Source organism: Dyella acidisoli (assembly GCF_030160295.1).
Lineage (GTDB): Bacteria > Pseudomonadota > Gammaproteobacteria > Xanthomonadales > Rhodanobacteraceae > Dyella_B > Dyella_B acidisoli.
The window spans coordinates 57,672-98,269 of the sequence record NZ_BSOB01000001.1 but is presented as its reverse complement, the minus strand read 5'-3'; the positions used below and the strand labels follow the sequence as shown (position 1 = coordinate 98,269).

At 56.6% G+C, this 40,598-nt stretch carries 34 protein-coding genes (1 of these 34 only partly in view); 13 read left to right on the top strand and 21 right to left on the bottom strand.

Annotated features, from left to right (window positions below; genetic code table 11):
- Positions 1–228: 228 nt before the first annotated feature.
- The 3 genes from QQJ86_RS00395 to QQJ86_RS00385 are packed head-to-tail and all read right to left on the bottom strand — an operon-like array spanning position 229 to position 2,869.
- Positions 229–1,551, bottom strand: coding sequence for a sensor histidine kinase (locus tag QQJ86_RS00395; RefSeq protein ID WP_284318908.1), 1,323 nt, complete (start codon positions 1,549–1,551; stop codon positions 229–231).
- On the bottom strand, positions 1,548–2,288 hold the full coding sequence (locus QQJ86_RS00390) for a response regulator (RefSeq protein ID WP_284318907.1): 741 nt from the start codon (positions 2,286–2,288) through the stop codon (positions 1,548–1,550). Before QQJ86_RS00390 ends, QQJ86_RS00395 begins: the two co-directional genes overlap by 4 nt.
- A gap of 29 nt (positions 2,289–2,317) precedes the next feature.
- A complete protein-coding gene (locus QQJ86_RS00385; protein ID WP_284318906.1) occupies positions 2,318–2,869 on the bottom strand; it encodes a redoxin domain-containing protein in 552 nt (183 codons plus the stop codon).
- A 318-nt stretch (positions 2,870–3,187) separates the two neighbouring features.
- Between QQJ86_RS00385 and QQJ86_RS00380 the strand changes: the two genes are divergently transcribed.
- The 5 genes from QQJ86_RS00380 to galA all read left to right on the top strand — a co-directional run bounded on the left by QQJ86_RS00380 (position 3,188) and on the right by galA (position 9,014).
- The gene (locus QQJ86_RS00380; protein WP_284318905.1) at positions 3,188–3,595 is read left to right on the top strand and encodes an organic hydroperoxide resistance protein; all 408 of its coding nucleotides are present in this window, start codon (positions 3,188–3,190) and stop codon (positions 3,593–3,595) included.
- 38 nt (positions 3,596–3,633) lie between these two features.
- A complete protein-coding gene (locus QQJ86_RS00375) occupies positions 3,634–4,653 on the top strand; it encodes an alpha/beta fold hydrolase (protein WP_284318904.1) in 1,020 nt (339 codons plus the stop codon).
- A 157-nt stretch (positions 4,654–4,810) separates the two neighbouring features.
- A complete protein-coding gene (locus QQJ86_RS00370; protein ID WP_284318903.1) occupies positions 4,811–5,221 on the top strand; it encodes a cupin domain-containing protein in 411 nt (136 codons plus the stop codon).
- 72 nt (positions 5,222–5,293) lie between these two features.
- Complete coding sequence (locus QQJ86_RS00365; RefSeq protein WP_284318902.1) at positions 5,294–6,076, top strand: alpha/beta fold hydrolase; 783 nt, start codon at positions 5,294–5,296, stop codon at positions 6,074–6,076.
- Positions 6,077–6,467: 391 nt separating this feature from the next.
- Entirely contained in the window at positions 6,468–9,014 is a 2,547-nt protein-coding gene (gene galA, locus QQJ86_RS00360; protein ID WP_284318901.1) for a beta-galactosidase GalA, read from the top strand.
- Positions 9,015–9,079: 65 nt separating this feature from the next.
- On the opposite strand, the gene QQJ86_RS00355 is transcribed toward galA, so the two are convergent.
- Complete coding sequence (locus QQJ86_RS00355; RefSeq protein WP_284318900.1) at positions 9,080–12,166, bottom strand: TrlF family AAA-like ATPase; 3,087 nt, start codon at positions 12,164–12,166, stop codon at positions 9,080–9,082.
- A 375-nt stretch (positions 12,167–12,541) separates the two neighbouring features.
- On the opposite strand from QQJ86_RS00355, the gene QQJ86_RS00350 reads away from it, so the two are divergent.
- Positions 12,542–14,827 (top strand): FdhF/YdeP family oxidoreductase, encoded by a 2,286-nt coding sequence (locus QQJ86_RS00350; protein ID WP_284318899.1) that lies wholly within the window; start codon positions 12,542–12,544, stop codon positions 14,825–14,827.
- 151 nt (positions 14,828–14,978) lie between these two features.
- Here the strand turns inward: QQJ86_RS00350 and QQJ86_RS00345 are convergent, their stop codons facing one another.
- The 6 genes from QQJ86_RS00345 to QQJ86_RS00320 form a co-directional block, all read right to left on the bottom strand.
- Entirely contained in the window at positions 14,979–16,985 is a 2,007-nt protein-coding gene (locus tag QQJ86_RS00345) for a DUF6055 domain-containing protein (protein WP_284318898.1), read from the bottom strand.
- Positions 16,986–17,530: 545 nt separating this feature from the next.
- Positions 17,531–18,421, bottom strand: a complete 891-nt coding sequence (locus QQJ86_RS00340; protein WP_284318897.1) for a hypothetical protein — start codon at positions 18,419–18,421, stop codon at positions 17,531–17,533.
- A 3-nt stretch (positions 18,422–18,424) separates the two neighbouring features.
- Complete coding sequence (locus tag QQJ86_RS00335; RefSeq protein WP_284318896.1) at positions 18,425–19,144, bottom strand: peptidylprolyl isomerase; 720 nt, start codon at positions 19,142–19,144, stop codon at positions 18,425–18,427.
- 222 nt (positions 19,145–19,366) lie between these two features.
- A complete protein-coding gene (locus QQJ86_RS00330) occupies positions 19,367–20,338 on the bottom strand; it encodes a glycerophosphodiester phosphodiesterase family protein (RefSeq protein ID WP_423372928.1) in 972 nt (323 codons plus the stop codon).
- Between the two features lie 450 nt (positions 20,339–20,788).
- A complete protein-coding gene (locus QQJ86_RS00325; protein WP_284318894.1) occupies positions 20,789–21,046 on the bottom strand; it encodes a hypothetical protein in 258 nt (85 codons plus the stop codon).
- A gap of 390 nt (positions 21,047–21,436) precedes the next feature.
- Positions 21,437–21,958, bottom strand: coding sequence for a hypothetical protein (locus tag QQJ86_RS00320; protein ID WP_284318893.1), 522 nt, complete (start codon positions 21,956–21,958; stop codon positions 21,437–21,439).
- A gap of 140 nt (positions 21,959–22,098) precedes the next feature.
- Here QQJ86_RS00320 and QQJ86_RS00315 point away from each other — a divergent pair, with 140 nt between their 5' ends.
- Positions 22,099–23,046 (top strand): helix-turn-helix transcriptional regulator, encoded by a 948-nt coding sequence (locus QQJ86_RS00315; RefSeq protein ID WP_284318892.1) that lies wholly within the window; start codon positions 22,099–22,101, stop codon positions 23,044–23,046.
- A gap of 16 nt (positions 23,047–23,062) precedes the next feature.
- Here the strand turns inward: QQJ86_RS00315 and QQJ86_RS00310 are convergent, their stop codons facing one another.
- Together QQJ86_RS00310 and QQJ86_RS00305 are read right to left on the bottom strand one after the other, a co-directional pair.
- Positions 23,063–23,770, bottom strand: coding sequence for a YceI family protein (locus QQJ86_RS00310; RefSeq protein WP_284318891.1), 708 nt, complete (start codon positions 23,768–23,770; stop codon positions 23,063–23,065).
- Between the two features lie 89 nt (positions 23,771–23,859).
- On the bottom strand, positions 23,860–24,504 hold the full coding sequence (locus tag QQJ86_RS00305; protein ID WP_284318890.1) for a glutathione S-transferase family protein: 645 nt from the start codon (positions 24,502–24,504) through the stop codon (positions 23,860–23,862).
- A 430-nt stretch (positions 24,505–24,934) separates the two neighbouring features.
- On the opposite strand from QQJ86_RS00305, the gene QQJ86_RS00300 reads away from it, so the two are divergent.
- A complete protein-coding gene (locus tag QQJ86_RS00300; RefSeq protein WP_284318889.1) occupies positions 24,935–25,474 on the top strand; it encodes a cytochrome b in 540 nt (179 codons plus the stop codon).
- A 64-nt stretch (positions 25,475–25,538) separates the two neighbouring features.
- Here the strand turns inward: QQJ86_RS00300 and QQJ86_RS00295 are convergent, their stop codons facing one another.
- A complete protein-coding gene (locus QQJ86_RS00295) occupies positions 25,539–25,934 on the bottom strand; it encodes a GFA family protein (RefSeq protein ID WP_284318888.1) in 396 nt (131 codons plus the stop codon).
- A 441-nt stretch (positions 25,935–26,375) separates the two neighbouring features.
- On the opposite strand from QQJ86_RS00295, the gene QQJ86_RS00290 reads away from it, so the two are divergent.
- The 4 genes from QQJ86_RS00290 to QQJ86_RS00275 all read left to right on the top strand — a co-directional run bounded on the left by QQJ86_RS00290 (position 26,376) and on the right by QQJ86_RS00275 (position 31,866).
- Complete coding sequence (locus QQJ86_RS00290; RefSeq protein ID WP_284318887.1) at positions 26,376–27,152, top strand: hypothetical protein; 777 nt, start codon at positions 26,376–26,378, stop codon at positions 27,150–27,152.
- Positions 27,153–27,944: 792 nt separating this feature from the next.
- A complete protein-coding gene (locus tag QQJ86_RS00285) occupies positions 27,945–29,999 on the top strand; it encodes a ferritin-like domain-containing protein (RefSeq protein ID WP_284318886.1) in 2,055 nt (684 codons plus the stop codon).
- An 81-nt stretch (positions 30,000–30,080) separates the two neighbouring features.
- Positions 30,081–31,031: an MNIO family bufferin maturase gene (bufB, locus tag QQJ86_RS00280; RefSeq protein ID WP_284318885.1), complete on the top strand. Its 951-nt coding sequence runs from the start codon at positions 30,081–30,083 to the stop codon at positions 31,029–31,031.
- Positions 31,015–31,866: an HvfC/BufC N-terminal domain-containing protein gene (locus QQJ86_RS00275; protein ID WP_284318884.1), complete on the top strand. Its 852-nt coding sequence runs from the start codon at positions 31,015–31,017 to the stop codon at positions 31,864–31,866. The genes bufB and QQJ86_RS00275 overlap by 17 nt, the downstream gene beginning before the upstream one ends.
- Before the next feature lie 71 nt (positions 31,867–31,937).
- Here the strand turns inward: QQJ86_RS00275 and QQJ86_RS00270 are convergent, their stop codons facing one another.
- The 8 genes from QQJ86_RS00270 to QQJ86_RS00235 all read right to left on the bottom strand — a co-directional run bounded on the left by QQJ86_RS00270 (position 31,938) and on the right by QQJ86_RS00235 (position 39,789).
- On the bottom strand, positions 31,938–32,744 hold the full coding sequence (locus tag QQJ86_RS00270) for a c-type cytochrome (RefSeq protein WP_284318883.1): 807 nt from the start codon (positions 32,742–32,744) through the stop codon (positions 31,938–31,940).
- Positions 32,741–34,345 (bottom strand): b(o/a)3-type cytochrome-c oxidase subunit 1, encoded by a 1,605-nt coding sequence (locus QQJ86_RS00265; RefSeq protein WP_284318882.1) that lies wholly within the window; start codon positions 34,343–34,345, stop codon positions 32,741–32,743. The genes QQJ86_RS00270 and QQJ86_RS00265 overlap by 4 nt, the downstream gene beginning before the upstream one ends.
- A 10-nt stretch (positions 34,346–34,355) precedes the next feature.
- The gene (locus QQJ86_RS00260; protein ID WP_284318881.1) at positions 34,356–34,925 is read right to left on the bottom strand and encodes a cupredoxin domain-containing protein; all 570 of its coding nucleotides are present in this window, start codon (positions 34,923–34,925) and stop codon (positions 34,356–34,358) included.
- A 10-nt stretch (positions 34,926–34,935) separates the two neighbouring features.
- Positions 34,936–35,109 carry a hypothetical protein gene (locus tag QQJ86_RS00255; protein ID WP_284318880.1) on the bottom strand — a complete coding sequence of 58 codons (174 nt, stop codon included), beginning with the start codon at positions 35,107–35,109 and terminating at the stop codon, positions 34,936–34,938.
- Between the two features lie 16 nt (positions 35,110–35,125).
- Entirely contained in the window at positions 35,126–36,403 is a 1,278-nt protein-coding gene (locus QQJ86_RS00250) for a c-type cytochrome (RefSeq protein ID WP_284318879.1), read from the bottom strand.
- Positions 36,400–37,155 carry a c-type cytochrome gene (locus QQJ86_RS00245; protein ID WP_284318878.1) on the bottom strand — a complete coding sequence of 252 codons (756 nt, stop codon included), beginning with the start codon at positions 37,153–37,155 and terminating at the stop codon, positions 36,400–36,402. The genes QQJ86_RS00250 and QQJ86_RS00245 overlap by 4 nt, the downstream gene beginning before the upstream one ends.
- A gap of 275 nt (positions 37,156–37,430) precedes the next feature.
- Positions 37,431–38,900: an FAD-dependent monooxygenase gene (locus tag QQJ86_RS00240; protein ID WP_284318877.1), complete on the bottom strand. Its 1,470-nt coding sequence runs from the start codon at positions 38,898–38,900 to the stop codon at positions 37,431–37,433.
- 145 nt (positions 38,901–39,045) lie between these two features.
- Positions 39,046–39,789, bottom strand: coding sequence for a DUF1223 domain-containing protein (locus tag QQJ86_RS00235; RefSeq protein WP_284318876.1), 744 nt, complete (start codon positions 39,787–39,789; stop codon positions 39,046–39,048).
- 219 nt (positions 39,790–40,008) lie between these two features.
- Between QQJ86_RS00235 and QQJ86_RS00230 the strand changes: the two genes are divergently transcribed.
- Positions 40,009–40,598, top strand: partial view of an alpha/beta hydrolase gene (locus QQJ86_RS00230; protein WP_284318875.1) — the 5' portion only. 187 nt of this gene lie beyond the right edge of the window; only the first 590 of its 777 coding nucleotides appear in the window; the start codon lies at positions 40,009–40,011; its stop codon lies off the right edge, out of view.

Below are 40,598 nucleotides of genomic sequence, written 5' to 3'. Positions count from 1 at the left end.
TTTATGCGGGCGCTCGGTCGCGATGATCTGGCGCAGAAGATTGATGATGCACTTCTAGATTGACTCCGCCGTTACTTTTCTTTGGGCCAGCAAAGAAAAGTGACTCGGGCCCTTTAGGGTCCGAAAGCGCCGCAGGCAATACCCCAACACCACGACAGGCCCAGCTGAGGCGAGACGCAATCAGGCCCCGGCGAGAGAGGAATTCACTCAGCGAGTTTTTCGAGCGCCTCAAGGCAACGTAACAGTCGCCGCAAGCCCACCACCCTGCCGATTAGAAAGCTGAAGGCTCCCGCCAATGGCACGCGCCAATTGCGCAGCAATGGCCAAGCCCAAACCTGCGCCGCCCGTGTCACGGTTGCGCGAACCTTCCAATCGATAGAACGGTTGCAGAACCTGATCCAACTGATCGTCGGGAATGCCAGGACCGCGATCACACACGGCCATGCACAACGCGCCTTGTTCGTTACGTCGGGCACTGACTTCGGCAGTGCCGCCATATTTGAGGGCGTTGTCGATCAGGTTGCCCAGCACACGTCGCAGCGCCTGCTGACGAACCATGGCCGCACCGCTGACGGATTCCGATAACGTGACAGCCTTGCCGATGTCCTGGTAGTCGAATACGAGGCTTTCCAGAAAAGCCTTCACATCCATGCGAACGGGTGTCTCCGCACCGCCATGTGCGCTGCGTGCATAGGCCACGCCTTCGCGTACCAGATGCTCCATCTCGTGCAGGTCGCGCAGAATCTTCTCGCGCTCCTCGCCTTCCTCCAAGGATTCCGCGCGCAGGCGCATGCGGGTAATGGGCGTCTGCAAGTCATGCGAGATCGAGGCGAGGATATGCAAGCGCTCCTTGAGATGGCGGGCGATGCGTTCCTGCATCGAGTTGAAGGCGATCGCAGCTTGAGCCACTTCGACAGGGCCTTCTTCACTCATACGCGGGCCTTCCGCTGTCGGCGTGATGGATTCTGCAGCCCTCGCCAGTTGCGCCAGCGGGCGCGCGGCCAATCGCACCGCCAACCAGGTGCACACGAGCAGCACGAACAACTGCAAGGCCAGCACGATCGGCAGCCATTGTGCGATCGGCGGTATGCCGCGTGGCGTAATTTCCAGCGTGAGTGACGAACCATCGTGCAAGGTGAAGTGCACCTGATAGATCTCGGGATGCATCGAGATCGTGTCGGCCTGCACGCGATAATCAGGACCGACTTCTTTCTCGATCCGGCGCGTGACTTCTCGCGAGCGCTCGGTTACCAGCGGCATGCCTGCCTCGCCGCGCCCAAGCAGGAAACGGTAGCTGTCACGCTGCAGGAGGCCTAGCCAATTGACGCGCTCGGCTGCGGGCAAGCGATCGAGCACCGTAACCGAGGTACTTACTTCATGCTCGACCGTGTTGAGCATGGTCGTCGTGGCACTTTCGTAGCGCTCATAGAACATCAGCGCAAAAGAAAGCCCCTGCGCCAGCATCAGGCCGACGAAGATAATCAAGTACACGCGCGAAGCCATGCTGCGCGGCACCCAGCGCACGGGTGTGAGGAATGCCACACGGCTCACGCGTTATCCCCGTGCACGGTGATCGGCATGCTGAACACATAACCTTCGCTGCGCACGGTCTTGATGTACGACTGTTCCTTGGCATTGTCTTCAAGTCGAGTGCGCAGACGGCTTACCAAAAGGTCGATCGAACGATCGAAAAGCTCCGCGTCCCTGCCCTGCGTGAGGTTGAGCAACTGGTCCCGCGAAAGCACACGCTGCGGATGATCCAGGAAGACGCGCAGCAATCGGAATTCGGCGCCGCTCAACGGCACGATGGTGCCCTCCTCGTCCAGCAGATGGCGCGCAGCGGTATCCAGGCGCCAGCGTCCGAACGATAGTATTTCGGTGGCTTCGGTGATGCGCAGATTCGGCGGCAGCATGCGCGTGCGGCGAATCACCGCCTTGATGCGCGCGAGCAATTCGCGTGGCGAGAACGGCTTTACCACATAGTCATCGGCGCCCATTTCCAGTCCAATGATGCGGTCGGTTTCATCATCACGCGCGGTCAGCAGCAATATCGGTAGCGCGCGATGCTTGCCGCTGCGCAAGGTGCGGCAAAGCACCAGGCCGTCATCGCCGGGCATCATGATATCCAGCACGACAAGGTCGAACGCCGACGTATCCAGTTGCGCGAACATGTCGCGGCCATCGACGGCCGCGCTGGCGCGCAAGCCGTTCTTTCGCAGGTAGTCCACGACACCCGTGCGGATGTCGCGATCGTCATCGACGACGAGGATATTGTCGATGTGGTCCATGTTCATGCATTCCCAAAGTTGCGTTGTTGTTACGTGCCCTGCGATTTGCCCAGCAACTGCCGAATGCGTTGCTCGGTGTCGTCATAGTTTCCCTCGCCGACGTGGCGGTAAACCACATGGCCGTGCTGGTCGATGAGGTAGATGGCCGGCCAGTAACGATTTCCGTAGGCATTCCAGATGCGGTAGTTATTATCCACCGCCACCGGCCAAGTGATCTGATAGCGGCCCATCGCTTCCTGTAAAGAAGCCAGGTCGTGCTCTTCATCGTATTCGGGCGTGTGCACGCCGACGACCACAAGCCCTTTGCTGGCGTACGTGTCGTAAAGCGCCTTGGTGTGCGGCAGCACGTGGATGCAATTGATGCATTCCCGTGTCCAGAACTCCACCAGCACCACCTTGCCACGCAGGCCGTCGATGGTCAGCGGAGCCGAGTTGAACCAGCGATCGGCGCCAGTGAAGTCGGGCGCCGGTGTGCCATTGGCGGACTCCTCAGTGCTGATCATGGTCCAAGCGGTTGGCCAGAAAGCAATCAGGGCCGCGCTCAAGGCGGCTATGGCGGCGGCAATGCGGAGTGATGTCATGGGTGGTCTGCCCTGCAGTGGATAAGTGGCAGTGCCAACGCGCCGCCTTGACGCGTATTGGACGCCCCGGATTTATCCCGAACGTGTCCGCTCCCATGGCTTTTTGTATCTGTTTGTACAAACGGATCCCGAGGCAGGCCGGCCTCAGCCGGTGAGTTTTGTATCGAAACGTATCAGACCCCGCCCGTTACACATTTCGATGCCTTTTGGCGCTTGCCCAGACACAACCGGGATACTTCGCCGCGGTTTCCTATGCACACCGGCCAACGCCCCGCCATCCACTTGGGGAGGCCATTCAACCCACTAAGGAAACCGATCATGTCCATCCTCTACACCGGCAAGACCTTCACCACCGGCGGCCGCAACGGCCAGTCGCGCAGCGACGACAACCGCCTCGACATCAAGCTGTCCGTTCCTGGCTCCAACGGCGCCGGCACCAATCCGGAACAGTTGTTCGCCGCAGGCTGGTCCGCCTGCTTCATCGGCGCGATGGGACATGCCGCGAAGGAAAAAGGCATCGCGTTGCCAGCAGACGTTTCGGTCGCCGCTGAAGTCGACCTGGGCAACGACGCCGAGGAAGGTTTCTTCCTCCAGGCACGTCTCAACGTAAGCCTGCCGGGACTCGATCGCGACCTCGCTCAATCCATCGTCGATCGCGCCCACCAGCTTTGCCCGTATTCGAAGGCGACGCGCGGAAACATCAAGGCCGTCGTCACCGCGCTTTAAGTCCCTTCCTCACCACGCACACATTCCAGGAGATCACCATGAAGCGCACGCACTTGGCACTCGCCGCCGCCTTCGCCCTCAGCTTTGCTAGTTTTGCTTCGTTCGCACATGCCGAAGACTCGTCGAATCAGCCGTCCAAGTCACTCGCTACATCGCAAGATCCTTGGGGCCCACTGAAGCATGTCCATGCCGGCGTGCTGGATATCGCTTATGCGGAGATGGGGCCGGCCAATGGTCCAGTGGTGATTCTTCTGCATGGCTGGCCCTACGACATCCATAGCTATGAAGAAGTCGCACCCGCTCTGGCAGCGAAAGGCTATCGGGTGCTTGTCCCCTATGCGCGCGGCTACGGCGACACGCGTTTCCTGTCTGATAGCACCCTGCGCAACGGCGAACCCGTCGCACTGGCGCAGGATGTTATCGACTTCATGGATGCGCTCCATATCAACCATGCAGTGCTTGGCGGCTTCGACTGGGGTGCGCGCTCGGCGGATATCGTCGCAACCTTGTGGCCGGAGCGGGTGAAAGCATTGGTGACCGTGAGCGGCTATCTCATCGGCAGCCAGGATTCCGGTGCAACCCCGTTGCCACCCAAAGCCGAGTTGCAGTGGTGGTATCAGTATTACTTCGCCACCGAGCGTGGTCGCATCGGCTACGACAAATACCGCCACGACTTCGCCAAGTTGATTTGGCAAACTGCTTCGCCGAAATGGAACTTTGACGACGCCACCTTCGAACGCAGTGCGGCTGCGCTGAACAATCCGGATCAGGTTGCCATCGCGGTCCACAATTATCGCTGGCGGTTGGACCTGGCCAAGGGCGAAACGAAGTACGAAGCCCAGGAAAAGCGGCTGGCTCAATTCACGGCTATCACAGTGCCAACTATCGCCTTGGAAGGGGATGCCAATGGCGCACCGCATCCGCAGCCGGAAGCGTACGCCAAGAAGTTCGCAGGCAAGTACCAGTTCCGCCTGATTACCGGTGGTATCGGCCACAACCTGCCGGAAGAAGCACCGCAGGCGTTCACTCAAGCCGTGATCGATGCCGATCACCTTTGATACGGATCGGACGAAGGTTGGCTAACCGTTATTACCTCGCGCGTAATTGCCGCCATTCCCGAAACAGCCAACGATGCCTCTCAACTGGCAGACGATGCCTCCATTCTCCGTTGCGGGGCCAACATCTTTGCAAACGCAAATAAGCAAGGAGCATCACATGAAAGCATCAATCATTGGGGCTGTAACGCTCCTGACCATCGCAAGCGTCCTGGCACCTGATATAGGGCATGCGCAGCAACTGCAGGGAACGCATCGCAAGGAACTTTCCCGTCACAACCTCAGCATTCCGGGCTACGAAGAACTCCAACTGCGTGTCGACATCGATCCTGGCAAAACCGCTCCCAATCACAAGCATCCCGGCGAGGAAATCATCTACGTCATCGAAGGCACTTTGGAATATCACCTCGAAGGCAAGTCGCCGGTGACGCTCAAGGCTGGCGACGTCCTGTTTGTTCCGACGGGCGTTGTCCATAGCGCAACAAATGTCGGGCAAACCAATGCGGCGGAGCTTGGAACATACATCGTTCCTATCGGGAAGCCGCTTGTCGAAGTGGTGTCGCCGCATTAGCCAAATTTCAATGTTTTTTCCGGCCGGATCTCGCTTCATGGCTCTGGCCCACAAAACCCCAGGAGATACAAAATGAAGAAGATGTTCGCAGGAGTGGCGCTCGCATTCGCCATGGTCATTGGCGCCTCTGCATCCGCGAAGGAGCCGATGCATAAACCCACCATCGTGCTGGTACATGGCGCATTCGCTGATGCTTCGAGTTGGAACGGGGTCGTCAAGATCCTGCAGAAAGATGGCTACTTCGTCATTGCCGCCGCCAATCCGCTGCGTGGCGTCAAGAACGATGGTGCGTACATCGCCAGCCTGGTCGCCGATCTGAAAGAGCCTGTCGTGCTGGTCGGGCATTCCTATGGTGGCAATGTCATCACCGACGCGGCCAACGGCCACTCGAACGTCAAGGCATTGGTTTACGTGAGTGCGTTCGCTCCCGATTCCGGCGAGACCGTCGCCGAGTTGGCGGGCAAGTTCCCTGGTAGCACACTGGGCAAGGCACTTGCCCCACCCGCGGAACTCGGCGATGGCGGCAAAGATCTTTACATCCTCCAGAACAAGTTCCCTACGCAGTTCGCGGCCGATGTCCCCTCCGCCCAGGCGGTACTGATGGCAGCAACGCAGCGCCCCATAGCGGAAACAGCACTCAACGAGAGATCGGGCGATGCGGCCTGGAAGAACATCCCGTCCTGGTTTATCTATGGCGATGCGGACAAGAACATTCCGCCGCAAGCGATGGCATTTATGGCCAAGCGAGCGAGTGCCAAAGATGTCGTAGTCGTCAAGGGAGCCTCACACGTGGTGATGGTGTCCCATCCTGATGCGGTAGCAAAGCTGATTGAGAAGGCGGCGTTGGCCAAATAATGATGAAAGTTACCTACAAAGGCCGTCATTCCCGCGAAAGCGGGAATCCATTCTGCCCTGATGCAAGAGCGAAGATGGATTCCCGCTTTCGCGGGAATGACGGCCGTGAGGGAGGGCATACTTTCATGACACCCCTCTTCCAATGCAACAGAGCCTCAAGTAAGCGCCAGCCTTAATCGAGGAGCTCAATGAGCCACCTGTCGCACATCTACACCGTGTGTAACTCGAACAATGCTTTCTTTGCTATGGTGCACGTCGGCAGGCGGCCGCATCACACGCCCTCCACTATCAAAACCATCACGCAACGCTCGGTCTGGCTCAACCACCGCGTCATAGGCAACCATCTTCGCCATGACATCGGTAGGTCTTACATCAGGAGATTGTGATTCTCATGGTTGACATCACGCGCCGCACCTTCGTCATCTCAAGCATCGGATTGTTCGGCGCCGGCCTTCTGCCGCGCTTCGTGTTGGCCAGTAACGGTAAGCAGACCGCGGGACAGCAGTTCTTGACGCTACCGCAAAGCACGACAGCCATGGCGCCACGCGAGCAATGGCTATTTGATTTTGGCTGGCAGTTCGCGCTCGGCAACGGTGATGATCCAACCAAGGATTTCAACTTTGGATTCGGTCAGAGCGATTTTTCGAAGACGGGTACCTTCAAGATTGCCACCGCCGACTTCAATGATGCCGGCTGGCGCAAGCTGAATCTGCCACATGACTGGGCGGTAGAACTCCCCTTTGTGCACGACGACAAGGGCGATGAAGACAACCGAATGCTCTCGCATGGCTACAAACCGCTTGGGCGGCGTTATCCCGCAACCAGCGTCGGCTGGTATCGGCGCACGTTCGACATTCCCGAGAGCGATCGTGGACGCCGCATCTGGATCGAGTTCGACGGTGCGATGCGAGACGTCATGTTGTTCGTCAACGGCTGCTTCATCGGCCGTCACGACGACGGCTACACCTCGTTCCGTTTCGACCTCACCGATTTCCTTAATTACGGCGGCAAAAATCATATCGCCGTGCGTGTCGACGCCAGTTTCGGCGATGGCTGGTTTTACGAAGGGGCCGGCATCTATCGCCATGTCTGGCTGACCAAGATGGATCCGGTGCACCTGGCCAAATGGGAAAGTGTGGTGCGCTCTACCCTCAACGGCGATGCGGCCTCGCTCGACCTTGCGACCATCATCGAGAATGAGAACGCGCATCCGGTCAATGCCTCGCTCGAATGGACCATCGTCGATACCGCTGGCCGCACAGTTGCGCAGGCGACATCTACGGCTCAAACCATTGCGACGAATGCATCGATGGATTATCGAGCCACGGCATCCGTCAGCAACCCTGCACTCTGGTCGCCTGATGAGCCTCATCTCTACACAGCTCTCGTCAAAGTTCTCGTAGACGGTAACGTGCGCGATGCCGAGCAGATTCCCTTCGGCATCCGTACGGCCGTGTTCGACCCCGACCACGGCTTCTCCTTGAACGGCAAGCCGCTCAAGATTCAAGGCACGTGCAATCACCAAGACCATGCCGGAGTCGGCGCCGCTCTGCCCGATCGGCTGCAAGCGTTCCGCATATCCGTGCTGCAAAGCATGGGCTGCAACGCGGTACGCACGTCGCACAACATGCCAACACCCGAATGGGTCGAAGCGTGCGACCGCATGGGCATGCTGATGATGTGCGAAACGCGCCAGATGAGCTCCAGCCCGAGCGGCCTGCAGCAACTCGAAACCATGGTGAAGCGATATCGCAACTCACCTTCGATCATTATCTGGTCGATCGGCAACGAAGAGTGGGAACTGCAAAAAGGCGATATGGCGCCACAAGGTGCACGCATCGCAGCGACCATGGTCGAGCGCTGCCATGAACTCGACCCCACCCGCGTCGTGTCTGCGGCCGTCAACGGCGATAACGAGCAAGGCGTATCCGATGCGCTCGATATCATCGGCTTCAACTACCACACCGATTTTCCCGACGCTTTCCACAAGAAGCACCCGAAGCGCGCATTATTCGGATCGGAAACGTCCAGCGCCATTTCCACGCGCGGCGAATACACCTCCGACAAGGCAAAGAACACAGTCAACAGCTATGACGGCGTCGTGGACTGGGGACAGACGCCAGAGCAATGGTGGACTTTCTACGGCACCCGCGAATGGATGGCCGGCGGCTTCGCCTGGACAGGCTTCGATTATCGCGGCGAACCGACACCGTATGGCTGGCCTTCGATCAGCTCACAATTCGGGATTGTCGATATGTGCGGCTTTCCCAAGGATTATTATTACTACTACAAGGCCTGGTGGCGAAAAGAACCCAGCCTCCACGTGTTTCCACATTGGAACTGGCAAGGGAAAGAAGGCCAGGACATTGCCGTCTGGGTCTATACCAACCTCGATGAAGTCGAACTCTTCCTCAACGGCAAGAGTCTCGGCAGCAAGAAAGTGCCGCATCTGGGGCATGTGGAATGGAAGGTCGCTTACACACCCGGTGTGATCGAGGCGCGCGGCCGTCGCAACGGCGAAATCGTGCTGATCGAGAAGCGTGAAACCACCGGTCCTGCGCAAAAAATCCGTTTGACCGCCGATCGCTCTGAAATTGCCGCAGACGGACAGGACATAGCCATCATCACCGTCGAAGCGCTGGACGAACATGGCCGGTTGGTACCCACGGCGAACAACAAACTCGCGTTCCGAATCTCCGGAAAGGGAAAACTGATCGGCGTCGGCAACGGCAATCCCAACTGCCTAGAAAGTGACAAAGAACCCAAGCGATCACTATTCAATGGGTTGGCCCAAGTCATCGTTCAATCGACGGATGATGATGCTGGCGAGGTGCTGATTGAAGCGGTCGAAGAAGAAACAACGGGACATCCACTACGTTCTGCCTCGCTGGTGATCAGAACAAAGAAGCCTGCGACGAAAGGGCTGCGCGCTGACTGATCAGCTTCTTAGTGCTTGTCGTAGCGAATGCTCTTCCTTGCGCGCAAGGAAGAGCTGGATTTCGTTCACTGCAACCGATACTTCGATTGCCTGTTCTTGAACGCGGGTTCAGTTCCCTCGAGAATCTGGACAACCCTATCCTTGATCTCCGATTGCTCGATCGCGCCAGCCTCATATTCAAATCGAACGCCTTCGGTGTTGCGAAACGCGTAGACGATTTGCTCGGCATCGCAGACGACCGCTAAGTTCGGGTTGTGCGTAACCATGATGACTTGACGTCGCTCCTTCGCCTTCTTGATACACTTGACCAAAATCTTGTAGATAGTTTGGTTGTCGAGGTTTTCTTCTGGTTGATCGATCACAATCGGAATGTCTTCCTTATCAACCAAGAGGTAGAAGACTAGCAATAAGAGCCCTCGCTCACCGGGTGAAAGTTGACCGATGTCCTGGCCGCCGTATGTTAGTGAGTAGCGCGGAGAAAGGTATTCGAGCCCAAAGATATAGTCGAGGACTTCAGTTGCCTCTACGCCTTTGCGAAGTTGATCTGCCAGACGTGTCTCCCGACCGTCTTGCCCGTCGCGTTGATCGGAGTGCATGACTCGATCGATCCTCTCAACAAAAGCAAGAGCGTCTTGCGGTTCCACAAAGCTTGCTTCTTGCAGCATGCGTCGTAACAGCTGGTTGCTCTCGTCGATCCCAGAGAAGGTCCCTCGAACTTGGCGATTGAGCTTTCCCAGAAAGTGGTCCAGAAAACCCGCCTCTTCGATGCGGACATGGATTTCCAGGGGGAGGTTCATGTCCATCTGACCAGCCGACTTAACAAATCCCTGGACGGGAAGGTAGAGTCGCTGAAACTCGTCAACCATGCCCCGAATCAGGCCGTGAATCTCCTCAGAGAGGCCCGCCCGTTGCGCCTTCAATTCCTGAAGTTGGCGAGGCAAAGCTTCCAGCGATCTAATTTCAGACTCTAGCCAAGCAATGGTTCCCTGCTTGTCAGCAGGCCCCATGATCTCGGTCTTCGATTTCCCCCATTTAGCCAGCTCATCCTTGTAGAGCACGAAGAGACGCTGGCGCTCACCGAGCTTGCTCTTAGCATCCGCAATCGAGGCAACGAGCTCCTCGCGTCTCTTCAAGAGGCTACCCGGTTCTACACTTTGGAGCTTCCCGTCAATTGTGTCGATCTCAACCTGCATTGCCTTGGCAAGATCATTGACAGGCTTGGCGTCAATCCGGACTTCGAACAATGAATTGAAGGGGATCTCTATCCCGAGTTCGGCCAAGAGCTGCTTCAACTCAATTTCGAAGGCGTCATTTTGTTTCTTCTGGTTGACCAACGCTTGGGCTATCCGGCGGGCGACCGCTTGCCTCTTTGCCGCAGCGAATTTCAGCTCCCGAAATTCCGTTTCTTCTTTGCTGACATCCTGCAGTTGCAGCTCAAGGCCGTCGATCATAGCTGCGGCATTCTTGGACTCCTCCAAGGCTTCGGGCGAAGCATTCGGATCTTCGACCTGCTGGGGCTTGGCTTCTTCTAAGGAAGCAAGCTCAGCGTTCTTTGCTGCGAGACGCTCGGTCAATCCATTCTTGAACTCAGGGAAGAGTCTTCCTTCGGCACCAAGTATCTTGACGTTGAGTGCAGCGATTTTTCCACGGAGAGCTTCCATTGCCTTGTTGATCTCAGCCACCTTGAAATTCAGCAGCGCATCCATAGACGGCTGGCCAAGCTGGTCCTCAGCGGGCACGTGAGAGTAAATGATCTTGCGCAGCTCTGCGTCGAAGGTCGCTGAGCCACCTGTACCTAGCTCGTTGCATAGCGTCTCAAGATAACTCTGCGGCAGATACTTGACTCGCTCCACACTGCTGGACTCGGGATCCTTGTCCAAATCCCTTGAAGCCTCCGAACCATCGCGCCAGACCAGCGTACCCACGAAATGCTGGGCGAGTTTTGCTCGTGGATCTCGGAAACGCGCCTCGTTCAAGAACGAGAAACTGCGATGGTTCTTGGTGTTACCAACCAAGGCAATGATATCCGCAAGTGCGCTCTTGCCGCTCCCCTTATTACCGATAATCGCCACCAAATCCGGATTTAGTGGTAAATCCATGTCGAACCATGTGTCTACGAGCTTTGAGTTGTCCTTCTTGGCAATCTTGACGGACCGAATAAACTTCGTCCGATTGAGTTCGACATGCTGGCGCTTGGGCGGATTGTCGCCGACGTAAACTCGATCCTCGAACTCCTCAATGGCCTGCAAAAGCCCCTTAAAAGTGCTATCAGCCTTGATCCACGTAAAGCAGTTACCAATGCGATCCTTATCGATAGACGCGCTCAGCCCGTGGGCGTCGGAGCAGTCAAGGAGATTGGAGTTGACGCCGGCTTCGCGCAGCTTAGTCCTGGCCTTCGCGTAGTCCTCCGGCTTTTCTGCTGCAGTAAAGACGAGATCGGCCATGTTAATGAGGGTCTTTTTCTCTGCGATCGAGTGATCATCCCATTTGAGGTTCTCCCATTCGGTCTTGCCGACTGCGACGATGAACTTTCCCTTGAGGGCTTCGTTCTCCAAAGCCTTACGCAAACCATCAGCGCTCACGTTCAGATTGTTGAAGCCCTCAATGAGTGCGCTTCCATATGCCGCGCGCTTGTCTGCCGGAACAGACTCGATGATGGCAGCGCCCAGAGCTTCGATGCTTTGCCGGGAGATCACCGAATTCCACTTACCTTCACCGGTCGAGCCCGGGAGAAGACGGTAGCTCGGAGCGATTGCCGAAATGAATTGCTGGCGGATGAATTCCGGTTCAACCTGATCGAATATGACGTGGATGTTGATTCGGCTCCAATTCGATGGGGCGTTACCGCTTTTGCCTCCTTGGACCACGCCACCGAACTTATCCAATCGCAACTCAACCACCGGCACGATTAGATCTATGTTCTTCAATCTTCCCTGCGCTTGCTTCGCCCTCAGTACCTTCTCGTAGCCATCAACGAGGACGTAATCATTGATGCCGATTACTTTGAATTCCTCTGGAAGGTTCTCGATGTCCTTCAAGAATGCCTCCCACGCCTCCTCATGGGAGCCTGGATAGTTGTGATAGAAGGACTCGGGCGTATGCACATGCAAATCCCATTTTTTCCAAGTGGAACCAGCCAGAGCGAGGGGCATGTTCTTGTCTCCCTGAAATTGGTGGCCTTGCTATTCTTGCGATCTCCTTACACGAGGCCTAGCGTATTCGAGAACTTAGCTAGATTCACCTCGAACAAGCGAAGCCATACCCTATGGATGAAACGTCCGGTATCCGCCTACCCTTTTTCTCCATGCAAAGTTACGGCCTTCCCTGCCGGCAGCGTAATTCGCACCTACTCTTCATCTGTATCTGTAGACAATACCCATCCAGAGGAAGATATTTCATTAAGGTGTCGCGCAACGGATCATTACCGGAACAGATACCACAACCTGCGTGGCGCAAGCCGCCTGCTCGGTAAAAAGCCGGGCGACAATCAGGCTCAATAGATACAAGCACTACAGCGAGATGGCGTCATGGCTGATAAAGAGATTCCCGGCATTCGTCCTTACAACGCACCCGCAGGTGGCTGGGGAGCATTGCGAGCAACGGCCAAGGCCGTCCAGGAGCAAATGAATGCCCCTGACGCCACGATGACACTCCTTCGAACCAATCAGCCTGAGGGATTCGACTGCCCGGGTTGTGCATGGCCGGACAAGGAGCATAAATCCACCTTCAGGTTTTGCGAGAACGGTGCAAAAGCCGTCACGTGGGAGGCGACGAATAAGCGCGTTCCTCCGACATTTTTTGCTGCTCATACGGTTACGTCGCTGCGCGAATGGAGCGATTACCAGTTGGAGGATCAGGGTCGATTGACACACCCGATGGCCTACAACGAGGAGAAGGACATCTACGAGGCGATCAGCTGGGACGAAGCCTTTGCGCGCATTGGCACGATTCTCCGCAGCCAGGCCAACCCGAACGCGGTCGAGTTCTACACCTCGGGGCGCGCTTCCAACGAAGCGGCCTTTCTCTACCAAATCTTTGCCCGGGAATACGGCACCAACAATTTCCCGGATTGCTCGAACATGTGTCATGAGGCGACTAGCGTTGGTCTTCCTCACTCCATTGGCATCGGCAAGGGCACCGTTTCACTCGACGATTTCGATCATTGCGAACTCATCATCGCCATGGGGCACAACCCGGGTACGAATCATCCCCGCATGATGGGCACGCTCCATGAAGTGGCGCGTCGCGGCGCCCCCATTATCGTGTTCAATCCGTTGCGCGAGCGTGCGCTGGAGCGCTTTGCCGATCCGCAGGACCCGCTGGAAATGGCGAGCTTTGGCGCGACCGAGATCGCGTCGACCTACCTTCAACCCAAGGTCGGTGGCGACGCAGCGGCGCTCAAAGGCATCATGAAAGTGCTGCTTGAGATGGATGAAGTGCTAGGGCCGGAGGGCGCCGTTCTCGATCACACCTTCATTGCGGAGCACACCAACGGATTCGAGTCGTTCGCAGCCGATCTTCGCGCGACTTCCTGGCGAGACATCGAGACTACCTCAGGTGTACCTGAAGACGAGTTACGCAAAGTCGCCGAAGCCTATGCCAAATCCAAGGCGACCATCGTCACTTATGGTATGGGCATCACACAGCACAGCATGGGCACGCAGAACGTCCAGCAGATCGCCAACCTGCTGTTGCTGCGTGGCAACTTCGGCAAGCCCGGTGCAGGCATCTGTCCGCTACGTGGCCACTCCAACGTCCAGGGTGATCGAACGGTCGGCATTACGGAAAAGCCAGGCGCCGCCCTGCTCCAGCGGATCGAGCAAACATTCGGCTTCCGCCCGCCGGCCGCACACGGTCATGACGCCGTAGCGGCCATGCAGGCCATCGTAACGGGCGAATCGAAGGTGCTGATTTGCCTCGGCGGCAATCTGGCTGTGGCGCTGCCCGATCCGGAAGCGTGCTTCAAGGCGGTGCGGCATCTCGAACTCTCGGTACATATCGCCACCAAGCTCAACCGCTCGCACCTGCTCACGTGCAAGAACACCTTCATCCTGCCCTGCCTGGGCCGCACCGAGCGTGACATCCAGGCAACCGGGCCGCAGTCGATCACCGTGGAAGATTCCATGTCGATGGTGCATGCGTCGCGCGGCAAACTGACGCCGGCTTCGGAAGCACTGAAGTCGGAACCAGCCATTGTTGCAGGCATGGCAGCCGCCACGCTTCCCCAGAGCAAAGTACCGTGGATGCATCTGATCGAGGACTACGATCGCATTCGCAATGCCATTGAGTCGGTTTTTCCGGACTTCGAGAAATTCAACGAGCGCATCCGTGTCCCGGGAGGTTTCAGGCTGCCACTGCCACCGACGCAGCGGATCTGGAATACGCCGTCCGGAAAGGCGGAATTCCTCAAGTTCACCGGGCTGCACGAAGACCCTGTTTTTACGGATCGAACGATCCTCAAGCTGACCACGCTGCGCAGCCACGATCAGTACAACACGACCATCTATGGACTGGATGATCGCTACCGTGGCGTTTTCGGACGACGCGATGTGCTCTTCATGAATGAAGATGACCTCGCAGAACGGGGCATCGAGGAAGGTGACGCGTTAATCGTGGAGACCGCATTCGGCAAAGGCCAGGAGCGACGCATGACCCAAGTCATCGCGGTGATCTACAAAATCGCAAAAGGCTCAGTCGCCACCTATTACCCCGAAGGCAACTGCCTGGTGCCGCTCGACTATATCGATAAGGTTAGCGGGACACCTTCCTACAAGTCCGTTCCAGTGCGTGTGACGCGGGCTGGAAGCAACTGAGATTGCCGGGCTCACCGTTTGGCTTGGGGTCGAAGGCGCGTACCGAGCGATACGCGCGCGGCCCTGATTGCAAAGCAGCTCGTAGGTTGGCGTGTAAACCCCAACCTACAAATTCGCAGGCGACACCCATGCCATGCAAAGGACTCAAGCTCTACTCACGCCAGTGGATCTGATCCTTGGTGTTGATGTCGGAATCCGTACCGGTTGTGGAGTTGGCATCCACGAAGCCTGAGCGGTTGCCCGCTCCCAGGTTCAAGCCGACGCCGCGATATTCCACGTCACCCGACAAGTTCACGCTGCCCGAAGCGCCCTGGCCGGCTTCAAAGAAGCCCAGCGGATAGAACGAGGTGCGCACTTGTGCATCGCCGGAGACGGAGAAGCTGTTGTTCCAGTCGGCGCCGGTTTCACCGATCACGCTTAGGCCGCCCACCGTACCGCCGGTGACAGTGCCGTTGGCGATGATCGCTTCGTCTTCAACGCGCGCGTTTCCGCTTACTTGTGAGCCCGGCAGCACCGTGGCGTACGGGCCGATGTAAACCGACGTCGGCGTGCCATTCGGTGCACATCCACCACCGTTGGAGTGGCGTTCGGTGCCGTCGGGGCACGCATCGCGCTGCCCGTTCTGGAAGCCCTGCGGCCAGGCATTGGTCAGCTCGATCATGTAGGGGTAGCGCCAGATTGTTCCATAGGCCTGCTCCATCACAACGGTCTGATACACCGACGGCGTCGCCGTCACCACCAGAAACAGCGGCTCGCCCGCGTTGACCTTGAACGTTAATTGGCCGTCCAAACCATGTTGCAGTTTGCTGTAGCGAGACGTCGTGAATTGCTGATCGGTAGCTACCAGGCCCCAGCGGAAATCAGCATCGGAGCCCGGCTGATCGACACCTCGGAACGTGATGGTGACTGTGCTGGCACCGGCAGTTGGATACAAACGCACAACGTTGTAACCGAAGCGCTGCGGAGCACCATAGAACGGCGAAACGAAGCGATGATTGCTAGGCCAATTACTATCCAGTGCTTCCATCGGCATCAGACGATGCATACGCTCGGACTTATCGGCCAGCGTGATATTGCCATACGTATTACGGAAGCCGTTGCCCGAGACCTTATAGTCCCAGGTCACGTTGTGCATGGCCCAATCGCCGAAGAAGTCGTTGAGTTGGGAGAGGCTCCAACCGCGCGAATTCATGATGTTCAGGAAGGGATCTGAGCCTGCGGTCGTAAAGATTGCGGAAGTTGCCGACGGGCCGTACTTATCCTTGAGGAACTCCATGAACTGCCAGTTGCAGTACATATCGCGCGAAGAGCCGAGATACAGGTGCGGAACGTTGGCAAGCATCTCGGTGCAGTGTGCGTTGTCGCGGTTCTCCGGCAACTGATGCGCGGTGTAATTGGCGTGACTTTCGGAGATCGGGCGGCAGTTATTCGGATCTGAGCACGACAGACCGCCATTGGCAGCCCACCAGAATTGCCAAGTGTGGGTGAACTCGTGAGTCAGTCCCCAGTGATCGAGCAGGCCTGCTGGCGCCATCTCCATGCTGAGATGATTCGCATCCCATGCACCCCCGCTCAATCCAAACGACGAGCTGATGTGAATAGATGGCTTGATCTTGGTGGCCGTATTGTAGAACGGCTCCTGCATATACAGATTGGAGTCGAACAGGTTGTGCCAGACCAGGTTCTCCAGCGTGTCTGCCGCTTGCGTGAGCTCGGCATCGGAGAGGTTCTCGTCGGAGTAGAAAGCAAAATGCTGTGACTCCTTCACCAGCTTAAAATTGGGGTGATCCGGAGACGGACCACCTGCAACCCAGGTGCCGCTCACGGTTGCCGGCTTGCTACCGATGGACGTGTCCCACACGGTGCCGACCGTACCTTCGTCGACGGTATCGTTGGAGACCGGCGTAGCTTGTGCCGGAACCTGGCAACGCTTGACCTGGCCGGGGAAAGGATCAGTGCCGAAGTAGCCGTTGGTGCAATCGGCATTCCCGCTGATGGTGCGCGTAATCCACCTGGTGCCGAAACCATAGCGGACCCTGCTGCTGCCGCTGATGTCGAACGATTGGCCCTCATGGGCCACGTTGACCCATCGCGTGGCTGCGGCATTCACTGCCGTGATTGAAGCAAGGATTGCGAGTGCCAGTGTGCTCAGCCACATTCCGCGCCCTGCGGAAATCAGAACGCGAGGAGCAGCGGATGATGGATTGATTGTCTTGGCCGCAATAGCTTTTGCAAACAGATGGTTTCTTGACAGCACTGCCTTTGCTCCCTCGTGTGGCTTACTGATCATTTACGCAAGTTGCACATGTGCCTCTCGCCAAGTGCGCGGCGAGTCTAGTTACGCGCAAGTCTGCATGCACATTTCATAAGCGGCCAAACCACGAGCCTTTCGAGACGGCAATGTAATTTGGTGAATTGCGACACAAGCAAGGCGATGGATAGCGCACATTCGTCTATGCGCACGCACGTCGTGAACCATAACGCGCCGCACGTTTGGCGTTTTACCCAATGAGTTCAGCAAGATCGAAAAGCCATCCAAGCGGCCCGTGACGCTCAGGTCACCTTATCGTCATCCCAGCGAAAGCTGGGATCCAGCGACTTCGATGCAGCAAAGACAATGGATCCCAGCTTTCGCTGGGATGACGAGCAAAATACGCGGACAACTCTCAGCGTTGGATTACATTCTCGAGTGCCCATCGAAGCCTATAGATGATTTCTTGTGTTCGCGGGCAACATGCTCGAATAAAGCGTTTTCGCGGACGCAATTGCCGCAGCGCTATCTTCCTCGCCAAAGTCGTCTAGCGCAGGGTCTCTGAGTAGATCCTCATCTGCGGGCAAGGTACGTTCCACCGAAATTCGGGCAAATATTTGCCACGAAGCGGCTTCTATCGGGTCGCGCTCAACGAGCTTACCGCCATCCTCTAGTTGAGCCATCAACCTGGCTGCTTCCGCATCCGGTTGTAAAGCCATGCTATGGAGCGCAGCCACGTCATCCGCGTAGTAGTCGCGAACGGCAGGCATATCATCGGTCGACAAGTCTGCTGCGATCGCATCCAAGTCCTCGCTGTCTTGTTGAAGCTTTTGCTCCAACAAATGGCGACGCGCCTCAGCGCTACCCGCGCTTGCCGCGTCACGCATACGCGAAAGAATTTCATCATCCGATGAAATCAACTTCTTCGCGCAAAACCCATTCAGTCGCTCTTTCTCGTCGCCACCTGGTTCTGAAGCTGTTATAGGAGCCTCTCCAGGCTGTAATTCATAAGCAGCTTGAGCCGAAATCCGGCTGCATACCTCATCCATACGGGCATCATCAAACAGGCGGCTCGCCGGATTGTCTTGAATGACGGGAGCGGCCTTTTGACGGGAGGCCATTTGATGGCCGGGAGCGAACCGCGGCGCACGAGTTGCCAGTGCTGGCGCAAGAACAGTACGTGCTGGATGCTCAATACCGACCAACACGATGGCCGCGCTCAGCGTGGCGGCCACCAGCCATATACGACGGCGAATAAACATGGACAGGAACGCAAGGGAGTTTGGCCGCATGAGCATCCCTACCCTGCACATGCGGCTTGATGGGCGCGCATGCAGGGCCATGATCTATTTGGCTGCCTGGCCATCAAGCGTCGATTTATTGAACTCGACCGGGGTGTTCTGCATCCACTGCGTAATGGTCGACTCTACCGATTCATCTCGCAGGAGGGCTTCGATCATCTTGTGCCGGTTGTCGAACGTCGCAACGGTTCGCTGTTGAACCAGGATCACGTGGTAACCCTGTTTACCCCTTACAGGGTTCGATACATCCCCGCTGTGCAGTTGGCTTATCACTGGCAGAAACTCGTTCGCGACGAACATGCCAAGCATGGGCGACAGTTCGCCTCCGTCCTTGGCCGTTGCCGGATCATCCGACTCAGCTTGCGCCAAGCTTGCAAAGTCGGCGCCCGCATCAAGTTTCTTCTTGATCTGGGTAGCTTTGAGGAGGGCATCATGTTCGGATCGTTGGCCACCGCTTTTGGTTGGCCCGATCGCGATAAAGATATGGCTGAGTGCGTACTCGTCGTACGCATTGGGATGCGAATCCAATTTTTGCTTCACGTCGTCGTTTGTGACCGTCGCGGCGGCATACAAGTGATCGCGCTCGGCATGTGCGAGCACATTGTCAACCGCCACGCGAATCTTCGCGGCTATCGCATGATCCTGATCCAACCCATCCTTGCGCGCGCGGGCGGCGAGAACCTCCATTTCGGCAAATTGCTTTAGCTGATCGTTGTCTTCTGCGAACGAGGTGGACCCTGATGTGTCCTGCAATGCAGCGGCCACATCACGATACTGTTGCGGGGATAGCGCTGTGTTCCCTATGCGCAGGGTCACCGGTGATTGATCGCCTGCCAGCGCTGAAGCAACGCAAGTGACGGCCACGCTGGTAAGCGCGGCGGTGCGGAGAAGTCGACGAAAAAGTGTCATAAGTATGATGCCTTCAGGGCTCAGCTACTGCGTGACACGAGCGAGGGGTGTTTGACCACCCCTCGCTCGCGGCCTAGGTCAATGAAGTCCCTTGGACTTGAGGAAGCTGATCAGCCCCTTCGGATTGTCGGTGGTGATAAAGGTGAAACCTTCCGAAACCAGGTAGTTCCAGTTGCCGCGTTCATCGGCGGTGTCTTTGCCACCGGAATAAGAGAAGAACAACTCGGACAACTTGTAGCAGCACTGTCCGGTGTTCTTGTAAAACTCATCCCTGCCCGGGCCATCCGGAATCGCATTGAAGACGCCGACGGCCTCGCCTGCCCGCTTGGCGAGGTTCAGATCCCCTTGCAGCAGACCATTCCTCTGCTTCACGTTGATCTCAAGGGCCGTCACGTTCGCTTGCCAGTTGCGTCGCACGTTAGTCACGTTGATTTTCGTGAGCATATTGGTGGTGAATACCGGAATGCCACGAATGGTCGGCGCATCGGCCTTGAACGCGCTGTAGGAGGGATACAACGTCGCGTTGACTTTCACGCCCACCACCTGGCTGGGGCTGGGAAAGTTTTCCTGAGCCAAACGGTCGATGGCACGCACAGCTTCCTGCGTCTTCGTGTCGAAGATCATCGGAGTGCGCAAGCCGTGTTGATTCCAGTAGGTAAACACGCCGGTGATATCAGGCACAAAGTAACCGGTCACCGACCTGCGGTCTGGCGTCAACAGATGCAGAGACTGCACGGTCTGCCAACTGACCGAATCCACACTCGGGTTGGTCCCGCGATTGTCCATCGGGTTGTATTTGCTGCCTCCGCGGAATGCCGCATAGACGTTGGTCGTGCGCCCGAGGTTGAAATCGTGCATCAACACCGGAACGCCTTCCTTCGTCAATTTCACGTCCAGCTCGACAGCATCCATGCATTCGTCGTCCGCTTTCTGCAGCGCGGCGCGTGAGTTTTCCGGAAGGGATGCATCCCCTGAGTAATTGCCCCACAAGCCACGATGAGCCAGTACCGAGACCTGCCGGGTAGGCATAGTCTTTAACAGTGCAGCCATCCTGTTACCGACAGGGAGAGAACACCCTGCATGGGAGAGTTGGGGAACGAGTCCGGCAGAAAGCAGGAGCGACAGGCAGAGAAGCTTGCCCTTAGCTCCACTTGGGGAGAAATGGTTCATAACTTACCTCTAGATTGAGTGGTAGTGCGCGATGACCTTGCCAGTCCCAAACGAGCACCTGCATCGACCGCTTTCCATCGACTCGCTGCAGGAGCTTCGTCGGCGCCGAATGCTATTAATTCACTATGACTGAATTATTAAATGGACGTCCAAACAGGGATGAACGACAGAGACTGTCCTATTTCGACAGCAATATGTCCCTTTCCGACAGCAATGCGCGCTCTTCCGCCGAGCGTTGCAGCCGTCGGTCACCAATGCTTGCTTCGAAAATAAGCTCACATCTTTTTTGTGTTCACCGCCGGAGTGTCACGGTCGGGACGCAGGGCGTGCTCAAACACCGTTATGAAGTAGGTAGATGGAGCAACCAAGCTGCACGATCAGCCATATCCACCCTGCTCCGAAGAGCTGGGCACGTGTCTGCATTGACCAATCGGATCGTCGCGATAGCCAAATCATAGCGTTGGCTATCAGCAGCGAAATGATGTCGCGGACAAGGTGTCCGTGAGGCGTGAACGGCAGGCCGCGAGCGATAACGAACTGGCCAAGCACCAGGGTCAGTACGGATATGAGAGCGGCGGCAATCTTCAAGGGGATGCCTGGCGTTTGTGGTGAGCGGTCGCTACTCGTTGATCGAAGTCATCAGACGCCATTGCAGTGAAACAAACCAGCATCAATACCAGTGCCAAGTAGATTCTCACGTCCGCCCCTGCTTGCAGATTGGTCTGTTTCCGGCAATAGATATGTCCGCTGTGGGAAGCGGACCTAATCAGCTTGCACTCAAATCCGCCCGACGACAACGAGGCCACTTAGACTACATGGGGCGCAGCCAACAGCATGTTCAGCCTCAACTGGAATCAGTGTTCAGATCGACCGGAATTGGCACGCTATATAAAAACAAAGCGCGATGCACTTGGCATCGCGCTTCCAACAAAGGTCCAGATTCCTATTTCAGGTACTCATAGAAGCGATCGAGAATGCCTAGCGCGTCGCTTTAGCCGGCCGCAAATAACCGTCATAGTTGACGATCCACGTCTGGCCTCCGTCGAGTGAGTAGTCCCAAACCTGGTGTACACCGTCCGACATAGGTGTCCAGATATTGCGATGTAGCGCGACGCGGCCATCGTCTTCAACATGCGTGCCAATCATCACCATCTGCGTCCCGCGCATGCCGCCCTCCATGGTCAGCAGCGTGCCGTGGCTGCTGGCCCAGGTCTCGTTCCAAACCTTGCGATTGGCGTCATAGATATTGAGGCTGGTGCCGCTCTCCCCTTCCACACCGCTCCAGTGCTCGATCAGCACGCAGCCGTCGTGGGCCTTTTCCACGCGATTGTGACCAAGCAGCTTACCGGCGCTGTCATAAGCGTCCCAGTTGCCGGCAAAGAAATCGAATTGACGGTGTGCGGTGTCGGCACAACGAGGACTGTCAGTTGATGCGATAGCGGCCGAAAATCCTAAAGTGCAGGCCAGCAATGCGACGTGGGCATAACGAATAGCTTTCACAGAATGTTCCCTCCATTGGCAAAAAGCGAAAGTGGCCGCAGCACTCACTTCACTGCTCGCTTGCGGTACTCACGGGACGCCCGCATGCTAGGCAGCCATTAGGACGATCTATGTCCTAATTACCGCCTTGGAGCCTTCGCATGTACCACCCAACTAGCCGGGCATTGGCTGTTCTGGAGTTGCTGCAGGCTCACCGTCGGATCAGCGGTAGCGAATTGGCACGCCGACTGAACATCCAGCCACGCACAGTGCGTCGCTATATCGCCATTCTTGAGGAGATAGGCATCCCGATTACGACCGAGCGCGGACGTCACGGTGCCTACATGCTCGTGCCCGGCTTCAAGCTGCCGCCCATGATGTTTAGCGATGACGAAGCACTGGCACTTTCAGTAGGCCTGCTGGCCGCCCAGCGGCTAGGCATGACCGAGGCCAGCGCAGTAACGGCCAGCGCACAAGCCAAGCTTGAGCGTGTGATGCCCGAGCGATTGCAGCAGCATGTGCGCGCACTAACCGAAACAATCAGCCTGGAAGGCGGGCGCCCTGTTCCTAATGTGGATAGCGCGCTACTTATGAAGCTGTGCAAAGCCACACAGGAACGTCAGCAGATACGTTTGACTTATCACTCGCCGCAAAACGAGCACACCGAGCGGGATGTCGACCCATTCGGGCTCGGTCATCGCAGTGGCTATTGGTACCTCGTCGGACGCTGCCACCTCCGTCAGGAGTTGCGTTCGTTTCGACTGGATCGCATCACTGCGGCACACCCGCTCACCATCCACTTTGAACGCCCCGAACGCTTCGACACACTGGCCCATCTCGCCGACAGCCTCGCCACTCAGCCTCGCACCTACCTGGCCGAGGTGGAGCTATTTACGGACCTGCCGCACGCAATGAACAACCTCGGCAACGCCATAGGTGTGTTTGAACCTATCGATCGCGGCGTATTGATGCGCAGCCAAGTAGATGACCTGGATTGGCTCGCGCGCGAACTCGCGCGCTTGCCATTTGGATTTCGCGTAAACAGTCCTGCGCTCCTGCGGATTGCCTTGCAAAAACTGGCTAAACGCCTGGCGACGGCTTACGCATGAGAAAGGAAGCGAATCCTTAGTGTGACTTGCCAGCAGTGGTCGTCAACGACGGGCCACTGAACTCGGCCTCTATAGTTACGTCGATCAAGTCGCCCACTCCCATCGTTGTGCCTGGCGCAGGTACGCCATATGCAATACCGAAATCTGAGCGTTTGAAGGCGCCATGCGCAGAAAATCCGATGCGCGCGTGCGGGTCCATGTCGGGCATTCCTGGATACCCTCCGTTGTAAGTGCCAGTTAGCGTCAATGGGCGACTGACCCCGTGCAAATCCAGGGTACCCAAGATTTCAAACGTCTTGGCACCGGTCATCCGAATTTTTTCCGAGCGGAAGACGATCTGGGGAAACTTTGCCGTGTCGAGAAACTGAGGCCCTTTCACGATATCGGTACACATCTTCGGCGCCGCATCCATTTCCAACGATGCCGCCTCGACGGTGGTCACGAGCTTGGACGCGGGTATGTTGCTTGGATCAAACGTCAATGTTGCATCGAAACGGCTAAATCGCGTGGTGTAAGTCGAGAATCCCATATGACTTACACGAAGCTGAAGACTCGCGTGGGATTTGTCGATGTGGTACTCGCCGGCGGGTGGTGCAGTGATTGCGGGCGTTGCAGGTGGCGCGGACGCGTCGGCGGCACAGGATGTCGTGCCATACATGCCAAGCAAGATGGTAACTGCGCTGACAGCAAACGGCTTAAAAGCTGCTCGGAGGGAGTAGTTCATGGCAAGTCATTCCGTATCACGTTGAAGTATTCCGATCGGGTCGGTTTCGTTTGAAGTACGCCCTAGGGATGCTCTGATTGATAGGGCAGTCATGGAGTTGGCGCCTCAGCGAGCCATGCCTTCCTGGACCAACATGTTTCCATAGCCCGCTTGTAGCCTTCGCGTTCGCGGGTGCGTGCCATATAGGACTTCTCTACGTCGCCGAGGATGACGCCTCCACTTCTTTGAGCCAACTCCAGGGCGTAGGTCACCGAAATGTCAGCCGCCGTGAACGTCGCGCCGGCAAGATAGGGCGTACGTGCAAGCTGCCGCGTTACCAACGTCAGCCGGCTCTCGAAAATGCTTAGCGCTTGGCCAGCACTCCAGTTTTGCCGCTCGGACTCCGGCGCAAAATTGCGGGCCCCAACGACGAAGTAGATGGAGGCCGCGAGGCCAGCTTCACCGAGGTGGAGGAACTGCTGATACGTGGGGAAGGCAGGGTCGTGCGGCTCGGGTGCAAGCGGCGTCGGTCCATAGCGAGCCATCAGGTACTCCATGATCGCAATGGACTCGACCATCGTGACGTCGCCGTCCTTAATCGCCGGAATGAAACCGGCAGGATTGATCGCGAGGAACTCAGCGTCGTCCTGGACGCCGGCCAACAGGTCCACCGGCCGCAGCCGGTACGCGAGCCCCATTTCCTCCAGCAGCCAGATGACCCGGAATCCCCTTCCCTCGCCAAAAACGGTGATCATTTCTCGCACTCCTCATATCGCTGTGAATGGACAGGATGAACACCCTGCTCTCAGCGACGATCAAGATCCTAAGAATTCGACATCACAGGAGGCCACTCACCTTGACTATGTCCGCAGTCGAAAACGGGCACTACTTTGCGCCGCCCCATGCATCAGGGCAATACGTCCAGACCATGCCAACATGGCCGGCAGACTGCGACTTCCAATCGTTATGTGAACGCGATGATATCTCCCAACCATCAAAGTCCCGGATTTTGTGGAATAACGTTGCGCGCCTGTATCGCCGCGCCACTGAACACGAGTGACTGACTCCCATGGACGCGAGTATCACAAGCGATAGCCATTCGCTTGGCTTATTTACCGAACCGGGTGGGACGGCTATTGTGGTGTTTGTTGCCCGATGGGCCATCCCAGTTTCAAGGAACCATCTATGTCTTCGACGACACCCGGCCGCTACGCACCTGCATTACGCCGGCTGCACTGGATCATCTTCGCGCTCGTCTTGATCGCCTATATTGCGATCAATTTGGATGACGTGTTCCCGCATGGCAGCAGCGGCCGTAACAACGTGCTGGCCACGCACTTCCTTGCCGGCATTGCCGTGCTTTTGCTGGCGCTGCCTCGTCTCGCGGTACGCCTCGCGCATGCCGCGCCGCCCATCCTGCCGCCACCAGACTGTTGGAGCCAGGTGCTCAGCAAGATCACTCATGTCGCGCTATATCTGTTTCTGATCGCGCAGCCTCTCATGGGCATCACCACCCTACAGATCGGTGGCAAACCCATCGTCTTTTTCGGCGTGACGGTGCTGCCAGCGTTGTTCGGTCCGGGCAACCGACAGCTGTCCCACCAGTGGGAGGACCTCCACGGCACCGTGGGCACTGTGTTTTATTACGTGATCGGGCTGCACATCTTGGGTGCGCTCTGGCACCACTTCGGCCGCAAGGACAACACGCTGCGGCGCATGCTCTGATCTATGGAACGTCGAGCGCGCTTCTTGCGTCTGCTTTGGGTGGAAGCAGACGCTGCGAAATCGACTAATTCAGATGCTCAATGCCCTCGGGCATCAGTACCCAGCCGTGCTTTCTCTCTTCGTAAATAGAGATAGTTGGCGCAGGAAAGAACGGTTCTGCGAACACCCCCACCGGAATAGCAATAATTTCTTCCGAGCCTTCGCTCGTGTAGTAAACCGTCGCTCCACAGTTGGGACAAAACTCGAAGTTTGTTTTGTTGCCTTCGTCGCTTATCTGAACATACCTGGTCGATTGTCCGGCCAGCTCCATGCCATCTCTGCGAAATCTTGCCTGTACTCCGAACACACTACCTGTTCGACGTTGGCAAGCAAGGCAGTGACAAACCGACACTCGAATCGGATCTTCAAACGTTGTCACCGAGAGTTGACCACAGCTGCATGAGGCAATTCGTTTAGTCATGGGAAAACCAGATAAGTAGGAGGCTAGGTGGCGATCTCGGGAGAAGTCCGGATTCCTTTCAAGGGCAGCTTTCAAAGTATCGAACAAAAGTCTCAATCGAGCAGCTCACGATGTCCGCGTTGGGTCGCAACTTCAGCCGGGCTATGCAGCACATTGTTGGAATCATTCGGCTGAAGTAGCACCCGTACGCGCGGTCTCTCGGTTCGTCTATCCATAGCTATGCCTGTAAACGCGATCCGTGCAGACCCACATGATGGCGACGATCGCAGCGGGCATTCTTACGACAAATAACGCACGCATTAATTACATTAAAAATCAATGGTTTACGCGCAATGCTTTCGACGCAAAAATTTGCGCGCATACTGGATAAGCTTCATCCGCCCGAAGCGATCAGGGGCCTCAACTCAACCATGCCGGGCAACAGCCCTAAGCGAGGTTTTTATGAAACCCATCACACCCTGGCTCGCTTTTTCGTTCACGCTGCTATGTGCCACCGGAGTTCAGGCAGCGGATACGACTGGTCCAAGCGTCATACGGGATTACACCGATATTGTGGCGCCAGCCGATCAACAGGCGTATGAAACCGGCGTCAAAAACTTCAATGAATGCCTGCATCAACACGGCTTTAAGTACACGTGGAAGGCGTGGATACACGAGACGGGAAATACTTACGCGTATTCATATGTCTCAGACCCACTTTCATGGGAAAGTTTTGATGCGATGAGTGTTGCGGGCAAGGCGTGCGACCAAGCGCTCAGGACGGCCGTCAATCCGCATTTGAAAAGCGAGACAAGCACATTTTTGGAAGTGATGCCGGAATTAAGTCATATGCCAAAAGGCAAAGCGCCGACATCAGCCTTTATTGAAGTCACGTATTTCAAACTCAAGCCGGGTCATGAAGCTTCGGAAGCATTTATTGCGGGCGCGAAAAAAATCGCTGCCGCTGCCGAGAAGTCGAATTGGGTCGTCAACTACATGATCGGGGCCGTTCGGGAAGGCGATGAAGGTGCGCCTGACTTTATCCTGGTAATCCCTGCCAAAAGCTGGGCAGATATTGGAAAGGAACCCGACCCCTCGGTGTGGAAGATGATCGAGAACGTCTATGGAAAGGAAGCAGGACAAGCGATCCGCAAATCCATTAATGATGTTCTCCAGAACGTGTCGGCGCACGTAGACAGTTACAGCGCCGATTTGACGTACACGGCGACTGATAAATGAAGCGCAGTCTTTAACTTGGCGGCCTGCACCGCGGGCCGCTAATTTTTTGATTTCGCGAAGTCGCCTTCATTCGATTTGATGGAGATTTCATGTCGCGCACCGATGAACCTTACGACACCAGAAGCCTCCCCTATTTCCGCCCCTGCCAGATACTTTGATCGAAACATCAACCGGCTTGATGGACGCTTAAGCTCGACGCCAACCAAATTTTTGTGAAGAGTGCGTCAAGAGACAAACAAGAATCTCGCGCCATCGCAATATCAAGCGATCATTCTCTTGCATAGCACCGTGCACCAAGCCTTGTTCAAGCGTATGCTCCGGCCGTCCGGGTTGGGGGACTTGGAATGGCTAGGGACGGTAAAAACTGCACGCGCAATCCTTCTGCCACATTGAAGGCTGCAAGATGTAGTTCCACCTACCGAACCATTCGATCACCGGACGAATTCACTGAAATTGAAGCAACAAGTGAAGCTGTTCACTTGAGTAGTTTGCGTGCTTCACGTCATTTCGTTCTGCTTGCCGCAAGATCGCGCCTTCGAATGCTTCTGGGGGCGAAGCATCAGGCACCTGCTTCTTGCGTATCCAAGATTCCACATCGTTCTGATCGGAAGAACGCTTAGCAGATAGCGGTCTGTAATCACGCTTCCAGCATGGCCGGGTCGGTTTGAAGCCAAAGCCATGCTTGCTGAAAGTACAAGCAAAGATTCAAGCCAGATCACCGTCTCCATCAACGAGGGCTCGTGACACTGTTTTGCCTTCTTTCTTACCCACCGCAGCAAGGAGAGAAAGCTCATGAATGACACGGCAACAGCAAAGCGATTGGAACCCGAGCTTGGCATTTGCGTCGGGCGAAGCCTCAAGTATTTCGAAACAGACAAGGCCGCGGTATGGCAGATCGCGCAAGCCGCCGTCGACGTCGAGCTGTTCACCATACCGCTCTACATGACGACGATGTACTCCATCTATGGCACGCATGAGATCAACGCCAAGAACATCGATTACTACAAGGGACGCTGCTGGCCAGGCATGGGGCCCACGGCCAATCCCGATACCGAGGAGCGCAAGACGTTCAATCTGATCTTCAGTGTCTTCATCCAGGAAATGCTGCATCTGGAGATGGCCTCCAACATCAGTACTGCCATTGGCCTGGTGCCGACGTTCACCAGCCCAGCGCTGCAGACGAAGGATCACGGCTGGCATTGCTACGGCCCGGAAAAGACAACCATTCCCTACATCGTGGATCTCAAGGACACCAAGCGCTATCACAACACCAAGGTCGCGCTCGGCTCGCTCGACAAAAACACGCTTGACCTTTTCTGCGCCGTCGAGCAACCGACGAAAGACGCTCGCGAGGAAATTCTTCCCGAACAGCGTCACAAGTATTTCCCGCTTGTGCCGTTCCCGCATTGGGACCCAGGCAAGCCCTTGCCGATGTTCGGTTCCATCGGCGATATGTACGAGTGCTACGCCAAATACCTGCGCATCCGCTATGAGGATGGCCAAACCCTTTGGGAGAAACTGTTCACGTCTGATTGCGTGCAGCAGGATCTTTTCAATGTGATGGAAAAAGGACATCCCAAGCGCGAATTCCCCGGTTTCGATACCAAGCTGAGTTCGCAGGATCTGGACGACCCCATTGTCGCCTTCGACAAGGCCATCACCATGATGTCGGCCATCACCGACCAGGGCGAAGGAAGCCTGATCACGATCGGCGAATCGCTGCTTCGCTACCGGTTCAACCAGGCACTGCTGACCGACGTGAAGCAACGGTATCGCGAAGACAGGCCTGCTCTTGAAGTGGACTACCCCTCCTACACCGCCAATGGTGGCCATGCCCCTTCAGCCGATGCCGAAGCTCGCGGGCGTTACGCACCCGAAACGCATTTCGAGCGATTTGAGTCGTTGCACGGCAAGCTCGACAAGATCATGACCTGGGAAAAATGGCATGCCGACCCGAACAACCATTGGACCTCGGCGATGCTGATAACCCGGGAATACAGCGCACCCGCGACTTCCCCAATTCCGCCGCCACAAGAAATTGCCGACGCACTGAATCGACTGAAGGCAAAAGGCCCATCCGAACATGCCTTGCTGAGCAAGGTGGCGGTGGGTGCCATCGCGGGTGTCACGACGGTGCTCAACGAGTATTGGAAAAACGCCAGCACCGTCTTCCCCTACCCGTCGATGGCCGGTTCCGGCGACCGCGTTTCGCTGTGCTGGGCCGTGTTCGGGAGAACGCCGGACCTCGCACTGGGCATTGGTGATGTAAATCCCAACAAGCTCTATCACGCTTGCCAGGGCATGGCGCTGGAAGGCAACGACGGCACCTGCGCCGCCATCGAGGTCTATCACACTTGTCGCGGTTCCAACGGCTGCAAAGCACAGGGCGGTTGCGGCTTCGCACAGCTCGACACCGGCGGGGGATCTTGCGGTCACAGCGGTGGTTGCGGCATGACTGCCAGCGTGCCGGAAGGCCATGCGCCCTACATGCTGCGCGGACGCAAGAGTCGCAACGATGTAGCGGAAGGCAACCTGTGCGGCGGTCCGCCGCCATCCACCGGCAAGTACAGCTCACCCAGCGACAATAAGTGCGCCACGTTCGGCGGCTGCGCGGTACCCATTTCCGCTTCGCAGTTGTATCCCGCGGGTGGCACGATGGTGTTGTACGACTTTGTCGGTCCGCGTCATCAGTCGCAGCAAATCGGCGAAATGACGTTTGCCTTGGGCGAGTCGGTGTACGACAAGGCCTGGGAGGCTTATCAAAAAGTGATGAGTCACCGCGGCAAGCCCGTCGGCACGCCACCCAAGGCGACCGATCTGCGCATCGCGTTGCCTCCATCCACCTAAGAACCAAGCGCCAAGGAACTGGATCTCGCTCTCGTCATCGAGAGCGAGATTCAATGCCCCTTCCAGCATCGAAGGTAAATCATGACTGCTCCCCGGCTCGGCCTGCCCAACCTCGGATTCGGCGTTGGCCTGAGAAACGTGCATCTCGATCACATCCTGCGCCACGGTCCCGGTGTCGACTGGTTCGAAATCATCAGCGAGAACTTCATCGGTCATCACGGCTACGCGCGCCATGCACTGGATCGCATTCGCGCACAGGTTCCTGTTGTCATGCACGGCGTTTCCATGTCGATCGGCAGTTCCGATCCGCTGGACCGCACTTACCTGTCCAAGCTCAAGCAACTTGCTGAAGAGATCGAACCCGTTTTGATCTCCGACCACCTGTGCTGGACCGGTGTCGTAGGCATCAACGCGCACGATCTGTTGCCAATGCCCTTGGACGAACCCACTTATCAGCACGTACGACAACGTGTGGAAGCCGTGCAGGAACTGCTGCAGCGCCCATTGGTACTCGAAAACCCAAGCAGCTACCTGCAATTCACTTGCTCGCCCATGGCCGAATGCGATTTCCTCGCGCGGCTCGCTAGGGAAACCGGTTGCGGCTTGTTGCTCGACGTGAACAACGTCTACGTATCCAGCCACAACCATGGCTTTGATCCAGAGCATTACATTCGACAATTACCGCCCGAGCACATCGTGCAGATCCACCTTGCCGGACCCACCGACACCGGGGATTTGCTGATCGACACGCATGATCGCCCCGTACCCGCACGAGTCTGGCAGCTTTATGTGCTGGCACAGCAGTGCTGCGGTGTTGATTCATCCGGCGACAGCACCGTATCCACTTTGCTCGAATGGGACGCAAATATTCCCGCCTATCCGGAACTGTTGATCGAGTTGGATAAAGCTCGCCAAACGCTGCGCGGAGAAATCGTTGCGCCGGCGATCGATGCCGACGTCACGCCCCCATCGCCCAGCTACTCCACGCCGATCGCATTTCAATTGAGGGAAGAACATGCCGTCGCTCCATGACGTTCAACACTGGTTGCTCACCGTCATGACCACGCCAGGCGGTGCTGAGCGCGGAGCAGCGCTGGCACGCCAACATCATGGGCTTGCTGCGGGTGAGCTGGTGCATGCCAACGCTGTTGCCGATCCGATGCGGCGATTGGGCGTCTATGCCGATGGCTATCTGATGCGGCTCTATGATTGCCTGGCCGCGGACTACCCCATGCTGCAACGTGTGATGGGCGACGACGTGTTCGGTTTCTTCGCACGCGCCTACCTGTGGGAGAACCCTTCGCACTCCCCCACTCTTTACGATCTTGGCGCAGGCTTTCCCGCCTTTCTTGCACGACATCGTCCGCCGCAAACCGCCGCCGACGACGGCATGTGGCTGCTACCGGTCGAACTTGCGCGATTTGAACGTGCCTGGCTCGAAACCATGCGCGATCACGGACCGGAACATGCACATAACCAGGCGCTGACTGCATCGCCATGGGCGGCGATGAATGTGACGCATTGGACTGTTCCTCCATGCGTACGGCTGCTTGACTTGAAGCTTCCTTTGATCCCGTTTTGGCAGGCGATGGCGGCGAGCGATGAGGTACCGCAGTGCCCTCAATCAGAGAACAGCCTCGTTGCCATCACCCGTATGCATTACCGCGTATCCGCCTATCCGTTGACGTATTGGCAATACGGAATGTTGGATGCGTTGCGCCAGGGATGCGATCTGCATCAGGCATCGCGGCGCGTGGAGAACCAAGACATGCCACAAGAGCGCGTGCTTGCTGATTGGACGCTGTGGATACCCGTGGCGCAAGAGTTGGGACTGCTAGTAGCCGCGCCTCAGCATCAGCGAGATTAGGCGCGATTTAGCTGAAGCGGTTCATGGATCCATTCGTGCCTTGTTGCGGCTTCGTCGGCAAGGGACAGTGTCTATCTGCTTCCCGCATAGTAACTCGCAGATGCGTTAATTTCGTCAGCTGTCATATTACGTGCGATATTTCGCATCTGAGCGCTGATATCGTTGTGGCGACTGCCGTTTGCAAATGCTTCGAGCTGGGATTTCAGATATTCACGCGGTTGCGGGCCGAGCCAGGGAGCACCCAACTTGGTCGCCAAATCACCGTGACAGGAACCGCATGGAGCGATGTTTCGCATGGGTGATCCTGTGGCAACGATATTTGGCTCTGAATGCACTTGCTGCGCGGGAGGCGCGTTGCTACGTGGCAGCGAGGCGTAATACGCCGATAAGTCGCTCAGGTCCTGGTCGCTGAGTCCGACAACCATGGGTGCCATGATTGCGCTTGTACGTGCTCCGCTCTGGAAATCGCGCAGCTCCTTATATATCGAAGGAGCATATTGCCCAGCCAGATTTGGCGTATTGGCCGCGCTCACGCCGCGAGCGCCGTGGCACATCGTGCAACGTAGCGCCAAGGTGGCGCCTCGCCCAATAGACCCGCCAGAGGACGCTCCGCCAAGCATGTCTGGCGTCAGCACCACACTCGAAACAGGCGTTTTAGGCTGAATCGGAGGGCTCGCCTCGCTCAACCAAGCCTTGGGGACACCAGCGGCGCTGCAAATAGCATTCAACAGCCCCTTGAACAACGCGTCATTTTGAGCAGAAGGGAGCCAGACAAACCCCACGAAAACCGTAAAGACGAACAGTATGGAGATAGCCCCGACACTCGCTGTGAACCAGGGATTGCGGAGCGATATCAGGCGTGGGCGATCACCGTTCATCGCTTCCCTCCTATGAAGACAGCGGGAACTTGGGCATCGTGCAAGCCGATGAGTTGAGCGATCGGATAACCGTAGTTGGTGATCGTCAGCGCGATCATCAGCCCAACCCAAAGCCCAAGACCGTTCAAGGCCAACGGCAGCGAGGTAGGCTCGTGAATGGCTCTACTGAAGGTGAAGGGAGTTGTTTCAGCCCGGCTCGCGGAATGGTTGCGATAAAGAATGAGCAGGAACAGGAGCGCCGAAACAACCAGCAACGCACCGCCAACCGTCGACATGATGACTGTAATGCCCTCGCCCGACAGACCAGGCGCGCTGTAGTCGAAATAAGCCATGCGCCGCGGCATACCCAGGATGCCTACGTAATGCCACGGAAACGTCGTTACGATCATCCCGACGAACCATAGCCACAACTGCGTACGGATCAGGCTTAGATCCTGCATCGCCCGTCCCGTAAGGTGCGGCCAAAGGTCGTAGGCAATAGCGAAGTACATGATCACGACCGCGCCGCCGAAGATCAGGTGAAAATGACCGGTAATCCATTGGGTATTGTGCACGGTCGAGTCCAGCTGATAACTCATGTTGATCAAACCGCCGGCGCCCCCGAACCCCAGCATCACAAATGAAAATGCCAGTGCGAGCATCTGCGGGTTGTCCCACGGAAGCGCCTTGAGCCAACCAAATACACCCTTTCCACCACGCAGGCGCGCGGCTATTTCCACGGAAGCACAGATGGTGAATACAGTCAGCAGCGTAGGAATCGTCACCATTGCGGTAAACACCGAATGGATAAATTTGAAGCCTGAGCCAACTTGAGGGTCAGCAAATAAGTGATGGATGCCAATCGGCATCGAAAATACGAGAAACAGTGCAAACGAAACTCGCGCCATGGTGTCGCTGTACAGACGACCACCAATTGCGCGAGGCACGATTGTGTAAAAAGCGATGTATGCAGGCATCAACCAAAAATAAACGATGGCGTGCAGCGTCCAGGAAAACAGGACGCGAGAGAGCCCGGCATTGATGGTGTTTGAAAAACCCAGTGCTACAGGGAGAATCTGGAATAGCAACTCCAGCGCCGCACCGACCGCTGTCCATCCCCAAAGGTAAGCGGCGGCGACGTTCGCAAACATGGGAAGCGGAACGGGAGCGCCTGGATGAGCACGCTTCCACGCGTTCAGATTGACACCCATAAGCACGACCCAGACCCAAGATCCGACGACTACCAGCACCACGCCGATGTAATAGAAAGCGTTACCGATCATCGGCGGATAAAAAGTGTAAAGCACCGAGTCGAGCCCCAAGGCAACAGGCACCACCGCCGCTACCGAGCCGACGATGATCATCGCGTACCCAACCCACGCCCAGCGTCGGCCAATCAAAGGTTGATCGAGGGACAGCTCGCAGATGGCATAGCCGAAACCCATTGCAACGAGTGTCGGGAAGACGTATCCCATCACGGTGCCGTGTGCGGTAACCGATCGGTAGTAGAGATCGGGATTGTGCAGCCAACCGTGCAATGGACTGCGGATGAACATTTGCCACTCGCCAAGAAGAATGGCAAGACCAAATACGGCAAACGCCAACCAAAAATGAGCGAGCACAAGGCGTCTGTTAGAGATCACAGGTCAGTCTCCTCGTGTTGGCAGCCATTTTCGAAAAGACGTCTTTGTCGACCACCTTCACATTGGCCCACATGGCTTCATGGCCAACGCCGCAATATTCATGGCACGGCATCAAATGATCACCGGCCCGTTCAAATTCGGTCTTGAAGGTAGAAATGTAGCCGGGCTCGACCATCGAATTGATGTTTGTTCCGGTGATAAGCATCCCGTGGATCACGTCGGCGCTGGTCACTCGAAAGGTGATGGGCGTTTTGGACGGCACGACAATGCACTGCGGCGTGAACGAGTATTGCTGGCCGACGATCCTCACGGTGACCGATCCGTTAGGTTCAACAGCGCTGCCGAGGTTGCTCTCGACGAATTCGCCTGACACGTGCAGCGTCGAAGGATCGATGGTTTCGACTCGGGACGGCGGCATCATCGCCCAATGCAGGCCGGTGAAAATCATGATCGCAACGAGCAAGGCGATGATGCTGACCATCAAGAAAGCCCATCGCTTCTCGATGCGCGCGGTCAACGCAGCCGTGTCGTGCGAATTGGCGGAAAACGATTGAGCCACGACACGTCCTTTAATGAATGACGCCGCGAGGGAGGAAAACCAGAAAATAGAACAGGAACCAAAGCGCTATGACGATGGCCACGGCAATGCCAGTGACCATCAGCGCACCGCGCGGTCCAGCGCTTACGATTTGCTCGACACGCTCATCTTCGTCACGTGCAGAGGGGTCTTCAGTGCTTCTCATGAAATCTCGCCCCTATTCAATTCAACGGAGCCGAACGCAACGCATTGACGTCCTGGGCCGTAATGGCCGTTCCGTGGTTGTTCCAGGCCGTACGGATGTACGTAACGACAGCCGCCACTTCTTCGTCGGACAGCTGTTGCGCGAAGGGTGGCATGCCATAGGGCCTGGGATTGCGTATCGTCCCCGGTGGGTAACCGCCGTTGAGAACCATTCGAATCGGGTTGACGGATGAAGACATTTGAATCGACTGATTCGCGGCAAGCGGCGGAAAATCCCAGCCCTTGCCTTCACCGTTCACGCCATGGCACATCGCGCATTGGGCTACGTAGATTTTCTTTCCCAAGGGAGCGAGACGAAGCCTGTCCTGTGTCTGCACCTCGTTCGGCGCTGTTGTATCGCCGGTCGAAGGCAATGCCTTCAAATAAACCGCCATGGCACGGATGTCGGAATCCGATAGATATTGAAGGCTGTTGTAAACCACTTCGGCCATGGGTCCGTAGACAGCCCCTCGCGCCGATACGCCGGCCTGCAACAGATCGGAAATATCTTTGATGCTCCAGTCGCCGAGCCCTGCTTCACGATTGGAGGTCAAGGAAGGCGCATACCATTCTTGCATCGGAATTAGCCCGCCTTGGAATGCTTCCGACTTCGAACTACCACCCAGTGCATTGATAGCGGTATGACACATCGAGCAGTGCCCGAGTCCTTCGACAAGGTACGCACCCCGATTCCATTCGGTCGACTTCGATGGATCGGGTTTATATTCACCCTCCTTAAAGTAGAGGGTGCGCCAACCAAGCAGCAGATTGCGATTGTTGTACGGAAATTTCAGATCCTGTTCCCGATTTTGTTGATGCACCGGCGGGACATTCTTTAAGTAAGCAAAAATCGCATCCGCGTCTGCACGAGTTACCTTGGTATAGGAAGCAAACGGCATGGCCGGATAAAGCAACGCTCCCGACCGCGTTCGCCCGCTGTGCATCATCGTGTAGAACTCATCCGCGGTCCAAGCTCCAAGTCCTGTCGTGGAATCCGGCGAAATGTTGGGCGAATAAAGCGTACCGAATGGCGTTGCCATCGCCCGACCGCCTGCAAAAGGCTTGTTGCCCGGATCGCTATGGCATGCGATGCAATCTCCGGCTCGCGCCAAATACTCGCCCTTGGCAATCGTTGCTGCATCCTGGCTTCGCGCGCCTTGAACCAGGGCAAACATGCCGAAAGCCAGGCAAAGCATCGACCGCGATGTGGCAATCTGCAATCCACGATGTTTTTTAGGTAGCGATGGCTTGCTCATTTCGTCTCCAAGCCTTCGCAGGTGAGCGCCAATTTCAGCGAACCAGCAGGGGCTGGAGCGGGGTTTGCAGGCGCAGGGAGCGACGATAAATATGCGGAGACTGCGGTGATATCTTCTTCTGACAGTCGGGTGGTCAGCTGCTGCATGCAGTTGGGCTTGATGGGAACCCGTGTCCCAAAACGCGTTGCCCCAAGCTGGGCACTGATGTATTTGCTGTGCAAACCGAGCAAGCCAGGGATGTCAGGCGACATGCCGGTCAACGAGGCGCCATGGCAAGCGATGCATGCCGGAACATGCCGTGCATCGTCGCCCTTCAAGACTAACCGCTCCCCTAAAGCCAGCACTTGCGGCCCGACGTCGGGTTTCGGCAACGGCGGAAAGGGCGTTTGTTGAGCCGCAAAGTAGTCGGCCATTTCCCGCAAATAGCTATCCGGCAAATAGGCGAGCAAATAATTCATCGGAGGGTATTTGCGCTGGCCATCCCGAAAGGCGACCAGTTGGTTATACAAATATCCAGTTGGCTTGCCGGCGAGCCGAGGAAAGTAATCGTCCCTGCTACCTTGCCCGCGCTCACCATGGCAAGCGGTACATGCCATGACACGTGTTGCAGTCGAGTCGGATGCCGTTACCGAGTTCTGGGTCTGCGCATGCAGCCGGCCGGTCATCGCGAAAAACACAACGATCACCATGGATAGGGCGACGTTGCAGAACGTCCCAAGAAAATCGCTGCTACGACAGTCGACCTTCCTCATGGAAGCAACTCCACGCCTATGGTGAATGGATCAGGCCAACGCCAATAGCGAAATCGTCCGTAGCGCAATATACGAACATCAGGATGGTGTCGCAAGGCGATTGATCCTAGGCAGATAGGACTAAAGACGGCCATCTAAACCGAGTAGGGAAAAACGCGACCGTTCACTTCCCAGCTACAGCTTTTGCCTTACCCGCGGCAGCCCCCGTGACAATGTAGTTCAGCATCGAAGCCAGAAATTGATCTAGATCAATTTTCTGTCACACGACGCTCACGCTATGCCACAGCAGGCACCCCAAACCAAGTGGTTAGCGCGTCAGTGAGCCCTCCCTTGCTGGCGTCCCCCACCCAGGCCACATGTCCGTCGGGACGAATCAGCACGGCGACCGGAGCAGCCACCACACCTAGGGCGGGAAGCTCCCATGTACCTATGTATTTGGCGTCGATCAACTGAACTCGATCTGCCCATGGAGTGATATCGAAATCGCCAGGCTCTGCGAAGTTGATTAACACTGGTCTTGCATTGTGAAGAAGTGCGAAGACGCGCAATGGGCCGTTGGTCGTGATCAAGTCGAGGTCGGGCATGCGGCGTCCTAACAACGGATGTCCCGCACCTAGGTTGTAATGAATGTCCAGGCCAGACATCTCCGCAGCCATTCGTTTGCGGGGCTCGTCCATGCTGAGAAGTTCAGAAAAATAGCCGCCCAGCACTTTGGTGCGGTCGTCGGGGCGGCGAAGCGCGACGTGCGCCATCGTGTTGCGCAGCACGCGAGCAGCGACCGGATGGCGTTCGGCGTGGTAGGTATCTAAGAGGCTTTGGGGCGACGTTCGGTTAACCACTTGAGCCAGCTTCCATCCCAGATTCACCGCATCCTGCACACCGACATTGAGGCCCTGACCTCCTAAAGGAGGATGCACATGTGCAGCGTCGCCGGCCAGCAAGACCCGTCCTTCGCGGTAGGTCGCGGCTTGACGAGTCATATCGGTGAACCTGGATATACACGTTGCGCTGTGGATGCCATAGTCGGTCCCATAGACGGCGATGAGTGCTTCACTGACATCGAGCAAGGTGGGTTCGCTGGCGGCCTCTATCTGCTGCTCGGTTAGCACCACGCATACTCGCTTCGCATCCTCCGACTTGCCGATCGCATGGGTACCCACAGCGTCGTGGCGGAAGCCCCATTCCGGCTCTTCGGACATCTCGGCTTCGGCAATCAACCAGCTCGTCGTCGGATCCAAGCCGGGAAACTCGATGCCGGCTGTTTTACGGATCAAGCTACGTCCTCCATCGCAGCCGACGAGATATTTTGCTCGTAGCGAGTTGCCGTCGGACAGCTCAATATCGACGCCCGTGTCGTCCTGCACGAAACCTGTCACTTCACGTTCGCGATAGATCGGTACCGCCAGCTCGTCTACCCAGTGGGCCAGAATGCGCTCGAAGTGCTTCTGCGACAGCGCGAGCACGTAGTTATGACGCGTAGGAAAGTCGCTGATATTCAGCGGAATGTGGAAATGCACGACCTGAAGCGACTGTCCCTGCGAGAGAAACCGGTCGGCAATTCCGCGCTGATCGAGCACTTCGATTGTGCGCGAATGCAGACCGCGTGCACGCAAGCCGGCGACATCCTGGTTGACGCGTCGCTCGACAACAGCAACGTCGATCCGCGCCAACGCCAGTTCGCCTGCCAACATCAGCCCAGTCGGCCCTCCTCCAACAATCAGCACATCATGCTCGATCATCGCCATACTCCCGCTTCCGTCAGTTCTCACAACGGTTGGCGATGCTGCAGCATGACCAGGGGCTTTCGGCAAGTCCCCACGTCCGCTATATTCTGAGCTGGGGAAAGAAAGCGCAGTTTTTCTTTTTTTGACCTTCGTCCAATGCTAGCGATTACGGTTTATTTGAACCGCGAGCATCTTGTACGGACGCGCTCAGTATGTCGCCGCCCTCTTGCACTTGAACAAGCACGGCAGTTTCAAGTCCCGGCAGTGATGACGCGGGCAATGTGAATGCCTCATCGTCACCCTTCCATTTTCCCAAGCGAATCAGCTCGCGTACGACGTTGCACTGGTCAAGCGTGCGTCCACTGTTTTCACCTGCACCAATAGGAACGTGAAGGGTTCGCGGGTCATAGCGCACCAGCCATACGTCACTCGCCTCAGTGCGACCTGATGCCGCCTTGATGTGCACACGGTCAACCGATGGCCACGCGATAGTTGGCCCATTACTTTGAGCTTGGTGAATGACTTCGTTCAACTGCGCACGGTTTGTACCTACGAGATCCGTATGGCCGTTAACGTAAACCTGTGGCGTCCAAACCGTGTCTCGGTGGCGATAGTGCGCGTAGCGCCATTGCCTTGCTGTATAGGCATCGGTCGCAAAGGTGTCCTTCCAGCCCAAACCGTCCCAGTACGTTACGCCAAACGATAAGGCGAGTACCGCCCGGTCATCCGCAAGTGCGTTGAGGTTTTCTTCTGCTGGCGGGCACGAAGAACAACCTTGGCTTTGAAAGAGTTCAACCACCACGAGCTTCGAGGTAAGCGTTTGGCCTGGGGTTGGCACATCGCTTGCGTATACCTTCGCGGCCAGGGCCAGACTCAACATCACACCAGCGTATGCTATTGCGCGCATCATATCCCGCTCACGGATTGTGGAAATCGCTATCGAGACCGCGTATCTCGATCATTTCCCCTAAGTTCGCTTGAGCAAGGCTGGGCGTTACATGTGGCATGTGATGGGCGGAACATCCTGGTGTAACGTTTCCCGCTGGACAGACGAAACAATTAAGGATGTGCTCCTGTAGGAGCGAGAAACTAGTTTCCGGCAGAGTCACAGAACCCTAAAGGATTTCAAATGCGCTCAGCACTTTCTCTTGCCATGTCGACGCTAATCACCCTAAGCGGCACAGCAGCATTCATGCCAGCAGCGGCCGCTACCATGCCTTCGACACCGGCCGTAGCGACTTCAGATATCACCTTTAAAGCCAGCGACGGCGTGGTGATCTATGGCAAGTACTATCGCGCTGCATCGCCACGCGCCTTGATTCTGTTATTTCATCAAGCGGGTTCCAGCAAGGATGAATACAAGACTATAGCCCCAAGACTCGCAGCGGCCGGATACAGCGCACTAGCCATCGATCAACGGTCGGGCGGCGAACTCTTTGGCCCCAATCAAACCGTTCAAGCACTAGGTCATTCCGCCAACTATCTTGATGCCAAGCCCGATCTCGAAGCGGCGTTGTCGTTTGCCAAAAAACAGAAACTTCCGATTATCCTTTGGGGCAGCAGTTATTCCGCGTCGTTGACAGTGGTGGTTGCCTCGGAGCATGTGAACGAAATCAGCGCCATTGCCGTCTTTTCACCCGGTGAATATTTCGACGAATCTCCTTCCATGATCCGCTCTGCTGCGGCGAAGGTAACCGTTCCATTCTTTGTCACCTCCTC

Excerpts from the sequence above, each read along its gene's own strand:
- QQJ86_RS00240 (WP_284318877.1), bottom strand. The coding sequence starts at position 38,900 with ATGGCGATGATCGAGCATGATGTGCTGATTGTTGGAGGAGGGCCGACT.
- QQJ86_RS00380 (WP_284318905.1), top strand. The coding sequence starts at position 3,188 with ATGTCCATCCTCTACACCGGCAAGACCTTCACCACCGGCGGCCGCAAC.
- QQJ86_RS00350 (WP_284318899.1), top strand. The coding sequence starts at position 12,542 with ATGGCTGATAAAGAGATTCCCGGCATTCGTCCTTACAACGCACCCGCA.
- bufB (WP_284318885.1), top strand. The coding sequence starts at position 30,081 with ATGACTGCTCCCCGGCTCGGCCTGCCCAACCTCGGATTCGGCGTTGGC.
- QQJ86_RS00365 (WP_284318902.1), top strand. The coding sequence starts at position 5,294 with ATGAAGAAGATGTTCGCAGGAGTGGCGCTCGCATTCGCCATGGTCATT.
- QQJ86_RS00295 (WP_284318888.1), bottom strand. The coding sequence starts at position 25,934 with ATGACTAAACGAATTGCCTCATGCAGCTGTGGTCAACTCTCGGTGACA.
- QQJ86_RS00235 (WP_284318876.1), bottom strand. The coding sequence starts at position 39,789 with ATGATGCGCGCAATAGCATACGCTGGTGTGATGTTGAGTCTGGCCCTG.
- galA (WP_284318901.1), top strand. The coding sequence starts at position 6,468 with ATGGTTGACATCACGCGCCGCACCTTCGTCATCTCAAGCATCGGATTG.
- QQJ86_RS00290 (WP_284318887.1), top strand. The coding sequence starts at position 26,376 with ATGAAACCCATCACACCCTGGCTCGCTTTTTCGTTCACGCTGCTATGT.
- QQJ86_RS00340 (WP_284318897.1), bottom strand. The coding sequence starts at position 18,421 with ATGGCCCTGCATGCGCGCCCATCAAGCCGCATGTGCAGGGTAGGGATG.
- QQJ86_RS00255 (WP_284318880.1), bottom strand. The coding sequence starts at position 35,109 with ATGAGAAGCACTGAAGACCCCTCTGCACGTGACGAAGATGAGCGTGTC.
- QQJ86_RS00285 (WP_284318886.1), top strand. The coding sequence starts at position 27,945 with ATGAATGACACGGCAACAGCAAAGCGATTGGAACCCGAGCTTGGCATT.
- QQJ86_RS00270 (WP_284318883.1), bottom strand. The coding sequence starts at position 32,744 with ATGAACGGTGATCGCCCACGCCTGATATCGCTCCGCAATCCCTGGTTC.
- QQJ86_RS00305 (WP_284318890.1), bottom strand. The coding sequence starts at position 24,504 with ATGATCACCGTTTTTGGCGAGGGAAGGGGATTCCGGGTCATCTGGCTG.
- QQJ86_RS00355 (WP_284318900.1), bottom strand. The coding sequence starts at position 12,166 with ATGCCCCTCGCTCTGGCTGGTTCCACTTGGAAAAAATGGGATTTGCAT.
- QQJ86_RS00330 (WP_423372928.1), bottom strand. The coding sequence starts at position 20,338 with ATGGCTGCACTGTTAAAGACTATGCCTACCCGGCAGGTCTCGGTACTG.
- QQJ86_RS00310 (WP_284318891.1), bottom strand. The coding sequence starts at position 23,770 with ATGAACTACTCCCTCCGAGCAGCTTTTAAGCCGTTTGCTGTCAGCGCA.
- QQJ86_RS00390 (WP_284318907.1), bottom strand. The coding sequence starts at position 2,288 with ATGGACCACATCGACAATATCCTCGTCGTCGATGACGATCGCGACATC.
- QQJ86_RS00375 (WP_284318904.1), top strand. The coding sequence starts at position 3,634 with ATGAAGCGCACGCACTTGGCACTCGCCGCCGCCTTCGCCCTCAGCTTT.
- QQJ86_RS00300 (WP_284318889.1), top strand. The coding sequence starts at position 24,935 with ATGTCTTCGACGACACCCGGCCGCTACGCACCTGCATTACGCCGGCTG.
- QQJ86_RS00275 (WP_284318884.1), top strand. The coding sequence starts at position 31,015 with ATGCCGTCGCTCCATGACGTTCAACACTGGTTGCTCACCGTCATGACC.
- QQJ86_RS00345 (WP_284318898.1), bottom strand. The coding sequence starts at position 16,985 with ATGTGGCTGAGCACACTGGCACTCGCAATCCTTGCTTCAATCACGGCA.
- QQJ86_RS00245 (WP_284318878.1), bottom strand. The coding sequence starts at position 37,155 with ATGAGGAAGGTCGACTGTCGTAGCAGCGATTTTCTTGGGACGTTCTGC.
- QQJ86_RS00370 (WP_284318903.1), top strand. The coding sequence starts at position 4,811 with ATGAAAGCATCAATCATTGGGGCTGTAACGCTCCTGACCATCGCAAGC.
- QQJ86_RS00385 (WP_284318906.1), bottom strand. The coding sequence starts at position 2,869 with ATGACATCACTCCGCATTGCCGCCGCCATAGCCGCCTTGAGCGCGGCC.
- QQJ86_RS00315 (WP_284318892.1), top strand. The coding sequence starts at position 22,099 with ATGTACCACCCAACTAGCCGGGCATTGGCTGTTCTGGAGTTGCTGCAG.
- QQJ86_RS00250 (WP_284318879.1), bottom strand. The coding sequence starts at position 36,403 with ATGAGCAAGCCATCGCTACCTAAAAAACATCGTGGATTGCAGATTGCC.